This is a genomic window from Sporofaciens sp. St.21A7 (genome assembly GCF_059728535.1).
This window is the reverse complement of sequence record NZ_BAAGFN010000001.1, coordinates 633,402-691,072: the sequence shown is the minus strand read 5'-3', so window position 1 is coordinate 691,072 and position 57,671 is coordinate 633,402. Positions and strand designations below refer to the sequence as shown.

Sequence of the window (57,671 nt, the reverse complement as noted above, 5' to 3'; positions counted from 1 at the left end):
AATGCGAATATCCTTGTGTCCTACCCTCTCTTTTATCAACAGCGGTTCTATACCCTTATTGATTAAGTACGCCACATGAGAATGTCTAAGGTCATGTACCCGGATATTCTTCACTCCGGCTTTTGCTATTTGGCGTTTCATCTTATGCTGTACCGCTTCCTGCACGATTGGGAAAAGTCTTTCATCGTCCGGCATACCATAATGACCGTCAACAAAGTCTTTAATCTCCTTTTTCAAAAACTCCGGGATTTCAACGGTTCTTACCGACTGCTTTGTTTTCGGTTCTGTAATAACGTCCTGCCTACCAGTGCGATAATAATTTTTGGTAATGCTGATTTGGTTATTTTCAATACTTATATCGCCTTTTGTCAAAGCTAATAATTCGCCAATCCTACAGCCCGTCCAAAAGAGGATTTCAAAGATTAAATAGTATCGTGTTCCCGGCTCTATCGTCTGAATAAATCTCTGATATTCCTCTGTTGTCCAAAAGTCCAAACTTCTTGAATCGGAATTTCCCATGCGCTTCACTTTCTTACATGGATTTGTGTGCAAATCATAAATGCGTGACGCATGAGTAAATATACAAGTCAACTGATTTTGTATCATTCTCAAATAGCTTTCCGAAAATCCCTTTGTCTGCATTTCGTTCTGCCACTGTATAATTTGTGAAGCGGTAATCTCACTTAACATCTGTTCGCCAAAGTACGGAATAATGTGTTGCTCCATCATATACCGTTTATTCTTCATGGTGCGGTCTTTTAATTCATTCTGCTTATCCTCAAAATAGACCTCCACAAATTCACTTAACTTCATATCCATGCTTCGGCTACTGCTCAATTTCTTTTGCCGCTCATACTCTAACGCTTCTCTTTTTGTTTCAAATCCCCTCTTTCTTCGCTTTTTCTTCTCTCCCTTTGCCGTTGTTTCAAACCATTGCGCCGACCACTTTTTCGTGTCTTTCTCCTTATAAGCTATACTGTCACGCTCCTCTCTTTAGCTTATTGATAACTCATAACCGTACATTTTCTTTGCCCAAAACGCCCTCGGAATACGTCCTGCCATTGTAATATACCCCTGTCCTGCAAGTTCCCTGTTCAGTTCTTTTACAATCTTGTAGGCATGAGATTTTGAACAATTTAACTCTTTGGCTATATCTTCCGCACTCAACATATAACGGTAGTTTGCCACACGTTTGTCCTCCTTTCCCCTTTTAGAAATTCATTACACTATTTGTATTTCGTTGTTGTACGAATTTCGTATATTTATATTAACACCTTATCCGAACAATGTCAACACTTCGTAAAAATATTTTTACGAACTTCGTACTTACATTTTTTCTATTTTTCTCTTTTATGTTTTTCGTATATGTGGTATGATAATAAATAAGATTTATGCTTTTCGTAATTATTCAACATATGAAAATAGGAGGTCACTATGGGTGATGGAAAGAAGCTGAAAGAAATACTTGATAGTAAGAATACAAATGTCCGTCAGATTGCAAAGGCTACGGGAATTAGTGCTACAACACTATATTCTATTATCCAAAAGGATTCCAATATCCGATTTGACTTTGCTTTACGGTTGGCAAATGAATTAGAAATTGATGTGAATGAGATATGCGCCGCCAGTCCGTTCTCCGGCACTATTACTGAAGAAGAAATATATCCCACGCTCCCCGATGGACTGAATGGGGCTCTTGACAGAAACCGGGTAAAGGTATATTTAAAAAATTCACTATATCCGCTTATGTATCTGTTTGGAAAAAATAGTATGCCCGATGTGGATAACCTGTTGACTTCATTTTATCAGCTAGACGATGAAGCAAGAAAGGAAGTAGTGGAAACGATACAGTTCAAATTACAGTATCACAAAGATAAAGAACGAGCAGAACAGGTAAAGCAGATTAAAGGGTGGTAAAAAAAGGCTCCAGTGAACACTTATTTTCACTGGAGTTGTTTAAATGTATTATATTTTTTCCTACGGTCCTCTAATGATATCTCTATCAATAGAGATATCATACATAATTTTTTACTACTACCGCTAACTTTGCCAATGTCTTAGCTTGACTTTTTGATAATTGAATTTCCGTTTCTGATTTTTGAAGCAACGCATGATACTCATTTTCCCCATCTATGGGATCCGGTATAATACAAACTTTAACCAAATCACACTGTGAATCAGTTAATTGAATAACTGCTTTCAACTCCTCTCCACGCTCTCTCATCTCTTCATCAGATAACCCGTTTGTATACAAAGAATGCAGACGTTCTTCATCAGATATTATATCATTAATATTTCTGCCAGCATCTCTATCAACTGATACTCCTTTACTATCTTTAAATAGAGCTGATGATGGTCTACCATCTTTCATAAAAATCGGCTTACTTTTTACTCTGCGGAAAATTGCTGTCCAATCTCTTTCAACCATAAAAATCTACCACCATTTGTTTCATTTTATCAGTTGCCGAAATACCTTGTAAATTAAATTCTTCCTCTCCATCAGACAGAGTATCTAAGAAAACTTCAATCCTATCTTCATAAATTTCAAATTCCAAATAGTCTCCATTGTCCTTTTCATATTCAAACTGGATTGAGCCACAAGCAGTAGGACAAACAAATGGCTCAGCAGCCAACTGCATAACAATCTCTCTACACTTTTCAATCAATTTTGTAGAAAAGGAATTTGCACCATTACCATTCCAATTATCCTTCAATTTTTCAATTTCACACAGCGCTGCACTAGCCTCTACATAGTTTTTTTCTAATGAATTAATTCTAGTATATGCCATCGAATATATCTTTTCTAATTCCTCATATTTTTTACTATTATATCCAATAGCACCATTCTTCATTCCTGATGTTAGCTCAAATGCATTTTCTAGTCTTTCAAAAAGACCATTCATTGCATATGTAACAATACTCTTTACCTTATATGCATCTATCTCCCATACATATGGCTGACTCAACACTGCATTATTTGATTTATAATACATTCAGCATCTTTCCCTTCAACTTTTCAGCACATTTATTCATTGCATCTTTAGCCAATACACCTTGCTCACTTAATTTACAATCAGGTAAACTATTTATATCAAATATTATCTTATTCTCATTCTTTAATTCATTAATAATGATATACGTCCACACATTATATGAATCAATATTCTCCAACCATGATATATTAGCTTCACTAGAACCATTAAATTTCTCTATATTGACGAACTCATTCAATATATTGTGCAAATTATCAATGGACATTAATTCTGAAACCAATCCAACCCTATCAATAATAACCTCACATCCATCGAATGCCTTAGTAATTTTATCATTAAACTCATGCAATAATTGTTCCCAATTATATTTTGAAGGAATATTAAAAGAAAAATCTAATCTTAATTTATTAAACGTCAATGATGTATTAATATCATTCCAAACGCAACGAGGAACATCTGCAGGTGCATCGTCAGGAATAGGTATCGATTGCGGTTCTGTTTTAAAAACATCTTTCAGCTGATTATACAAGCTACTAATAAGTCCAAATGCTCTAATTTCACTTTTTTCCTTAAAAAAATAAGCCATCTGAACCTTGTAAATATTTACATTTGGGCTTTTCATTTTCTATTCCTTCCTTCTATGATTTAGTATATAAATTATATCAAATTTTTGGATTTCTTCAATACTTTTTTCTAAGTTTACAAATTTTTAAATTTTCTTGGCACCGTTTTGGCACCATTTTACACATTTTCACTGTTGCAAAGTTTCAAAAAGGGCCTCCCGATTTCTCGGAAAGCCCTATAAAATCTAGCTTTTTACTGATTACTCAACAATCGTAGCAACACGACCAGAACCAACAGTCCTACCACCCTCACGGATAGCGAACCTAAGTCCCTGCTCCATAGCAACCGGGTGAATCAACTCGATAGACATCTCTACGTTATCGCCAGGCATACACATCTCTACGCCCTCCGGCAGATTGCAGACACCTGTAACGTCTGTTGTTCTGAAATAGAACTGTGGTCTGTAGTTGTTGAAGAATGGTGTATGACGTCCACCTTCATCCTTCGTCAATACGTAAACCTGAGCCGTAAACTTCTTGTGGCAAGTTACAGAACCCGGTTTAACAAGAACCTGTCCTCTTTCAATCTCTGTTCTCTGAACACCACGCAGAAGAGCGCCGATGTTATCACCAGCCTGAGCCTCGTCAAGCAGCTTACGGAACATCTCAACACCTGTAACAACCGTCTTTCTTGTCTCCTCATGGATACCAACGATCTCTACTTCGTCAGAAACATGAAGCACACCACGCTCTACTCTACCAGTAGCAACTGTTCCACGTCCTGTAATAGAGAATACGTCCTCTACAGGCATCAGGAACGGCTGATCTGTTGCACGCTGCGGATCTGGAATGTAGCTGTCAACTGCTGCCATCAGCTCCATAACCTTATCTCCCCACTCGCCTGACGGATCCTCAAGAGCCTTCAGAGCAGAACCCTGGATAATCGGTGTGTCATCTCCCGGGAACTCATACTCGTCTAACAGCTCGCGGATTTCCATCTCAACCAGCTCAAGAAGCTCCTCATCGTCAACCATGTCACACTTGTTCATGAATACAACGATATAAGGAACACCTACCTGACGAGAAAGCAGGATGTGCTCTCTTGTCTGAGCCATAACACCGTCAGTAGCAGCGACTACAAGGATAGCGCCGTCCATCTGAGCCGCACCAGTAATCATGTTCTTAACATAGTCAGCATGTCCTGGGCAGTCTACGTGAGCATAGTGACGCTTCTCTGTCTCATACTCAACGTGTGCTGTAGAAATTGTGATACCACGCTCTCTCTCTTCTGGAGCCTTGTCGATGTTCTCGAAATCTACTGCCGCATTACCTGCAACTCTCTCTGCAAGAGTCTTGGTGATAGCTGCTGTCAGAGTGGTCTTGCCGTGGTCAACGTGACCGATTGTACCAATATTACAATGTGGTTTTGTTCTTTCAAATTTAGCCTTTGCCATTTTGAATAATCCTCCTTAAAATACAGTGCGTTTAAAAATATTTACGTTTACTCAGCTAACATTGATTATATTTCAAATCATGCAGTTTTTCAAGCCTTTTTACTATTTAATTAATCATTTTTGTTCGATAATACCTTTTCCTGTACAGATTTCGGTACCTGCTCGTATTTTTCAAAGAACATGGAGTAATTTCCACGTCCCTGAGTACGTGAACGAAGGTCTGTAGAGTATCCGAACATCTCAGACAACGGAACATATCCGCGGACAATCTTACCGCCGCCAAGGTCATCCATGCCTTCGATTCTTCCACGGCGAGAGTTAATGTCGCCGATAACGTCTCCCATATACTCTTCCGGCATCGTTACTTCCACCTTCATGATAGGCTCACATAATACCGGAGCAGCCTTCTTCATAGCGTCCTTAAACGCCAGGGAACCGGCGATATGGAATGCCATTTCACTTGAATCGACTTCATGGTAAGAACCGTCATATACATTCGCCTTAACGCCCACAACCGGGAATCCTCCAAGGATACCGGACTGCATCGCTTCCTCAATACCTTCCCCAATCTTAGGAATGTATTCCTTAGGAATCGCACCGCCGACTACCGTAGACTCAAACTTGAAGGTCTCCTCACCGTTGATATCCATTGGCTCGAATTTAACCTTACAATGTCCATACTGTCCGCGTCCGCCGGACTGCTTCGCATACTTGCTGTCTACGTCTACCGCCTTAGTAAATGCTTCCTTGTAAGCAACCTGAGGTGCGCCTACGTTCGCCTCTACCTTGAACTCACGGAGAAGTCTGTCAACAATAATCTCCAGATGAAGCTCGCCCATTCCGGCAATAATCGTCTGGCCTGTATCCGGGTCAGTATGAGCACGGAATGTCGGGTCTTCCTCTGCAAGTTTGGCAAGAGACTCGCCAAGTTTGCCCTGAGAAGCCTTGGTCTTAGGCTCGATTGCAAGCTCGATAACCGGCTCCGGGAATTCCATGGACTCTAAGATTACCGGATGCTGCTCGTCACAGATGGTATCACCCGTCGTCGTAAACTTGAATCCAATCGCTGCCGCGATGTCACCGGAATAAACCTTGCTCAGTTCCTCTCTCTTGTTGGCATGCATCTGAAGGATACGTCCAACACGCTCTTTCTTGCCCTTTGTTGCGTTCAGTACGTAAGAACCGGAGTTCATCGTACCAGAATATACTCTGAAATATGCCAGCTTCCCTACAAACGGGTCTGTCATAATCTTAAATGCAAGCGCTGAAAACGGCTCTTCATCCGAAGAATGTCTCACCGTATCATTTCCGTCTCCATCAACGCCCTGAATCGGCGGGATGTCAAGCGGAGAAGGCATGAACTCAACGACCGCGTCAAGAAGTTTCTGAACTCCTTTATTTCTGTAAGCCGTTCCGCAACATACCGGAACTGCCGTACATTCGCAGGTTGCTTTTCTTAAAACTGCCTTTAATTCACTGACAGACGGCTCTTCCCCTTCCAGGTAAGCCATCATCAAATCATCATCTAACTCACAGATCTTCTCTACCAGTTCTGAACGGTAAAGTTCTGCGTCATCTGCCATATCCTCCGGAATATCAACAATTGAGATATCATCTCCCTTATCATCATTATAGATGTAAGCCTTCATCTCAAAGAGATCGATGATTCCCTTGAATTCATCTTCTTTTCCGATTGGAAGCTGGATGCAGATAGCATTCTTTCCTAATCTGGTCTTGATCTGCTCTACTGCACCATAGAAATTGGCTCCCAAGATATCCATCTTGTTAATAAATGCCATTCTCGGTACATTGTATGTGTCAGCCTGACGCCATACGTTCTCTGACTGCGGTTCAACTCCGCCCTTAGCACAAAATACACCTACTGCGCCATCGAGTACACGGAGTGAACGCTCTACTTCTACTGTAAAGTCAACGTGTCCCGGGGTATCAATAATATTGATACGGTGCTCTAATTCACCCTCTTTTGGCTTGCAGTTTTCCTGCAGCGTCCAGTGACATGTTGTAGCAGCGGAAGTAATCGTGATACCCCTCTCCTGTTCCTGGGCCATCCAGTCCATGGTAGCAGTACCTTCATGAGTATCACCAATCTTGTGATTAACACCGGTATAATACAAAATACGCTCTGTTGTTGTTGTCTTTCCAGCATCAATATGCGCCATAATACCGATATTTCTAGTTCTCTCTAACGGGTATTCTCTTCCTGCCATTGCTGCCTCCTAGAATCTGTAGTGTGCAAATGCCTTATTTGCCTCAGCCATCTTGTGCATGTCTTCTTTCTTCTTCACAGATGCGCCTGTGTTGTTGGATGCATCAAGAATCTCATTTGCCAATCTTTCCTCCATCGTCTTCTCGCCTCTCTTGCGTGAATACAATGTCAGCCAGCGAAGCGCCAAAGCCTGTCTTCTGTCGGCTCTTACTTCGATTGGCACCTGGTAGGTTGCCCCTCCGATACGTCTTGCCTTAACCTCGAGTACAGGCATGATGTTGCTCATTGCCTCTTCAAATACTTCGATTGCCGGCTTATCGGATTTTGCGGCAACTCTGTCAAAAGCTCCGTATACAATCTTCTGTGCTACACCCTTCTTGCCGTCTAACATGATGTTGTTAATCAGCTTTGTAACCACTTTATTGTTGTACAACGGATCTGCTAATACATCTCTCTTCTGGGTATGTCCTTTACGTGGCACGGTCCTTCCCTCCTTAAACATAATTGTGCAATTAAAAAATGCACTGATTAATTCATCGGTACTCACATGTGTCTTTCTAATGATACTGTGTAGTGCAATCTATATCCTTGCAACTTACTTAATCATAGTTCTGTTTGTGACTACTTGAAAATTCTTACTTTTTAGCGTCTTTTGGTCTCTTGGCGCCGTATTTAGAACGTGCCTGCCTTCTCTTAGCGACACCTGCCGTATCAAGCGTTCCTCTAACGATATGATATCTTGTACCTGGAAGGTCTTTTACCCTTCCACCACGAATCAGGACAACACTATGCTCCTGAAGGTTGTGGCCTTCTCCTGGGATATAGCTTGTCACCTCAATACCGTTAGACAGACGTACTCTGGCAATCTTACGAAGCGCTGAGTTAGGCTTCTTAGGTGTAGCAGTCTTAACTGCGGTACAAACACCTCTCTTCTGAGGAGCGGATGCATCCGTACTTCTCTTCCTTAAAGAGTTATACCCTTTCTGAAGCGCTGGAGCTGTAGACTTCTTTACAGACGTCTCACGGCCTTTCTTTACTAACTGGTTAAATGTTGGCATTCTCTTTCACCTCCTACGATTATAATAAGTTGCATTCTGTTGCCAATCTGCAGGCTGTCTATTGCCTGCCCCGTGTTCCGGGAATCCCCGATACACGCTAGATTAGTTTATTACGAATAACCACCCTTGTCAAGGGGTTTTCCGTATTTTTACAACTAATTATTATCTTAATACATCACCCCCAGCGTCATCTCGCTCATCCATTTTCGTTTCTGCTCCATGGAAGAATGAACATAACGATTCAATGTGATATTTACATTCGCATGCCCCAGAATCTCACTTAGAGTTTTGACATCAAATCCCCTCTCTATGCACCTTGTTGCAAATGTATGGCGTAATGCATGAAAATTTACAATATCCATATTACACTCCATTAAATATCTCTTAAAAACATTTTCATACGTTCTCGGCTCAATAAATTTTTTCGATGTACCTGTCAGTACAAACACATCATCATCCGAAGTCTTCAGACGTTCCAGACGCTCCATCATAAATTGCGGCATTGGGATATCCCTCACAGAACAAGCGCTCTTAGGCGAAGTGATGATGACCCTCGTTTTCCGGTTCTCCCTCCCCTTCCAATCTACCTCGGCATTAAAATTCTGGATTCTCTGCATCGTAGATCTCACTTGGAGGATTCCTTCCTTATATAAAATCTGCCCTTTCCGCAACGCGCAGATCTCCCCTAACCGAAGCCCCATGCACAGGCTCAGCAGGATTCCGGTTTTCCTCAGATTATAGACGTCCCTCATAAGGAAACGCTCCAGACGCAACTGGGTATGTTTGTCCAAAACCTGGATCTCGCTGTCATTCCCCCTGACCCGAATTAGTTCAAAACGGCATGGAATGTTAACATCACATAGAGCCGCATAACGGCAGATATCTTTTAATACAATCAGAAGATCCTTCACCGTTTTCTCAGCCAGGCCTTTGCCTTGTTTATTGCCTGCATTCAGCCTGCTCTGTACAAACTGCTCGATAGTGTCTGTCGTCAGGCGATCCGCCTCAATATCACCAAGTAATGGTAAGATGTGATTAGACGTCAGGTTCACATATTTTACATAAGTAGACTCCTTTACACGCATCTTTGAATTCTCCAGCCACTGTGGTACGATTGTCTCCAATTTCTGATTTTTTGTCATTTGTAATCATTCCTCTCTTTTTTTTAAATGATTATATAAGAAGAAAAAGAACGTGGCATTATGACACATTCAAATAAGACAAATAACAAGGCTGGACAAATGCTGCCCAGCCCTTTAAACTCTATATTAAAATAAATCAAGAAGACAAATCATGCCTAACAGACTCTAGCAGATACTGGTAATTGTCCCCATATTTTTCACGTATCATCGAAATCAATTCCGCCGTCTTGCTCTCATTTCCAAGAGTAAACCAACAAAAAAGCAGTGTAATCGCTTTCCTTCTATCCGCCAGATAATTCGCATCATCGGTGATCATCCGTACCACACTCAAAAATATAGCCTCCGCAGTATAGATGTTCTTCATTAAAAACTTGCCGTATACCTGGTTAAATAAATATCCTGGAACATTCTTCAGGTTATCACGCCCCATCTTATCCAAAATTATTTTTACATTGCCCTGACGCCCCGGTTCGCTGTATAAAGCAGGATTTTGCAGTAAGAGATCCGCCATAATATCTAAAGCCGGAAGAAATAACTCCCTCTCCGAAGACAGCGCAAATTCATGAATTGCGTCTGGGAAGTCATTCAGGGAATAATACGCCAATCCGCGTATATAAAAAAACTTAGGCGATTTTTTTCTGAACGTATAGGAGCGGGAAAGAATTTCCAAAGCTTCCCTGGCGTCTCCACGCAGTCTTGCCGCCTCCGCTTCATAGAGATCCCTGTCTTCATTTCTGGCATATTCCATATATTCTCCCATACTCAGATAGTTTTTTGTTATCAGCCCCATGGCATAACTTGCATTCATAAGAGTTCCCGCGCCTGGATTTGCCCAACCCATATTAATTTCAGAATAAGTTTTATAGAGGTTATCTAAAAAAGTCCGATACCGTATCTTATTCTTATGTTCCGGAATCTGAAACTTGCGACAGCATTCCTGCAGCGCCTCCTGCAATTCTCTATATGATGTAAATCTATCCTTAGGGTCTGATTCCATACACCGCAAAACCAACTCTCGTACCCTGGTTTCCAGAGCATTCCCGCTTGCGTTTCCCTCCTCTTGCTTTAACAGACAAAAGGCAATCATGCCAAGCGTATAAATATCGCTGCGCTCATCCAATTCTTCCCCTTTTTTCTGTTCTGGGGAAGCCCATGCAGCCGTGTAACTGTGGGTAGAAAAATCCATTAGTTTGTATGTACGGTCTTCTGAAACTAAAATATTTTCAGGTTTCAAATCTCCGAGAACAAACCTTTTTTCCACTTTGGAAAGTTGTTTGCAGCAGTGTTCAAGTCCCTTACAGACTTGTAACATAAAATCCACGATTTCTTCTGTTTGAAAGGAATAAGAATTCATCCAGCCATCAAAAGAATTCCCATAATGTGGATCTCCCTTCACCCACTCGCTGATAATATAAGGATAGCCCTGGATATTCTCCACAAGCATGAGGCTTGTTACATTGGGATGATAATCTATATGCATCCGTTCCTGTACTTCTTCCATAAAAAACTCAAACTTTCGGCGGCTGCCTCTGCCATCGCTGATCAGCGTTTTCATCGCAACATCATCCCTTAAAAATCTGTCATAGCACCGATAGACATCCCCCATATTCCCATGCATACGCTCCTTTACCTCATACCGTTCCAGGATTACATCTCCAACCAAAAAAGTATGCGCCGGCTTATACGATGGCGGCAGCACAAACGGAAATCTCTGTTTTTCTTCATTGGATTCACATTCTCTGATGCTTATCGCAGACATATCCGGCAAATAAACCGAGAAACTCTCTTCACTCTTTTCACTTTCCATAACGATTCTCTCCCTTAACTTACAATAAAGGCATTTGCACAAAATTCACTTCTGTGCCGTCATATAAAATTCTTTGCTTTATCATTTCAAATGTTTCCACTCCCAATTTTAGCTGTAATTGTTTCACCGTATTACTTCTGCCAGATGATAAAACTGCGTATGATAAAAGATTTTCTGTTATATACGGATATTTTTTGCGCTGCATCAGGGATTTTGCAAGCTCCAGCCCAAGCAGCGCATTCCATTCAATTCCCCAGTTAAAATGCATGCCGCAGGCTTTCTGTTCTGCATTTACTTTTTTATAGTAACTGCATAGATAATCGCCCAATGCCAAACTGCCGCTTTTCACTCTATACTGATCGAAACTCCTTTTCATGATGCTTCCTGGATATTGAAGCAAAAGAAGTAAGATTTGGGGCGTATGAATCTGGACGTCTTCTCTTTCATAGTTCTGAACCCCTTCTTGGAAATGCTTCCAAAGTCTTGGTTCAAACCCTTTGAATTCATGATTCCAACCACTGCTTCCGCCAATCTGCAATACTCCCTGAGTTCCAAAATGAGGGTTGACTGCCCAATTTCCGCGCCATTCATGGGCAGTTACCTTAATGTCTCCGCCCGCTATTTCTCCTGTGGTAAATGCGGCGTCTACATCCTTAGAACTTCTGCAAATACAGCCGCTTGTTATTTGATAAAGACCTTCTCCCTGGCAGTCTTCATACAATTCATGGGCATCCCCGCACAGATAGAGTTTCACATTTTTCTCTTTGAAAATCGTTTTCAAGCTTCTTCGCTCTTCCGGCGCCAGCAGTTCCAATCCATGATGTCCCAAAGCGATGACTGGCTTCCCATTTGCCGATTCTAAATAGGATACATGCCCGGTTCCGACCAAAAGGCTTCCTCGTTCCTCATCCTCATTTGACAGTAACGCGGTATTCAGCATATAGATACAAAACTCTCCGCAGTCTTTGTAAATGTGTGGATTATGTTTTTGAAGAGAATGCTCTATGTAATCTACGACATATACTTTCTGATATAAGCCGTTATAGTAAGAAAATCCTTGCAGCAAAGCTGCTAATTCCTCTTGTTCAAACACCCCTGCCATAGGATTGTAATTTTGTCGAATTCCATCTGTTAAGTATTTTCTTACATTACTTCTGGCAATGTCATGGTTTCCAGGCGCCATGCAGACTTGTTCTGAAATATCACTGAGCTTAACCGCATTCGCAATACGCCGAATCCAGTCCCATGCTTGCTCCGGCGTATTTGGCTGCCCGCAATAGCGGTAGTCGCCGGTCAGGAAAAGCCAATCTACCGGGCCCACCTCTTCCGCCAAATAAGTTAAGAGCTGTTCCCTGAGCCGTTGGGTATCCGCCCCAGGAATCAACTCAGAACCCATATGAATATCTGATAAATGGAGCCACTTCATTACTTTTTCTCCTCTTTGATTTCTTCTGCTTGCATATCGCACCAATGGGTATGTACTTCTGTCATATACTGCTCCAGTAACATGATATACCGCGAATGAGCGTTTTCATCATCAAACGGTTCTACTTTAGCACAATATAGGGAGTATTGTCTCTTGATATTCTCCGCAGCCGTCCGATAGCTCGTCCACTTATCGCGGGCGTTGAAAAGCGCAAGCGAGGACGCCGATAAAGAGGTACATGCAGAGAGTATAATCCCTATGTCTGAATCCTTTTTCCACGCCATGATAGCAGTACTCAGAAGAGGCAATAATAGGTTTACCATAGATAGGAGGTAAAATATACGTTTGTAGAAAATGGCTTTGCGTATGTACCATTCCAGACAATTCATAGTTCGGTGATAGCATATTTGTTCTGGTGTTCCTCCATATTCAATTAGGCTAGAAAAATCTTCAAATTCATAGCAGGGAATGTGTATTCTAAATAAGCGCCGCATATCGTTACCTTCCTTTTATCTTTTGCTGGATATAAAAAAATGGTAAGCAAATAAAGAGGAATTTCTTCCCCTTATCTCCTTACCATTGAAAAACTATGAATAGTTTACCACAAAATTCGATGGATTACGATATTTTTTATAATAATTTTGTATTTTCCTACCTACGCACCTATATATGCAGAATATAATCTTTCAGACTCGTTCGACTAACTAGCATACATATTCTCCACCTGATCTAACCATCTGACGTTAAATCCGATTGTCATCTACAAAATATAAAAATAATAAAAAGGGATTTTAGCATAGAAATACCATCTAATTTTCTTAGTATTAATCTGGTACGAACATTAGCAATGATTTGATAATAAGAAAATCCTGATAAAAAGATATATATTCTGAATAATACGTTTTCTTACAAATGTAACAACAAATTTATTTCACCGGTTTGAGACAATTCGTCCCAAACCGAACAAATCTCATAATACCATCAGTAAAATATTGTTTTCCGGCGCTTCATTATTTCCTTAATTTTACTGTCATCCCCCCAGACTGCCTTACTATCATATGACCTATCTGGGAACTTGCCATAATCTAATTTTATCTTATAATCATTTTCCTTAATAAATCTTTCAACCCTGTCAGCAAGTTTTTCCGGTCTACCATGACATAGATTAATCACACCATTAATTTCCTTTTGCTCAACAGTCGCGGCTACTTGCTTACAGAACTCATCGTAATCAATAAAATCCCATTGATTAATTCCCATCGTAAAAGGAAACAATTCATCTCCTCTTTTCTCAGCCGCAGTGATCTTACTAAATATTGAACTTCCTGTCTCAGAATTTCCTACAATATAGTATCCCCTCAACCATTGAAAAACTGCACCAGAATCTCTGCATAAAAGTTTCACTATATTCCTTAATGCATCTTTGCTTATCCCATAAAGACTTTCAGGATTGGTAGGAGTCTCCTCCTTGATACTTCCTTCAAAAAAACCAACCTCATGCATTGTCCCCATTACTGCAATATGTTTACAGCCTCCCTCGAGCATTTTATTAATAAAACTATAATGTTTTGGCAAATCATAAATATGTGAAGGTTCCTTATGCACAAATCCATTTTTCCAAGCCATATGCAGTAAAACATCTGGCTGTTCAAAATAATCAAACGGATTTTCTATGTTAAAAATATCGCACTTTTTTACATTAACTCTCACATCATCGATATTTATCTTAGAATGACAAGCAGCAATCACCTCAACACCATCATCGCATAACTGTCTACTAACACCTGTACCCAGATATCCATTTCCTCCTGTAACTAATATTTTCATCCTGAATTTCCCTCCACCTGTCAAATAAGCTATTTGTTTAGATTAAATCCCATGTGAGTATTGTATCTTCTTTTAAATCTCTATTTACCTTTCTGCCTACAACAACCTCCATAAATTCAGGAGAGATTCCTGTCCCCGGTCTTTTAGGCATTAAATCTTCCTTTTTTATGACTTCTCCCGCCTTCAAATCTCTAGCAAGCACAAGAGAACGCCTTGCCTCCCGCCTTGGTAATTTCTCACATTCCAGAACTGTTTTTTCCGGTGTCCCAAGAACCTTGTCAATCCATCTAAAATTGGCAATAGCTCTCTTAAAATCTCCTGGGCTTCCAGCATGATAATGATCATTTCCTGAAAGTGTTTTATCTAATGTAAAATGCTTTTCAATCACTTCCGCACCAAGCAAATAAGCGGCTGCTAATGTCATCATTGTATCATCTGGTGCTACATGGTCACTAAACCCAACCCTGATATCTGGGAAATCTCTTTTTAATGTAGTGATAACACGTAGATTTGCATTTTGAGGCTCAGTTGGGTACGAAAGGACACAGTGAAGCAGGACAATATCTGCACACCCTTCTTCTTTAAGCGCCCTAACTGCTACATCAACTTCTGATAAATATGCCGCCCCTACAGACATACAGACTGGTTTCCCCTTTTTTCCAATGTGCCGGATAAATGGGATATTCGTAAGATCTGATGATGATATTTTATAAAAATCAACCATATTTTCTAAATAATCTGCAGACGCATAGTCAAACGGCGTTGATGTGAAGTTCATTCCTTTTGAATGGGTATAATCACTTAACTCTTGATACTCCGTTTCACCAAACCTGTCATGTTTTAGAAAAAGTTCATACTGCGTTTTAGTCGGTTCTTTCGTTGTATCCCAGTAGGCCGGGGAATTCTTAGAAACAATCGTACCAGCCTTGTATGACTGAAACTTTGCACAATCTATCCCCACTTCAGCCGCTTTATCTATATAAATCTTCGCAGCCTCAAGCGGAGAAATTTCCATTACTCTAGCGGTATCATAAAAATTAACACCCATCTCTGCTATCACATACGGTTTATTCATGTTCGTTTCTCCTTAAAATATATTTGTATAATATCTTGCTCTTCTATAAACTATTTATAAGGCTCATAACCCTCCGACGACCGCCGCGTAAATCATGGGAAATAAGCTTATTTTGAAACTTCTGCCTGCTCCCCTTCGACATTGATAAATACATTTTTAAATTACTTTCAATAATCTCATCAGCCGGATTCAATCCAATATATGTAAATCCGTTTTCGTTACAGACAAATCCGTGTTTCTCTTCTCTCCTATTCTGAGCCATTGAAATTGATGGTATCCCCAGCATTGCAAGTTCATATCCGGTACGTCCCCTGGACGTAATTCCTAAATCACAACTACTCATCAACTCCGGCATATTAAAAACATCATAAAGCACTTCTATATTTTCATATCTGTTATATTCCATCAATACATCAATGTTTTCTTTTGCACGTCCTAGAACAACTATAAAATGATACCTTTTATACTCATCCTTCGTAACCATTTTCAATAGACGTTCTGAATAATTTTGCGGATCTGCCCCTCCAAATGAAATAAAGATCCTTTCAACATTATCTTTAATGTTAACAGGCTTATAAAACATAAATGTTTTGCCGGAGATATAATATTTCTCACCAGAATGTACTTGCGGATACTCATCCTCATAAAATAACGCATTAAAGACCAGGTCAGCCTTGATGGCGCCTTCGCCGTCATCCTCAAAATTGATTATTTTTGCATTAGGCAGCACGCTTCTCAAACCAATCATATAATCAATCGAAGTTGTAAGTATATCATTAATAAAAATCGTATATTTATTCTCTTTACAACGTTCAAAAAGCTCTGCAATACCGTCAACAGCAATAATCCTATGGGTTGTCTGACCAAATACTTTTGATTCAGTCTGATTAGAATCATAGTAAATATCCGGTTTAACATAAAATTCGTCTGCAATTTCTAATGCCCTATATATATGTCCAATTCCACGTTTATTGTTTCCATTAACATATATAGCCACTTTCTGTCTGTCTAAAGCCGCGGCAACACTTCGCAAGTCCTCAAAATTATCTACATCATATGATTCCTCTTCCAAAACCTCATAAACATCTACTTTTTCGCCAATCCTTGTTTTCGTGGTCACTACAGACGCCCTGGATATTACAAAAGCACCCGTCTCCAAATAACATGGCGGAAGATATTGTCTATTTAATCTTTCTGTATAATTAGGCGTCTTCTTACCATCTTTAATCCCCCAGGAAAGATGCGGCGAATTAATTGCAGAAATCACTGTATCCAAGTCATTGTCAATTGTGTATTTAATTGCCGCATCCAACGTTTCAGTATGTAGTGTAGGTGAAGTTGGCTGCATAGTAACAATAAAATCCCAGCTTTCCCCTTCCGGAATGGCATCGGCAATAACAGCATCCAAAGTAATTTCATCTCCACAAAGAACCGCATCTCTACACTTATACTTTGCCCCCATCTGCTCCGCAATAATACGAACTTCTTCTGAATCTGTAGATACTATTACATCTGTGATCATTTTAGAATGAAGTGCATTATGAATTGTATAATAAATAAGCGGACGACCGCCTATAATCCGTATGTTTTTATTTGGAATTCCCTTTGACCCGGCCCTTGCCGGAATAACAGCCAGAATTTTCATATTTGATAATATCCTCCTGTTCTTTTTCATAACTATATTTCATTCTCTATCTTCCTTCATCTTATAAAGAATGTCAGAGAGCAATGTTGAAGAAACCCCTTGTGTATGAGGCAAGAACACAATATCAACACCTACTTCGCTAAATTCCTTAATAAATTTGTTATACATGCTGCTCCCTTTCCAGTCAGAACCATGAAACATAACGTCAAAATGTAGATTTTTCCACGCTTCTAGTTTATCCATTGTGAACTGTGGTACTACTTTATCCACATACTTAATAGCTTCAACAATCACACATCGTTCCTCATACGGTATAATAGGAATTTTCCCCTTATAGTCCAGCACTAACTCATCTGTACTTACACCAACAATTAAATATTCACATTGTTCTTTAGCATTCTTCAATATGTTAAGATGTCCTATATGAAACATATCATAGACGCCCGTTGTATATCCTATTTTGTATTTTTTCATCATGCTCCTCCATTATGCCTGTATAGCATAATTTTCAAAATACGTCTCATTTTAAATCTTTTTCAGAAATGAAATCAGAAACACATCCCGAGACACCCTGTTTTTCATATTCTCTGTATTCTTCAAGGTTGTTAATAACAGCATTAAAGACTGTAATACCATTTTCCGTTAATACTGATATATCATCTCCGGCATCTAAATATGCTGCCTTTATCATTACAACCGGAATTCGGTTTTTAAGACAAAATTCTGCTAATTCATAATAATTATGCGGTTCATTTTCATATTGCCTGATTGCCCAGTTTTTAAATTTAAACACTGCTTTTATCTCTCTATATTGCTCATAACTATAAAACGATACTATGATTCTATCTAAAATATCTACACAATTCATTTGCCATGCGGCATTTACCAAAAACTCAAAAGTATCGGCTTCACCATCTTTAAAATCACAAGCAACATAACAATCATCATATTTATTCATAAATGTAATCATGTCATAACACGACATCGGAGTGTACAAGGAATGGATAGGAGTGTTCATAAATTCTTCATAGTCAGGTATTCTATCTTCCGAAATGTTATCCTGTCCCAAATCATCGGACCATTCATGTCTTAACACCAGTATATGATCCCCGGTAAACGCCAAATCTGCATCAAATATTCTATTTCCTTTCAGATAGGATTTCTCCCATGCTTCAGCAGAATTAGTATTACATTTTCCACCAATCTCCCCTCCCCCATGTGAAATAATATGATATTTCTTGTACCATTCCCCACTATCTGAAATAATTGGGGAATAGGTAGACAAATCAATATTAGCTTTGTCATTTCTATATATGAATTGATTTCTTTCAATAAAATAACTTTCTGCTCTATAAAAGACTTTACATCCAACGACACATACCACTAACATGCATAAAAAAAAACAAACTCTTTTTACATTACTCCTCAAAATATCTGTCCACTCCCTTTTGATTTTCTATATATATTCACGATAGGATTTATCTGTATCGAAAAACATCCCTCCATGAGTAGTTGGTATCTTAGCAGGCTCCATATAATTACCATATCTTCTGGTTAGAAACTCATCATATCCAACAGGAGCAGGTACTTTAATAAATTCAAATGGGAGCCATACAGTTTTATCATATAAATGTCTATTTCGTATCCGTTTTTCTGTTTCAAAAACAAATCCAAGCGGCGCTACATTTTCACACTCGTTTACAGAATATCTTTTTATAATATTCTCCCATTCCCTATAGAAATCTATATGTTTTTTTCCTACCACTTTATAAAAAGTTCTAAGAAGTCTCGCTTTTGTCCCTAATGATATTTGTCCTTGACGCATAATTCTTTCTTTTTTTTGCACAGATAATGCTTCTTTTTTTTGTTTTTCAACCATACTACAATCGCCATGTACACCATCTAATATAAAAATATCCAAAAATATTCCCTGATTAAATGTATACATTCCCTTTTCATTATCTACAATAGCTGTAGTTAAACTATTTCTCATCTGGGCATGACCTCGCCAATACCCTTTCTCAGTATATGGTGTTTGAAAAAAGTACGGCTCCTTAAATTCATACTGTGCTACAGTAAGTAATTTTTCATATTCATCTCGAAACATGACTAAGTCAATATCATCATCCCAAGGTATAAATCCCTGCTCTCTCACAGCCCCAAGCAACGACCCTGCATCAATATAATATTTAATTCCAGCTTTCTCACAGACACGGTTAAATTCCATCAAAAGATCTATTTCTACAGCCCATACCTCCTTCATTTTATTTGTCACTGTATATCCACATCGAACTTCTTCATCCAGAAATCCCTTTGGTAAAGCAATTTTTAAATCAATCATTTTATTTTCCTCATTAAATTTTGAATCAATCTATTAATTAATCCGATGAACCATTCGTCCCTTAATATAATTAATCCAATAGCATATATTGCTATCCCACTGCATACTTGATATCCCAACCGTGATATTATACTTAAATTTATATCATTTATTACAAGCAAATTTACTAACATTAAGGTTCCTGATAATAACTTTTTCCAACCAATTTTTAATATCAGTTTTACCGTCATAAATCCATTACAACATTTTAGGTATAAAATCGCAATTACACTTTCCGCAATTACAGATGCAAATGCCGCTCCTGCCGAAAGAAAACGAGGAATTAATAACAAATTAAAGAATAAGTTTATAACCGAACCTACTATTAAATACTTTGTGCTTTCTCCCCGTCTTCCACTTGGAGTATAGTACTGCACTCCTAAACAATTACTAACACCGATAACAACTACTATAGGACTTAAAATATAAAGCAGCTGAATAACTCCTTCATATCCATTCCCGAAAAAGAACGGCACAAAATTCTTTGCTACTCCAATTAGGCCGAACATACAACCGATTCCCATAAAAAATATGTAGTTCATCGAAAATCTAATTTTCTGGTGTATCTCATCAAACCTGTTTTCTGCAAACAAATAAGAAATTCTTACTCCTACTACTGAATTAATCGATGTAAACACCAAACTTTTTGCAACAATAATTATCTTTTCAGCCTGCTGATAATAACCGATCTCCACATTATTTCTTGTCATCCATCCCAGAAGTGTTTTATCGAGGATTGTATATACTGACGTAGCAACTGTTGGTATAAAATAAATCAATGTTTCTTTAAAATGGGGAAGTATATGTATTTCACTAACTGGAATTTTTACTACAAAACGTCTTAAATATGGCCAGACAGACAAAGCAGATGCTAATGTAGATACAGAATTAATTGCAATATATAGAAGCAAGTCATCACTAGAGTGTATAAATAGAAATAAACAGCCAATTCCTATCAACTTAAATATAATATTTCTGACTACTATCAGTTTAAATTGCTCCAACCCAGTAAAAAACCATGAAATATCCAGAGCAGTGGAAAGCAGACATAATGTCAGCACCATATAGTATATTCCATATTCTTTACTACATAAAGCTAATACAATCCACACTGCTATACATATAGCGAATGTGACTAATGTCATTATTTCTATTTCCCAGAATGTTCTACTTCGCTTCTTTACATCATTTCTACATCTTGATATTTCTCTAGACCCATAGGATAATGTACCTAATGCGACAAACATCGTAAAATATGTATTTATGGAGCTTGTATAGCTTTGAATTCCAATTGCTTTCGCTCCCAATACACGAGATAGATACGGCGCAGTAATTAATGGCGTTATCACAGATATAATTTGATATATAGTACTATAAGCAAAATTCTTTTTAATACTGACTTTTTCCATAAAAAACTCATCCATAACACATAAACTTATTCCAGTCCTTTTAAAACATCAGAATACTTACCTATCATTGCAGATAATTGGAATTCTTCTAAAAATTTGCTTCTTGCTTTTATTCCTAACTCTACTAAATCATATTCATTATTTATTAATCTCATATACAACTCAAATATCGACTCAGTTGTTGCTTCTATAAAATCGCCACACCCATGAACCATATTCGGAATTTCTCCTACATGTGATGCAAAAATTGGAAGTCCTGCTCGCATCGCCTCTATAATAGCTATTGGAACAGTATCTGCTCTGCTCGGTAGCATAAATACATCCATTTTCGGAAGATATCTTTCTATTTCGAGAACTGGTCCATATATTCTTACATCATCACTTAACGTAATTCGCTCTCTTAATTTTTTGAGCTTTTCAAGACCTTCACCGCCTCCAAAGATATGTAATACAATTTTTTCTCTTTGTTTTTTTGGCAAGTTAGATAATGCCTTCAATGCCAAATCCTGTCCCTTTCGATACTGAATTGATGCAACAATAGCAATATGAATTTTTTTGTCTTCTTCCGAATATTTATGAGTATCCTTATACCAAATTTCCTCTATACCGTTAATAATGCATGGGCAATCTAAACCATACTCTTTTTTCATATATTTTTTTGATGATTTACAAATTGTCACAACTTCATCAACGTAATTAAATAATTTTTTAAATTCTCTTCTTAATTCTGTCTCGACTTTTGTTTCTTTTATGCTCGGTCTTCCTAACAGCACATGCTCTAAAGGATCCTTATCTGCATGGCTTATAAAAATAGATTTTATACGTTCATTTGTATTTCTAAAAAAATGAATCGCAGTATATGGATCTTGAAAAATTATTATATCTGGTTTCGTCTCTATTGTCTTAAAATATTTATAAACCTTATCATTGGCAGATATTTCTTTATTGATAATACATTTTTGCACTAAAAGCATCCTATATATGGGCAGTTGCTTTAATGTCTCTATTACTCTTCGTTTTCCCTGATATTTATGTGTACACAAATGAATTCCAAGTGTCGAGTGTTTATACTTTGCACATTCTATAATCCCATCCTGTGAAATAACGTATCTTAAACAGAAACCATTATCTTCAAAATATTTACGCCCTATAATTAATTTCTCCGTCACTTTATTTGCACCATGTAATTGATGCATATCCCTCGTTATAATATCTACCGTCTTCATTGCATTCTACCTTATTTAACATTTAGATTTATACCAAGTCTTCCTCTCATGCCGTCACAGAAGCCTTTAAATAAAAGTGGAAGACACGATTTTGCCTTAGGATTACATCTTATTGCTCCATATAATTGAAAGATAAACTCCTTTATTGCTGCTAAGTTCCCGCTGTCACGTTTAATTCTAAAAACGTAGTTTCTTACAAGATAATACCCTTTCCATGGTGAATACGTTCCAATATAGACAGTTCTGCCACGCCATCTCAATGGAACTAATTCTGCAGAAGGATGATAATACATACTATTTACCACAGTCGCTATAAACGCATCTGCTTTCTTTGCCCTACTTTGATAATCAACCTCATCACCTCTAATAAAAAAATCTTTATTAGGGAATCCGATTTCTTCTACCAGCTCTTTTGAAACAAGTGTTCCGTTGAATGGATTAATTAAATCCTTTATCAAATTATTTACTGATTTTAAATATACCTCCTCAGACAACCTCATTGTACCCAAGCCAAAGGATAGATTTTTTGCATTATCATCACATACAACTAATGAATTTAGCATCATTTTTTTATGATTTTTATATATCTCTTTAGCGGTATTATATAGATTCAAAAAAGTTTCGTTTTCTAAAGGTCTGCCATCATCATCCATCATACATATAAAATCGTATCCATCTTCATAAGCAAATCTTAGACCTGTATAAAATCCACCTGCTCCGCCAATATTTTTATCTAACAATATATACTTAATAAATTCGTTTTTTAAAATATTTTGTTCAACTAGAAATTCATATGTTCCATCACTGCTACAATTATCAATAATATAATATTTGTCAAATTTCTTCTTTTGTAATAATATACTGTTGATATTATTTATTAGTTCTTCTTTCCTGTTATATGTAACAACAATACCGGCATATTTCATTTAACTTTCTCCTTTCTCAACAACTGTCGGCTTTAAATATAATTTAACAAGAATCCATCCATAAACAAGATATCGGATCATTAATCCAGGATTAAAAAAATAATCGGCAAAGACGTCTCCTGTTGCCGAATAAAAGTAACAATATATCATTGAAATTGCAAAAAATAAATATATATAAAAGGAACGTTTTCCATAACTTTTGGTTGCAAAATTAGAAATAATTTTTGTTGCTATAAAAGCAGCAAAAAATCTTAACATCATACAGCCAATAATCCCAAAGTCCATAATTGGATTAGCTAATGATGTATATAAGTTTGCATGATAATTATTTTTGCTAAAGACAACCATTCTCCCCCATGTACGAACAACATCATGTTCTATCCCCAAAAGACTATATATTTTTTGTAATGTATAAAATCCAAAGTAGGGCGTTCCATCCCAGTTTTTTTGTAATAAATCCTCCAAACCATAAATTGATGAACATGTATACATTTGTAGATAATTAATTACCGGTATAGATTTTGCTTCGTTTCTTATACGTCCATAAATCATAAAAACTACGACAAATATGGTAACTCCTATTATGAGTTTTGGTGAAATACGCAATTTCCTTAAACGCTCTTTTTTCAAAAGTATCCAAAAATAACTTATTATGATTGCAACAACAAAAATAATAAATCCAGTCCTGCTAGTACTAACAAATCTAATAAATAGGTCTGGAATCAAAGGCAAGAGTAAATAAAATCGCTTATCCTTATAACTAATCCAATTAAATAGAAAAACAAAAATCATAATATAAGCTGTAATCTCACACATGTACACCAGTTGGTTAAACACAGTGTTACTAAGTACTACTGATCTATTTGAATCGACAAACGCCCTTCTGGCATATGTCATCATATTCATAATTCCTGAAAATCCGCCTCCAGAATATGAAGATGCAATTGAAACTAAATTTCTATATCTGTCCATTGCTACTATCATAAATATAATTGTAATAACTATAACTTTACCTTTTGAAATATATATTATGCCTTCACATTCCGAAATAATATTTAATTTCTCAGATTCTATATCACTAAAGTCCTTTTTAACTGTAATTTTATTTCCCATATATTCGCCTATAGCTGTAACACTCAAAAACAGCACTATGGCAAAAAATGTGAAGGGAGAAATATCTGACTTCATTGAAAACAGAGTAACTAAATATATGAAAGAAAATGCCATAAACATTCCCGATGCCCAAAATGTCGGTGATAACAATCTTAGTTTTGAATTTTGATATGCAATATAAGTATAAAATGCAGATACTAAAAACAAGCAAGATATCATTTATTTATTCTCCAATTTCTGTTTAAATGATGCTATCTATAAATTTTCTATAATTTTCTTTCCAGCACTCAGCCCATAACATTTCATTCTCGAAATATTTACAATTATATGGATTATTTATTTTTTTTACTAAATCTTCTCCTGTATTGAATGTCTCAAATGGATGTTCTGGTAAATAAGTATGCGTATATTTCGTATTGCTTACTATAATCCTATTCACTATTCCGATTGCTTCAAATAGGACAGTGGACACTTCTCCAATTATAATTGAGGTATTGGCTAAAGTTGTATATATATCTATGTTTTTATCTAATTCAATAGAATAGCCGCCTTCATTTATTATTTTTATAGCTTTTATCATTTCCCCCGGATGTGGTCTAAATTTTGTATGATAATCTTTTATATTTTTCCGTAAAAATGCAGCCAATGAAATATAATCCCTTGTATTTTCACCAACTCCAATAATTAAAATATTTCTATTCTTCTTTGACACTTGACTTATTTTTTTAATACAATACTCGTGATAAGGATTTCCAATAGATACTTTTTTTATGGGACAATTCATTTGGCTGTTCCACCACTCACCATATGTTAATATAAAGTCTGGAATCCCTGCTTTTACTTGTGCCTTATTGACTAACACATCAGCATAATTATACATAATATTATTTTTTGTAATATATCCATGTTGCAGTTCAACGCTAATTATACCTCTTCTCCTAAGCATACGATTTGTAAAATAGTAATGTGGAAAACCCGATCCTACTGCAATAACAACTTTTGTATCTTTTGTTAGCTTCTTATTCAACCATATAGATTGATATCTCATTGAAACAATTAATTTTGATATATAGATTGCAATATACTCAAATTCTTTATTTTGTATTCTAATATCAAATAGCAATTTTACTCTTTTGCAAAAGAGCATTAGCATTTCACAAACTTTTACATAATCCTTTTTGTAATAAAATCTACTCCTAATTTCACCTTCCACTCTCCCAATCGCATCAAAATAAACATCAGCATTTACCCTAGGAAACGGCCACTCCCAATCCAATGGAGCTTGTTCAATTACTAAAGATTGTTCCGGATATTCCTCATAGAAATGATCTACATATCTATTATAGTACTTATTGTTTATAAGAGTCTTTCTATTTGTTGCTAATAAAAAAATAGATTTAGCATTAAACATTTCCTTATGAGAAAAATTATATTTAGCAGTCTTAAAAATATAATTTATCATTTTTGTGTTTACTCTTCTCATTCTTTCAGGAGATTCATAGTCCAGCAATTTCCCACCAATAATATCATGTAATAAATACCATCTACTAATCATCCAAATAGGGACTCCATCATATGTCTTGTAATCTAATAAATGAGTATCATTTTCTACTTCAAATATGGCTGATGCCAAATTCTTCTCTTCCATACCATTTTTCTTTCTACAAACGAATCCATTTTTTTTCATCAAAATCGTATCTTTTTACTAATCTATTATTTCCTACAACAATATAACTAGCCGGGATTTTAGAATTAATAACAGAGTTCGCACCTACAACAGCCCCATCACCAATATTGCTTCCTGCTAAAATAACAGCGTTTTGTCCTATCCACACATTATTTCCTATTACTACGTTGTTGTATTCTAAGTTTCTTTCATTTGGAGCTTCATTTGGGCTGCTTTGAATAACCCCTTTATAACTTCCATGATTCGTGTCACTGATAAATACATTAGATGCGATTAAAACATCGTTTCCAATTTTTACACTTTGTAAAGCTACAATATGTGTATTATCTCCAAATTGACAATTATCTCCTATAAACAAAGTTCTTTTTGTCCCTTCTAAATCAAACCTACAACCATATCCCACCGTCAACCCTTTTGCCCCTTCAATTGATTTGATACCACGCATATAGATGGGACGTCGTAATAAACGGCACTGTGGAAGTGTCAATTTTGTTAAAACCAACGAATAAACATTTTTTATAATTTCACAAAATGAATATTGTTTTAACATTCCCCAACCCCCAATACATCCAAACACCATCTACCAAGGGAATAGTACTCGTATTTATCTTTCTCCAATTCCTTATACACCGCCTTAAAAAAATTAAAATCTAGTACCGGATGAGTTCTGTCAATAATCATAATATTATTTTGATTATATAAATCATATTCCGTCACATCCTTATTTGTAGTAATTAGTTTCTTCTTCATCCCTATCATTTCTAACGTTCTCATCGTAAGTCCACTTTGTGCGGGATGCTGAATATCTACTACGACTTTAGATTTGTTTATAATGTCAACTATATCCTTTGATAATACTTTCTCAAATTTAAAATCTTGGATTGATGTATGCCTAAATTCACTTTTTATGATTCTATAGAAGTAGTAAATAAATCTACTTTGTAAATATGGATAAAAATATACTTTTAATGAATTGTATTCTGCCTGCTTGATAATTTTCTTTAATATCTTATATCTATCTGAATGTATGGTTCCAACAAAAGAAATATCATATTCAAAATTAACGATATTATTATCTTTTTTTCTATATTCATCACAAAAAAATAATGGCCTTAATATAAGGCCATGTTTCTTTGCATCTTTTCGGTCAAAAGTAGTTATAAGGTCAAAATATTTAAACTTTTTGCTTATACCCTTCAAATTTTCCACAGAGTCCCACATATGAAGGCAGAATTTTGCTTGCCTCATCTTTTTTCTATACATACTCAGTATATCCTCTGTCGGCATTTCACAATCTATAAATAATACATAATCATATACATTATCTACGACCTCTGATAAAATATTAAAATAGTACTTTTCAGTTCTTTTTTTAAAAAACTGAGAAGATATTTTTAATAACGCCCTATCCCGCGTTGATTTTATAGACATTTCATTATATAAATCAACTTTTGCACCAAGTTCTTCCATTTTTCCTTTAATTTTATTTTCATAATTAAAAAAATATTGACAGAATAACAATATCTTTTTATTTTCAAGCATACGATATTTCATATATTAGCACACCTCTGATATTTTTCCGATAATTACAATTATTTTATTACTGCAGCCGTGGTCTTTATCATTATCAAAATATCTCCTAAAAAGCTAAACCTACGAATACTTTCGAGATTATATTTCATTTTTTCTGGAAGTATATCTTCCATATAAACTTCATCTATATTATCCGCTTTATTTAATAATACCGCTTCATTTTTATACTTTATACTTGCTTCACTCGTAATTCCTGCTGGAAGCAAAAGTGTTGCTATCATTTCATTCGTGTATTGACTTACATATTTTACTGCTTCAGGACGTGTACCTACAAAACTCATATTTCCTAAAAGCACATCAAAAATCTGAGGAAATTCATCTATCCTAAAGCGTCTTAACTTAGCTCCTACCTGAGTTATTCGACTATCTTCTACCATTGTAACCGTAGGACCAATTTTTTCGGCATTACTTACCATGGTCCTAAATTTGTGAATTTTAAACTTCTTACCGTATGCTGTAACCCTTTCTTGTCTGTAGAACACCGGCCCTTTAGAATCTTTTTTTATCATTATTGCTACTATTAACATTGGAATGGCCAGTACAATAATCAACATTAATGCTACGACAACATCAAAAACTCTTTTTATATAAAGGCTGAGTTTTCTCTTTTTCAAAATTTCATAATAGACTCTTACCTCGTCACATTTCATGAATTCAGGCAAATTATTCCAGTCTTTAAAAATCATTTCACTTCACCATATTCTTAGGTTTATTTGTTTAAGAAATATATTCTCTAACAATTTTGCTAAAGTTTTCAATTATATAGTCTATCATCTCATCTGTTAGACATGTATGTAACGGAAGCGTAATTTCATTAGCAAATTTTTCATATGCATTTGGATAATCTTCGATGTTAAATCCCATATTCTTATACGCTGTCATCATTGGAAGCGGCTTATAATGAACGTTACACGCAATATCCGCTTTAGCCATCTTGACAATAATATCATTTCTCTGCTCCAAGTTAATTCCTGGCACTCTTGTTATATATAGATGTCCGGAACTTTGCCATTCATCTGTAAAATGCGAAAGCGTTTCCACACCTAACGGTCTAAAAGCAGCATCGTATTTCTCTATAATGTTCTTTCTTCTCCTCAGAATTTGAGGATATCTTTTTAGCTGTGCCAAACCAATTCCTGCCATAATATCAGTCATATTGCACTTATACCATGGACCTACAATATCATACTCCCATGCTCCTGGTTTCGTCTTGGATAAAGCATCTTTAGATTGACCGTGCAGTGAATAAAGCTGCACCTGGTGGTAAATCTCTTCATCGTCAATCCCCGGAATTGTTTTCCATGTAAGGGCTCCGCCTTCTGCGGTTGTTAGGTTTTTCACGGCATGGAAACTAAAACTAGAAAAATCCGCTATAGAGCCAGCCATTTTTCCATGCCAAGATGCGCCAAATGAATGGGCGCTATCTGCGCATACAACAATTCTGCCCAATTTTTTTTGTATCCTATTAGCCGGTCTGAAAAGGTATTTTTTCCTCTCTATAATCTCAAATATCCGCTCATAATCACAAGGCACACCACCCAAATCAACGGGAATAACCACTTTTGTATTCTCATTAATCAATGTTTCAAATGCTTTATAATCCATTTGAAAATTTTCTTTTTGTATATCCACAAAAACAAGTTTTGCTCCAACATGGCAAACTACTGAGGAACTGGCAGTATACGTATATGCTGGCACCAAGACTTCGTCGCCCGGGCCTATTCCCATAATCCTAAGTGCCATCTCTCCACAGGCTGTCTGCGAATTAAGGCATACTACCTTATTTACCCCTATATACTCTGCAACTTTTTTTTCAAACTCTTTTGTTTTAGGGCCGGTAGTAATCCATCCTGACTTAATGGCATTCAATGCACCCTCCACTTCTAGTTCTGTCATATCTGGAGGTGAAAATGATATTTTCATTTATTTACCCTTTCTTAATGTCCTATAGTTTTTTGCTTCTTATCTTATTTTCATTCTCAAACTTTCGCCACAATCTCCACCCCCACCTGCACCATTTGTACTCTCCCAAACATAGGAACTTCCAACCAAGCCTTCCTCTTATGCCTGTCAATCTTCCTAATCATCCCTTCCATACCTACCAACGGTCCCGAAGTAATCCTCACACAAGACTGCTCAATCACGCCTTCCGACATTTCTACAACTTGCTTTTCTCCACCAATCCCCTGCATAAATGCAATCTCTTCTTCCCTGAGCGGAACAATTTCCCGTCCGGTTCCAATCAGCTTCGTAAGCCCAACAACTCCATGAAGTTGATCATATAGCCTTTCCAGTTTTTCCGAAACCATAAAAACGTACCCAGGAAACAGGACTTTTTCCAAAGTAGTCCATCTTCCACGGATACGTTTCGATTCTTCATAATAAGGGATAAAGCAACGCTCCAGCGCTTCTCCGGACATGTGTTTCTCACACTGTATCCGAATGCTCTCTTCTGTACCTGTGCGCACCTGCACAACATACCACATGGCAATTCTCCTATTCTATTATCGACGACGCCCAATGGCATTGCCGTTATCCCTTGCCTTATTTACATACAATTAGATATGACTAGATTTCGATTCAATCTAACCATATCTAATCATACCTAAATTCTAATTTTAATTTTCTATTACCTAATTATTCTTTGAAATCTGCCATATGAAGCTGCATATTCGCACATTCTCATTTTCAGGCAAAATAAAAACTGCCCCTCAAAGACATCTTCTTGCTTCTACTCCTAAAAAAGGGTATGCTTCGCCATTCTGTCTTTCTTGGGCAGATTTTAACTTCAATCATAACATCCCAACTTTCCAAACGCGGCAAGGCGACGATTTGAAACTTTAAGATTTTGTATATTAGATAATAACTTACTTTTTAAAATGATAAGTGGGCACAATCTCCGCCACAATCTCTTTAATTCTGGCTGAATCCTGTCTGCTAACCTTATCAAGCAGCTTTAACTTTTCTTCAAACCACTCGTCATCCATCTCTATAGGATGCCCGATATGAATCATCTCATTCGCCGTATCCTGAAGCCCTTCTTCATCCATAAGCAACTCCTCATACAGCTTTTCGCCGGGTCTTAAACCGGTATATACAATCGGTATATCGATATCAGGCTCATACCCCGACAACCGTATCAGGTTTCTCGCCATGTCGTCGATTCTGACCGGATCTCCCATATCCAGCACGAAGATTTCTCCGCCTTCTGCATAGTAGGATGCCTGAAGCACTAAGGCTACCGCTTCCGGAATTGTCATAAAGTACCGAATAATATCTTTATCTGTGACAGTCACAGGACCGCCTTCTGCAATCTGTTTCTTGAAAAGCGGTATAACGCTTCCATTACTCCCTAACACATTGCCAAATCGCACTGCTACGAAATCCGTATCCGTCTTACGGTTCATCATCTGCACAACCATCTCACACAGACGCTTGGATGCTCCCATAATATTCGTAGGATTCACAGCCTTATCCGTAGAAATCAGGACAAACTTCTTCACTCCTGTTTTTGCAGCCGCCATTGCGGTCTTATACGTACCTAATACATTGTTCTTGATCGCCTCATTCGGACTGTCTTCCATCAATGGAACATGCTTATGCGCCGCCGCATGATATACAATATCTGGCTTATAGGTATGCATGACTTGATTGATACGGTTACTGTTACGTACCGACCCAATCAGTACCTCCAAATCAAGCTGAGGATACGTCCTCCTTAACTCTTGCTGGATCTCATATGCATTATTCTCATAAATATCAAATATAATCAACTGCTTCGGCTTAGCCTTGGCAATCTGTCTGCACAGTTCGCTTCCAATAGAGCCTCCTCCTCCGGTGACAAGAACTTTCCGTCCCCGGATTGCCCGGAATATCTCGTCATTATTTACTCTGACTTGGGCTCTTCCCAACAGGTCCGCAATATCTACATCCCTGAGCTTGCTGACGCTGACTTCACCGTTCACAAGCTGATAGACTCCTGGAACCGTCTGAAGTCTGCATTTTGTCTCTTTACATATATTCAAAATCTCTTTCTGGTTCTTTCCGGTTGTCGCCGGAATCGCATAAATAATATGATTAATCTTATATCTGTCAACCATAGTCAAAATATCATCGCGGTTCCCAACGATCGGTATTCCTTCTAAGACTCTTCCTATTTTATTTGGATTATCGTCAATCACACAACATACTTTCGTGTGTAATCTTCTGCTGTTAACCAATTCTCTGATCAAAGTCTGTCCTGCAGCGCCGCCGCCTATCACCATAATACGGTTCTGCTCTTCTTCTTCCGTACCTTCCCGGTTTCCAAAATATGTCTGAAACATCCGGTAGGAAAAACGCAGAGCGGTTGTCATGCAAAAGCTGATAATGAAGCCCATGAAATAGTATGCTTTCGGCATTCTGAGCTGCATAAACATAATGCCAAGACCGTATACCGGTAATAGCACGATGTAAGCGGCAATACTCATCTGTAGTTCCGAAATGCTCGCCAGCCTCCAAATGCTGTGATAAAGCCGGAACGCATAAAATACTACAATTGTCGATGCAATCCAGAATGGCATGGACCACAGGTATCCGCTCCGGTATGCCTCCGGAATAGATGAAAAAGAAAAGTCGAACCTAAGGATCAGCGCCGCGCCATAGGATATCACAACAAAAAGCGCATCCAGAAATGCCACCAGAATCGCCTGATGAACCCAGGGCACTCCTCTACCTTCCCATATCTTATTCATATCTGCTTCTCAACCTGTTACCAATCATCTTATTATTTCTTACAACAAAGATTACGACACCGACCAGGATTACGATACCTGCAGCAATAATAGCCCTCTGCGGATCAATTACATTCATCATCCTTCGTTCTCCCCCTCTACTTTTTTCATCCTTCTTGAAATATCTGAAACAACCGCTTCATCCGGCCACATTACATATAATAACTGTGAGCCTGATGAAAAACATGCCTGCTTGTCTCCACTTCCTGTTGCTGCCGTGGTCTCAATCTCCCATGCGGCACGTTCTGAGAGCTGCATATTAATAAACTTAGCCATCTCATCCCGTGTCATATTCGTCTCCACACAATCGGCAACATTATTCAATATATCATTTGCCTGGAAAAGAATATCCGGAAACATAATCCTCTCTAAAATTGCCTTTAGTATCGCTTCCTGATTCTTTCCACGCTGATTATCACCATCCTGAAAGCTATGGCGTTCTCTTGCAAATACAAGCGCCTGCTCACCGTTCAGATGATTCATCCCCTTTTCAAAGCTGTAACCGCCTGCTTCAAATGCATACTCAGATTCCACGTTCACTCCTCCAAGCGCATCCACAATCATTATCAGTGAAGTGAAGTTCACTCTTGCAAAATATGATATGTCGATGTCATAGATATTCTCCAGAGTCGCCATAGATCTGTCCACACCGTAAATTCCGGCATGAGTCAATTTATCCCTCGCCTCTCCGGATATTCCCGGGATCTGTACATAATAATCTCTCGGCGTTGTTGTCAGAAGAATCTTCTTTGTACTTGGATTCACCGTCATAATAATATTGACATCGCTCCGGCTGTTCTTTGTAATGGAACCAGCCACATCAATTCCACTGATATATATGTTAAACGATTTCTCGATATCTGTCTCTTCTATCTCAATGTCTGTCTCAATTCCATATTGATACAGAACCCTCACCTGATCCGAGTATCCTTCCACAGCCTCCTCGATTACACTTCCATAAGCTTCATTATAGATCGCTGCCTCTATTCGGCCTGCAAGGAGCGCTTCTGCCTCGTCTATAATGGTTTCCGTTTCTATCAGCTTAATCTCTCTGCCGACTTTAGCTTCAATATCTTCCACCATCAATGTATTGTTATCTTGATCCAGTGTTGTCTGGTATCCAAAACGATAGTTTTTTGCATCCTCTAGTTTCTCTGCCGGATCGTCATTCTTGACTACAACAACCATATTGTCAGTCTTATACGTCGCCCCTCCGACGTCTCTAAGTACCGCGTCCGCCTTTGCCAGATAGATAATCCCTATTCCAAAAATCAAATTCACAAATACACTGAGAATAACACCCGCGATATTGCCTTTCCTGCCTGCAAACTGATATCCAAACGCCTCTCCAAGCAATATAAAGAGTACTCCAAGCAACGCAAGCAGTACAATCACAGTCAATAACAAGAACTCTCCTGGTATCATGCCGCTCTTCCACAGAATCGCGGCAAATCCTACCGATATGATCAACTGCAGCAATAAAATCATCTTACCGATTATACTGTTTCTCTTCCTCCTGGTGAGGTAATACCCCATATATGTCCCCTCTATCTGACCGATATGCTATCTGTTTACGGCCTCCGATTCTGTCATAAATAACTATGACAAACAATCGCTTATTCTACTCAACTGTCAACGTAAATATATGCGGTTCGGATGCATTTCCGTCACTGTCAGTAACATAATAACGGATCTCGTAGCTTCCTTCAGTTTTAGTATTATATATTCCATCCGCATGTATATTCTGATATAATGTATTAATATCATCTTTATCGTCTACAGCCCCCTGCACAACACTCAACGGGTCAAAATCATCCCCAACCTTGATTGTCATCTGATTTGTTGTGAGAGCCATAACCGGTTTGGGACCATCTGGTTCCAATGGCGTTGGCGGAACATCACCGTTCTCACCTTCTACTCCAACTACTCCTGATGTCTCTTCCGCTTCTGGATCTTCCTGCGTCGCACTTCTGTATGTCACTCTTCTTCTTGCGGTTCCAATATTCTTATGTTCATCCATAACTCCATAATATACGATGGCCGAGTCATCGCCCGTAAGTACAATCTTACTTACAAATACCTTTCCCGTAAGATCTCCATCCACTTTATCCATCGCAGACACGCCTTCCATCAGAGCCTCATAACCATCGCCCTCTGTATAGGTAATGTCTCTTTCTTCAATCTTAATCTCCGGTGGCTTATTGTCCTGCCGCAGATATATAAATGCTGCTATCACTGTCAGAACCGCACATGCCGCGGCCATTATAAGCGCTAATCCCCGATGCTTCATCCCTCAAACCCTCTATTCATCATCTTTCTTGTAATATTCTCCGTAATATGCACCGTAGTACTTACCGTAATATTTGCCGTAATACTTATTCTGCTTCATATTCACCTTGTTAAGCACCACACCCAGAATCGGGCAGCCAGATTTCTCTAACTGGTCCTTTACGCCTCTTGCAAACTTATAACTAATCGTGTTTGCTGCAATTACCAGTATTGATGCATCGCAGAACTTAGCAATAATCGCACTGTCAATAACGCTTCCTACCGGCGGGGCGTCAATAATCACATAATCATACGCCTTCTTCGCGCCTTCAATAAACGCCTCAAACCGACGGTTGCCCAACAACTCTGCCGGATTCGGCGGTACAACTCCCGCGAGCACACAGAACAGGCCGTTCGCCTGTGTCTTAGCAATCACATCCTTCGCATCAGCCTGCCCGGACAGGAAATGGCTAAGCCCCTTAAGCTGCCCCTTAATCTGATGACGTCCCACCAACACAGACTTTCTCAAGTCCGCATCCACAAAAAGTACATTCTTATCCCCCTCCGCAAGCGACATTGCAAGAGACAGCGACACCGTACTCTTTCCTTCGTTCGGCGTACAGGAAGAAAAAACGATTACCTTCTTATCCGCACCGGAAAATTCTACATTCGTTCGGAGAGTCTTATATGCTTCATTACTTCGATAGTCTTTTTCAATATTTTTTAATATTACTTCCTGCATTTCATTCTCTCCTCTTTATTTCTTCATATTCCGCAACAGCTTCTTGGCGGTCTTGCCTCGTACCTTCTTAGACTTTTTCGCTTTTTCTGCCCCTTCCTGCATCGGAATAGACGTAAGTACATTCAATCCTAAATATTGTTCTACATCATCCGGAGTCTTAACAGTATCATCCAAGACAAATATCAATACAATAATACCAATTGAAATGATTAATCCCAGGATACCCCCGATGAGTACATTCTTCATTACACTTGGCGAAGACGGAGCCGTAGCCAGATTCCCTTCCTGTACGGTATTAACAGCTTCCGCATCCATAATCTCCGTAATCTGAACTCCCACCGCATCCCTGACTGCATCGGCAATCTCCTTCGCAACTCTTGGATCCTCATTCTTTACGCTGATGTTCAGAACACGGGTGTCCGTCTCCGTCTCAACGCTGATCATCTCCGCCAGCCGTTCTACTTCTATGTCAAGGTTCAGTACTGAGATTACCTGTTCCAACACAGGACGGCTCTTAATCAGCACCATATAGTCCTTGGTAAGCTGTGTGCCCGTCTGCAAATCTGTGTAGGTAACACTGGAGTTGTTATCTTGCTTCGTCAATACATACATCTGTGTCGTCGATGTGTAGAGCGGCGTAATAAAAAGTTTCGTCCCTACAAACGCCAGCAACGCCATCAAAATTCCCGACAGTAATATGATATGCACCTCAGACCACAACACCATTAACAACTCGGTCAAATCTATTGTAATCTCGTCATTATCAAATTCCGGATTCGTCATCTTATCGTAACTCATTCTTCTGTAACTTCTTCAGCATCGTCTTTGCATTGCTAAAGAATATCCTCCTCATATATTCTTCACCGTATTTCTTTTTCACATAACCTGCCGCTTTCTTCATCCGGGGAGCGCGGCGCCTGCTGCTATGCGCATCGGTTCCAACACAAAAAAGCAATTCTGAATCCATCAGATATTTCACAAACTTCTTGACTTCCCTTCCGTTTTCACCGATAATGCTGTCTGCATTCACCTGCAGACGAATCCCCATCTCACATAACTGTTCTGCCAGTTCAGGTTCTTTTACAATACAGTTGTATCTCTCTACATGGGCAAGTATCACTTCATAGCCGCTTAGCTGTAACTGTTGAAGACTCTGCCGTATATATGCATAAGTATCGGAAGGTGAAAATTCCACAAGCACATAGTCTCTGCCGTTCATAGTCAAAATCTGCTTGTCCTGCAGTTTATCCACTACGTCCTGACCGAAAAAGATCTCCGTCCCCAGATAAATGCGAAAATGCTCGTCAATCTCATGAGCCGCATCTCTCAACAGCTTTGCCTGTCTTCGTAACACCTTTGGATTCTCTTTGCCACGCCTTGGGTGATGATGCGGAGTAGCAATAATACAGCGTATCCCTTCCTCATATGCGATTCTTAACATTTGTTTCGTCTCGTCGATATCTTTCGCGCCGTCGTCCACTCCCGGCAATATATGACAATGCATGTCAATATAGCCTTCCATATCTTCACACCTTTCTTGTTCACATGGCCTGTATTTAATAATACCCTCTCCATGTGGTTTTGTCAACCGCTTTGCGCCAATGCAACTGCCTTGAGCCTTGCCATTTTTTTGTTTTTAATTCACTAATTTCCAATCTGCTGCATTAACCCAGCATACATCCCTCCCCGTAAGATCTATCACTATGGAGCTATAAAAATCTTCGTAACTTCCATCTATCCGTACCCAAAGGGCATCCCGTAATTCATGCCCCTGCGGGGCGGGCGGACTTCGTCCATTAAGGTATAATTTCCGGCAAGCTACCAATTACTTCTTAATTATATGCTATATAGCATACAAAACCCAATCCGTCTCCCGCACTCTTTATACTTGTTGCTCCCTATAGGCCAAGTATGTCAGCGATCGCACCCATCTCTTCCAGTGCAACATCAATCAAGTCATCCAGGCTTAATCCGGTAAACTCTATAGACTCCATGTAATCCCGGTTAGCCCCTGCCGCAAAACGCAGTTCATTGAACCGCTTCATAACTGACTTATGCTTTACGCTTGCAATCTTCTTATCAGGGTAGATCTGTGCAACGGCTTTCACAAATCCACTCATCGGATCTGCCGCAAGGATCGCATACTGTAAGGTTGTCTTTGCTTTCACACCGCTCTTAGGATTGTGTGCACAGATTGCGTCAAACAATACCTTGTCTTCAATTCCTTCCTTTTTAAGTATCTCCACAGATGTAGGACCATGTACTCCCATATCATGCTGCCAGTCACATTGTTCTTCATCCAGATCATGAAGCAAACCGACGATTCCCCAATATTCAACGTCCTCCGGTGCAAGGCGTTTTGCTAGCCCTTTCATAATCGCCTCCACAGCATAAGAATGTGTAATATAGTTCTCTCCCTTCATGTATCTCATCAAGATATCATGTGCCTGCTCCCTGTTCATTGCAGCTCCTCCTTTATCTGATTCATCTTTCATCTGTATGTATACATTATTTATTAGTCTTTCGTTCAAAATTATAATCTCTTTATCACCAAAGGTCAACCCATAAAAACCGTGTTTATGATATCTTTATGATATCCTTATCGTCTTCTTAACTTATGCTGCCTTTCTACCATATAATCGTCCTAACATCTGTGCTTCTCTAACATCAATTTTCCGAAAAATGGAAGAATAGTCTATCTCATTCACTTTCTCCATCGCAACTCCCACCTTATGCAGTATCAACACAAGATATCCGGTCATAATATCATCAATACGCCCACTCTCCGCAATCGCGCAGAGTTCCTCATTCGACTTCTCATACATATTCACCATTAACCCTACGTATTCATTCTCCGTCTTCCCACGATTCATTCTATCACTCCTATTCTAAATTCTCCTTCTGCCACTCCTCCTGCCATAGAGCTGCGGCAAATAACGGCTGCCATAAAGCTACAACCATATAATTACAACCATAGAGCTACGGCAATATCGTCAGCAATATAGTTACAACAATATAGTTACAACAATATAATTACAGCAATATGGACTTCTATGCCATGATAGCAGGACGATACCTAACTAATAAATTACATCTGAAAATTTTGTCCGAACCGAACAGATTACCCTTGAAATTCATAGACAGCCCTAAAGAACCCTTGCTTTGTTCCCGAAACGGCTAAATCTCTAAAAATTATAATGACTGGTAAAACACTCTTCACCCAACTGATTTCCTCACATCCCTATTTTATCAGATATTTCCCACAAAATGCAAGCCTTTGATGCAAAAAAACGCCATAATCCATCGACATGATTCGACATACCTATACCTCAATGGACGAAGTCCACCCGCCCCGTAGGGGCATGTATTACGGGATGCCCTTTGGGTATACCTTACTGGACGAAGTCCACCCGCCCCGTAGGGGCATGCATTACGGGATGCCCCTTGGGGGACCTGCGACCCATGCACCGCCTCAGCAGCATATTTCATCTGTACGGGTCTGCGCATAAAACAGGCAGGATAATCAATTCCTATCCTGCCTGCATCTTTATCCTATATCGAGAATTACTGCGCTTAAAACCTCTTTACTCCTCTGGTACTACGATCAGATCCTTCGTATAATGGTTCAATACCTCGCATCCATCCTCCGTGATAATCACGAGATCTTCGATACGCACGCCGATTCCTTCCTCTGCCAGATAGATTCCCGGCTCTACGGAAAAGCACTGTCCTACCTGGATAATATCTTCATTGACTGAAGATACATCGCCGAACTCATGATCCTCCAGACCGATAGAATGTCCGGTCCTGTGTGTGAAATACTGTCCATATCCCTTCTCTTCGATATAATTCCTTGCCGCAAGGTCAACATCACACATCCGGTTGCCTGGCTTAGCAGCCTCAATTCCACGCCTGTTCGCCTCTACGACAATGTCATAGATCTCTCTCGCCCGGTCAGACACTTCCCCGATAAATACGGTTCTTGTCATATCGGAAGCATAATTATCCTTGAACGCACCGATATCAAGAATCACACAATCGCCGCGCTTTCCCTTGGAGTCGTCCGTTACATGATGCGGGTCTGCCGCTCCCTTCGCATACGCCGTGATTGGGTCGAAAGATACATCCTCACACCCAAGCTCTTTGTAAATCTCGCGAATCTTAGCATTCAGTTCCTTCTCCGTCAACCCCTTAGATACCCACGGAATCAGCTTCTCCATAGCGATATCGTTAAGTCTTGAAGACTCGCGCATCAACTCCTTCTCCTTTTCATCCTTCACCATACGGATATAGTCGATAATCGGAGAGCCGTTCACGAACTTGCTTCCCCCGCCTAATTCCTGAAGACGCAGAAGGAATCTTGCCGGCCAAGTCTTGTCGATTCCCATCACCTTGTCCTTCTCCACAAATCTGCTCAAAATCTCCACACCGTCTTCGATATCATCATACCATACCAACTCTACTCCCAAATCCTTCTCCTGCGGGAACAATTTGTTGATTACCAGCTTATGATTACCGCCGACATTCAGATATAACGCCAGAAGCCTCTCGCCTGGTGCAATCCATTTGCCCGTAAGATAGAAAATCGCTACCGGATCCGATATAATCATCTGCGGGATTTCATGCTCTTCCATTGATTTTAATACTCTTGCCACTTTGTTCTGATCCATTGTCTTCCCCAACCTTTCGTTGATATATTTTTATTTATATAACAGGCTTTTGCAGCTCCTAATTATATACAAAGAAACTGTCCGGATTTGCAGCCTGCAGCTGTCAATCCTGACAGTTTCATTATAGTATTTCCTCTATGAAAAGTCAATTCATTCGCGTCTGTCCATGCCCGGATTTTTACCCGGACATGTCCCGCTGCAGCCGCTGCAGCCACATCCGCAGCCACCCCCTGCTTTCTTCCTTTTCCAGATGTTTCTCACAGCCAATGCTGCAATTCCTAAGACTACCGCTCCCACTGCAGCCGTTGATATCATGCTGCTTGCCGCTAGCGCCATATGCATCCCTTCTTTCCTCGATTAATCCCTCAATAACCACTTACTTCCATCCATCAGGTATGCTTACTTTTTCATTTCCTTCCTTATTATAATACACTATACCATCCGTCCGGACAGGAATATCCCTCCTGTCCTTGCAAACACCAGAAATTGATTATGCTTTCGCACCTCTGGCAGCCACGCTTGAAAGATCCACACTAAGCGTCGTTGTTTCCCTGTGCGGCCGAAACAGCAGATACAGGAATCCTGCCAACACCAGTACTGCCGCGGCCGTACCGACTCCAAAACCACCGCCTGCTAAAAGTGTCCCAAACTGATAGATGCACAGAGACACCCCGTAGGCAAATGCACACTGATAACCGATTGCAAACCAAGTCCATTTCGCATTATTCATCTCCCGCTTAATCGCCCCGATTGCCGCAAAGCAAGGCGCGCACAGAAGGTTGAACACAAGGAAGGAATATGCCGCGATTCCGGTCATGCTCGATGCAAGCGTTCCCCAAATCTCACTTCCGTCTTCCGCAACTTCAGCAAAGCCAAAAAGAATCCCGAAAGTCCCGACCACATTTTCCTTGGCCACCAGTCCCGTGACGGCCGCAACCGCAGCCTGCCAGTCGCCCCATCCAAGAGGAATAAAGATCCACGCGAACATCCTGCCAATCCCTGCAAGAAACCCGTCGCTCAAATCTTCTGTCATGCCGAACTTACCGTCTACGATACCGAAGCTGGATGTGAACCAGATAAAAATGGTTGACAGAAGAATCACCGTGCCAGCCTTTTTAATAAAGGACCAGCCCCGCTCCCACATGCTCCTAAGCACATTCCCCACAGTCGGCATATGGTACGCCGGAAGTTCCATGACAAACGGCGCCGGATCTCCTGCAAACATCTTCGTCTTTTTTAATATAATACCGGAACAGATAATCGCTGCGATTCCAACAAAATAAGCGCTGGGAGCCACCCAGGAAGCCCCGTCAAACAGCGCGCCTGCAATCAAAGCGATAATCGGTAATTTAGCCCCACACGGGATAAATGTCGTCGTTATGATCGTCATCTTCCGGTCACGGTCATTTTCAATCGTCCGGGACGCCATGATTCCCGGGACGCCGCACCCTGTACCAATCAGCATAGGGATAAATGATTTGCCGGACAGCCCGAATTTACGGAAAATCCGATCCATGATAAACGCAATCCTCGCCATATATCCGCACGCTTCCAAAAACGCAAGGAAAATGAACAATACCAACATCTGCGGCACGAACCCCAGCACCGCCCCCACGCCGGCTACGATACCGTCAAGAATCAGGCCGCTCAGCCAGTCTGCACAGTTGATACTTACAAGGAAATTCTCAATCGCCGGCGGAATAATCTCCCCGAACAGTACATCATTCGTCCAGTCAGTCGCAATAGTTCCTACCGTCGTGACTGAAACATAGTAGACGATCCACATTACAGCCGCAAAGATGGGCAGGGCAAGCCATCGATTTGTAACGATTCTATCAATTTTATCCGAAATTGTCAACTTCCCTTTCTCTGCCTTTTTCAGGCATTTCTCCGTCACAGACCCTATATATTGGTAGCGCTCATTTGTGATGATGCTTTCCGCATCGTCATCCAGTTCCTCCTCTGCCCGGGCAATAATTTCCGATACGTCAGGCGCTTTGGGTATCTGCTCCTTGATCTTTTCATCCCTTTCAAATAATTTTACCGCATAGAACCTCTCCTGCCCTGTTGGCACATCTGTCAGCATCGACTCGATTTCCTTGAGGTACTTTTCTACCTCCGGGGCAAATTCATGAACTACGGAAGGCTCCTTCCGCTCCTGTGCAGCCTTCACAGCCTTCTGTGCAGCCTCCTTAATTCCCTCTCCCTTCAATGCGGAAATGGCTACAAGTTCACAGCCTAGTTTCTCTGCCAACTGCCGTAAGTCGATCTGGTCGCCCGATTTTTCCACCACGTCCATCATGTTGACCGCCATAACCATCGGAATCCCAAGCTCCATCAACTGCGTACTCAGATAAAGATTTCGTTCCAGATTCGTTCCGTCCACGATATTCAGGATTGCATCCGGCCGCTCTGTGATCAGATAGTTCCTGGCGACCACTTCCTCCAATGTATAAGGCGATAAAGAATAGATGCCCGGAAGATCCATGATCGTAACATCTTTATTGTCCTTTAACTTTCCTTCTTTCTTCTCAACCGTTACACCCGGCCAATTCCCTACGAACTGGTTCGAGCCTGTGAGCGCATTAAATAATGTGGTCTTTCCGCTGTTCGGATTTCCTGCAAGTGCGATTTTCACTCTCATTTTCCTGCCTCCTAGTTGTTATTTCCTACTGTTTCTCCTTACTCTTGCATGCTATATTTTCTCCAATTACTCTTTATGATTGCACTTCTATCATCTGTGCGTCCGCCTTCCTAAGCGAAAGCTCGTACCCTCTGACCGTCACCTCAACCGGGTCGCCAAGGGGCGCAACTTTCCTGACATAGACTGGAGTACCTTTTGTTATGCCCATGTCCATAATTCTCCGCTTCGTCGCTCCCTCTCCGTGCAACTTTTTGACCACAACATTCTGGCCACACTTTACATCCCTTAATGTAAACATCCTTATACACCTTCCTTCACAATTTGACGCTGCCCTTCTTTGACACTAGGGCAATTCATACTATAATCTTATTCGCGATTCCCTTGCTTACCGCAACCCGAGAATCTTTCACCTGGACAATCACATTCCCACTGTTGCTTGATACGATCTTCACTTTCTCTCCCACGGTAAAACCCAGATTCTCAAGAAACCGTTTCGCCTCGTCCCTTCCGCCAATCCGTTTAATCGCAGCGCCTTCTCCAGAACTCAACATCGTCAGCGGCATAACATATCCCTCCTTCACAGGTACACGACCATTTCCTTATGTATCAATCCCATATCTTCTAATAGCTGCACCATCCGATAGACAGTTGCCATGCCTACCTTCTGGTCTTTTTCCCTTGCGGCAAAATAAATCTCCTTACAGGAAGAGTACTCATTTTCCAGAATTATCTGAATCAGCAGTCTCCTTTGCGGTGTGATCCTATATCCATTTTCCTTCAACTGCCGGATTACGGCTGCAGCTTTCTCTTCCTTGCTCATATTTTACCTCGTTATTAATGATACTGATTATCATTTACAATGGTATTGTATTCCAAATGATATTGATTGTCAATAACATTATTGATATTTTTTTCTCAATAAGGGGTGGGAGTATTTTCTTGAAAAAGTGTGAAATGTAATAGAGAGTTGCCTATGGCAACTCTCCTTCCATTTTACTTTGTATATAATCTATATCTGGAAAAACAAAATGAATCCCTCTTCTATGCATAGCTAACACTTCCCGTAGTTTAACAGTCAGTTCCCTATTTAGCTTACTATGTATAATAATTGGCTTATTTTCAATCGTATGTATATGGTCAAAATACTTCTTTATAATCGGAAATGCATTTTGAATTAAAAAGGCATTGTCCTTTCCCGCAAATTTTCCTATGACGATTGTATTACATTTTCCATATTTTTTTATTTTCTTATCCATAATAATTTTATATTTTTCCACTTGCGAACTAATTGGAATCATCCAATACAATTCTTCATTTTTGTTATCTTGAATCGCCAAAAAATGCGGTCGGTAATTGCCGTTTTCTTTATTTCCCATCAAATATTTGTCCTGCACAAAATCAAAGAATTCATCCTTGATATGATAAGAATACCCCGGTTTTATTTCCATTATTTCTCCTAAAAAATCCCCATCAAAAATGACGGGGACTTATAAACAAACTATACTACTTATATCCCACCTGTATAGCAAGTGGCAAACATTTACATACCGAATCATTTTTACCCCACATCATCGGCAAGTGGCATAACTACCTGCTATGTTTCTTGTACCCCGTCGCATAGCCAACGGCAAACATTTACCTTTATTCATACCTTAATGGACGAAGTCCACCCGCCCCGCAAGGGGCATGCATTACGGTGTGCCCTTGGGTATACCTTAATGGACGAAGTCCACCCGCCCCGCAAGGGGCATGCATTACGGTGTGCCCTTGGGTATACCTTAATGGACGAAGTCCACCCGCCCCATAAGGGCATGAATTACGGGACGCTCTCTAGATATAGTATAGCATAATTGCAAGAAATTACAATAACTTTTTATACTTTTGTTCGTTTGAAAACCTCTTAAGTTACATTTCACACCCACGCCATCTGTATAATAAAAAAGGTTGCTGCTTTGGCGTTAAGCTTTAGCAACAACCTTTTCCTGTTTTATTTTGGGCGGGCGTTTCCGTTCATATATTTCTGATATCTTCTGATATACATCTACATTTTGTGAGCGTAACAAATAGACTATGCTTAAGCCATTACAAATATCGTTTAAACTTTCTTGGCTCCGCAGAGTAATTGCCTGCTTCTGTTTTCGTTTATAGACTCTTGCCAATCTTTCACATAGGGAATTATTGGCTGGAACCCGTTTGTCATGCAGGAACAATAATTCGCTTTCTTTATATTCCCTTAACCGGAGAAATAGATTATACCCTTCCCTATAATACTCCGTCGGCGGCTCATCCTGATATTCTTTCTCCGCCTTGTTCAGGATTTCGTCATACCTTTTCTCGAATCCCTCAACAATTATCGGATCAAGTTCTTTCTCCCCCAACCCATTTCGGTAATGCAGCATCTCCTGGAACAATCCGTGCATCTCCTTGTTCCATTCCAGCTGCGGCTCATTCTGCTCGCTGCCGATCAGATAGCGGCAGTCATGCTGGGTACACTCCTGATGTTTTGTTCCATAATGGTAAAATGTCTTGTCATGGTCATGCAAGACAATCCCAACATAATTCTCCAGCGGCGTTCCTTCTATTCCTTTATGCCCTTTTTTCTCCCTGCCTATATAAAGTGCCACATCTGCAATCGGGGATGCAAGTATAAGGACCTGCGCACTGTGCCCATTTACAGATGCGTTTGTAAAATCTGCATTCATGACCGGAGACTGCATTAGTTTCTTTATAATCTCTTTTTTCTCTTCCGCTGTTTTCGCTGAAAATTCCCTGGTAAGACCATTGATCATGCCGTCGGACAGTTCGATCTCGCCTTTTGTCAATTCTGAGATTAGCTTTCTTATTTTTCCATGGGATACGTTGCATTCATTGCTCAGGAGAAAGGCAAGTGCCTTCACCGTCCCGTCATAGTTCACTTCATTGATATATCCTTCTGGAAATGGAGCATGTACACGGGCTCCGGTTCTTTTGTCACGGTATTCCTTTGTCGTATATTCCATGACCGCTACAGACATCTGGATGACCACTTTCTGTTTCCGAATGATTTTTCCCGTCTCATAATAATTCTCTTTATCCAGGTATTTTGCAGGTGCAGGGATTTCATGTGTCTCTGTTACGGCATGGAGCTTCCTGCGGTGTCCGGCATGGCCTGGCTGTCCGCCCGGTTTCCGGTCAGTTTTTACCCGGCTGTTCGGGATTTTTTTCCTGCCGGGTTTCTGCTGGGAAGAGGGGATGGATGAATTCTCAAAATCCATATTGACCTGCGCAGTCAGTTTTTGGTTCAGGCCTTTTTCTTCCTCCAGTTCAGCCCCTACCCTGTAGAATTCCTGTCTTATATCACGGCATTTATCTAATGCTTCATCTCTCTGGCGAACAACTTCCAGATTCTCTTTTTTGAGCTTTGCAATGAGACGGTCTTTCCTGTCAAGTTCTTTTTGGCATTCGTGGTAAAGATCATCATTTGCTTCCATCCATTGATTACGGACAGACCGGATCTCCTTACGTGCCTGTGCTAATTCTTGTTTTAATTCCCGGATATTTTTTTCAAGTTTCCGAATAATACTCTTATATTCTTCTTCTAATTTTTGGTATCTCTCGCCGGATTTAAATTCGGCGATCTGCTGTGCCAGTGATTTCACTTTGTACTGTAATGCACTTGTATATTCAAATGGATTCATCTGTAATCTCCTTTGATGAATTAGGGCGGGAATCTAATACCTGTGCCATCGTTCTGCTTAATTCTATTGTCTCTTCCAGTTGTAATGTCAGCATGGAAATATATTCTTCTTTCTGTTCAAGAAGCTCTTCCGAAGTCCGAATACATTTTTCCTGGATTCGGATTACATTTTCTGCTTCTTTAAGAGCATTCTCCAATTTAGAAATCTGTAATTCATATTTTTTTATAAGTGATGTTTCTTTACTCATTGCTGCCTCCGCACTTGTAATAAAAAAAGTATAGCAGAAACCTGGAAAAAAAGCGAATGAATGAAATCTGGCATTCGTCATTTTGCCAGGGATAAATTGTTGATTTTTCAAGACAAATGGATATTAAACCACGCAGAAAGAGATGTGAGAAGGGGGGTTTAAGACGAAAAACAGAAAAGAGGAAATGTTATCCACAAGAAATATCTGAGGACAAAATGTTAATAACATTTTGTCCTCAAATGTATCATTTACTGTGGATAAAATTTTTTTTAATTTCAGCACATTTACCAACACTTTCTAAAAAGCCTATTACTGGCGTGGGTGTGAAAAGTAACCCTCTTAAATGATACGGAGCAGCAATCCCCAACAGACCACTGCTCCCACAATCTCATCACATTATTCTTCTACCAACTCCACAAACTCCTCTTCTTCCGATTCATAGTCTGCGTCGTCTTCCGAATCCAGCTCATCAGCTTCATCCAAGTCATCATACCCCAGTCCGGACAAATCCTCAAGCTCTTCTACATCCATCTCTTCGCTTTCCGCAAAATCATCCTGCAGCCCGGCTTCTTCATCCAGATCCACTTCATCCTCAAGCTCCTTGTCGCTGTCCAGCCGAATATCACGGTATTTCCGCATACCCGTACCAGCCGGGATATGCTTACCGATAATGACATTCTCTTTCAGGCCTATCAACGGATCTACCTTGCCCTTGATTGCCGCCTCGGTCAGAACCTTTGTCGTCTCCTGGAAGGACGCCGCCGACAGGAAGGAATTGGTTGCCAGGGATGCCTTGGTAATACCAAGCATAATCTGCTCGCCCAGAGCCGGCACAAGGTCTTCCCTCTCTAACGCCGCATTCACATCCTCGAATTCCAGCCTGTCTACGTTCGTACCCGGCAGGAACTCGCTGTCCCCAGCCTCTTCCACACGAACCTTTTTAAGCATCTGACGAACGATTACCTCAATATGCTTGTCATTGATTTCAACACCCTGCAGCCGGTATACACGCTGCACTTCCTGAATCATATAATCCTGCACAGCCCGCAGGCCCTTAATCTTCAAGATATCATGAGGGTTCACGCTGCCTTCTGTCAGCTCATCTCCCGCCTCTAACACCGCGCCGTCCTGAACCTTGATTCTGGAACCATACGGAATCAGATAAGCCTTCGTCTCGCCCGTCTCATTATTGGTAACGATAATCTCCCGTTTCTTCTTCGTATCGTGGATATTCGCCGTTCCGGCAAATTCTGTAATAATCGCAAGACCTTTCGGCTTTCTCGCCTCGAAAAGCTCCTCGACACGAGGAAGACCCTGTGTGATATCGTCGCCGGCAACACCGCCCGTATGGAATGTACGCATGGTAAGCTGCGTACCAGGCTCACCGATAGACTGCGCCGCAATAATACCGACAGCTTCACCTACCTGTACTGGCTCACCGGTCGCCATATTGGCGCCGTAACACTTCGCACAGACACCGTTATGAGACTTACAGGTAAGGATCGTCCGGATCTTCACCTGAGTCAGTGTATTCCCGTTCTCATCCACACCCTTCTTCATAATCAGTTCCGCACGCTTTGGCGTTACCATATGATTCGCTTTCACAAGGATATTGCCATCCTTGTCAACAATATTTTCACACAGATAGCGTCCCGTAATACGCTCCTGTAAACTCTCAATCTCCTCATTTCCGTCCATGAATGCCTTGACATACATGCCCGGAAGCTCGGCTCCCTTCTCCACGCAATCCACCTCATGGATAATCAATTCCTGAGATACGTCAACCAAACGTCTGGTCAAGTATCCGGAATCGGCAGTACGAAGAGCAGTATCAGACAATCCTTTACGCGCTCCGTGGGCAGACATGAAATATTCCAGTACGTCCAGCCCCTCACGGAAATTAGACTTGATAGGCAGCTCGATGGTACGTCCCGTCGTATCCGCCATCAACCCACGCATACCCGCAAGCTGTTTGATCTGCTTATCCGAACCACGGGCTCCGGAATCCGCCATCATGAAAATGTTATTATATTTGTCCAAGCCGGAAAGCAGCGCTTCCGTCAGTGCGTCGTCCGTCGCCTTCCAAGTCTCCACAACTTCCTTGTAACGCTCTTCCTCGGTAATCAGGCCGCGCTTAAAGTTCTTGGTAATCTTATCCACCGTATCCTGAGCCTGCTGAATCATCTCCGGCTTCTGAGGCGGCACGGTCATATCGGAAATCGATACGGTCATGGCTGCCCTCGTAGAATATTTATATCCAATAGACTTAACTGCGTCCAATACCTCCGCCGTAGCCGTAGAGCCATGGGTGTTGATGACCTTCTCAAGAATCTGCTTTAACTGCTTCTTCCCGACGTGGAAATCCACCTCCAGCAAAAGTGCGTTCTCTTGTGCCTCACGGTCAACAAATCCAAGATCCTGCGGAATAATCTCATTAAACAGGAAACGTCCAAGGGTAGACTCAATATTGCCGCTCTTCACAGTCCCGTCAGGCATCGTCTTCTTCGTGCGCACCTTAATGCGGGAATGGAGCGTAATTGCATCATTCTCATAAGCAAGAATCGCCTCATTGACATTCTTGAAGAACTTGCCCTCTCCCTTCGCCCCCGGTCTTTCCTGGGTCAGGTAATAGATACCAAGTACCATATCCTGAGACGGAACCGCAACCGGTCCGCCGTCAGACGGTTTCAGCAGGTTGTTAGGTGACAGCAGCAGGAAACGGCACTCCGCCTGCGCCTCCACGGACAGCGGCAGATGCACCGCCATCTGGTCGCCGTCAAAGTCGGCGTTATAAGCCGTACATACCAATGGATGCAGCTTAATCGCCTTACCTTCTACCAGAATCGGCTCGAACGCCTGGATACCAAGCCTGTGAAGCGTAGGGGCGCGGTTCAGCATGACAGGATGCTCCTTGATTACATCCTCGAGTACGTCCCATACCTCCGGCTGCACCCGCTCTACCATCTTCTTTGCATTCTTAATATTATGGGCAGTCCCGTTCTGCACCAGCTCTTTCATAACGAAAGGCTTAAACAGCTCGATCGCCATCTCTTTCGGAAGACCGCACTGATAAATCTTTAACTCAGGTCCTACCACGATAACGGAACGTCCAGAGTAATCCACACGCTTGCCAAGCAAGTTCTGGCGGAAACGCCCGGACTTACCCTTCAGCATATCGGACAAGGACTTTAAAGCCCTGTTGCCTGGTCCTGTTACCGGACGGCCGCGGCGCCCGTTGTCAATCAGCGCATCCACAGCCTCCTGTAACATTCTCTTCTCATTCCTAACGATAATGTCCGGCGCGCCCAGCTCCAGCAGACGCTTCAGACGGTTATTACGGTTGATAATCCGGCGGTACAAATCGTTCAAGTCCGACGTAGCAAAACGTCCGCCGTCCAACTGTACCATCGGACGCAAATCCGGCGGGATGACCGGGATTGCCGTCATAATCATCCACTCCGGTTTATTTCCGGATTCACGGAAAGCCTCAACAACCTCCAAACGCTTCACGATTCTTGCCCGCTTCTGCCCGGTCGCTCCTTTCAAGCCTTCCTGTAATTCCTCATAGTCTTTATCCAAGTCGATAGACTGCAAAAGTTCCTGAATAGACTCCGCTCCCATCCCCACACGGAAAGCGGACCCCCACTTCTCTCTTGCCTCCTGATACTCCTGCTCCGAAAGCACCTGCTTGTACTGCAGGTCACTGTCCCCTCTGTCCAGCACGATATAGGATGCAAAATAAAGCACCTTCTCAAGCGTCCTTGGCGACAGGTCAAGAATCAGTCCCATACGGCTAGGGATTCCTTTGAAATACCAGATATGAGACACAGGAGCCGCCAGGGCAATATGCCCCATACGCTCACGGCGTACGCTGGACTTTGTAACCTCAACACCGCATCGATCACAGACAACGCCCTTGTAACGAATCTTCTTGTACTTACCGCAGTGGCACTCCCAGTCCTTGCTGGGTCCAAAGATTCTCTCACAGAATAATCCGTCCTTCTCCGGCTTCAGCGTACGGTAATTGATTGTCTCCGGCTTCGTCACTTCTCCCCTGGACCATTCCAGAATCTTCTCCGGCGACGCCAGACCAATCTTGATAGCGTCAAAAGTCATTGGCTGATACGCTTGTTCCTTATTGTTTTCCGGCATACTGGCACCCCTTCCTATTCATCATCCGACAAGTCATAAAAATCATCATCGGGTTCATATTCCATATCATCAAAGTCTTCCTCTTCAGGTTCCTCTTCAATATCAATAAGTTCCTCCCCCTGGAATTCTTGTTCGGTATATCCATGCTCCCCAAGGTCGTCATCCTGATGATATTTCCTGTCTCCTTCAATCAGTGAGCGGAAATCTGTCTCTCCCATATCAGCAGTCTCGATAATCTCGACTTCCGTATTGTCATCACGCAGCACACGCACATCCAGTCCCAGAGACTGCAGCTCCTTGAGCAATACCTTGAAGGACTCCGGGATACCCGGTTCCGGAATATTCTCGCCCTTAATGATCGCTTCATATGTCTTCACACGTCCGACCACATCGTCAGACTTCACGGTCAAGATCTCCTGCAGCGTATAGGACGCGCCGTATGCCTCCAGCGCCCATACCTCCATCTCTCCGAATCGCTGTCCGCCGAACTGTGCTTTACCGCCCAACGGCTGCTGCGTAACCAGTGAGTAAGGACCGGTAGAACGGGCATGGATCTTATCGTCTACCAGATGATGCAGTTTCAGATAATGCATATGCCCAATCGTAACCGGGCTGTCGAAATACTCTCCCGTTCGTCCGTCGCGCAGACGCACCTTTCCGTCTCTGGAAATGGGAACCCCCTTCCACAACTCCCTGTGGTCTCTATTCTCAGACAGGTATTCCATAACCTCCGGAAGCAATTCTTCCTTATGCTTCGCTTCAAACTCTTCCCAGCTCAGATTCACATAGTCATTTGCCAGGTCAAGGGTATCCATAATATCATTCTCATTCGCACCGTCGAATACCGGCGTCGCAATGTTGAATCCCAATGCCTTAGATGCAAGGGACAGATGGATCTCCAATACCTGCCCGATATTCATACGGGAAGGCACACCCAGCGGGTTCAGTACGATATCCAAAGGACGCCCGTTCGGCAGGAACGGCATATCCTCCACAGGCAGCACACGGGAAACAACACCCTTGTTTCCGTGACGTCCTGCCATCTTATCCCCTACAGAAATCTTCCTCTTCTGTGCAATATAAATGCGGACAGCCTGGTTCACACCCGGAGACAGCTCATCGCCGTTGTCCCGGGTAAATACCTTCGCATCCACGACGATACCATACTCACCATGGGGTACTTTCAGAGAAGTATCCCTTACCTCCCGGGCTTTCTCTCCGAAAATCGCCCGAAGCAGACGCTCTTCCGCCGTAAGCTCCGTCTCTCCCTTAGGCGTCACCTTGCCCACAAGAATATCTCCTGCGCGCACCTCCGCACCAATCCGGATGATTCCTCTCTCATCCAGATTCTTCAGGGCGTCGTCTCCCACACCCGGGATATCCCGCGTGACCTCTTCCGGTCCAAGCTTGGTATCACGGGCTTCCGCCTCATACTCTTCGATATGGACAGATGTATATACATCCTCCTGCACCAGACGCTCGCTCAGCAGCACGGCATCCTCGTAATTGTAGCCTTCCCACGTCATGAACCCAATCAGCGGGTTCTTGCCAAGGGCCATCTCGCCGTTAGACGTAGACGGTCCATCTGCAATCACGTCGCCTGCCTCCACCTTGTCTCCTTTGAACACAATCGGCCTCTGGTTATAGCAGTTGCTCTGGTTACTTCTCAAAAACTTTGTAAGCTTATATCTTTTCAGATTGCCGTCCGTCTGACGGATGGTAATCTCCGTAGAGGTAGAACGCTCTACCACGCCGCCTTTTTCCGCGATCACACAGACGCCGGAATCCACCGCCGACTTCTCCTCCATACCGGTTCCGACTACAGGAGCCTCTGTCATCAGAAGCGGCACTGCCTGACGCTGCATGTTGGAACCCATCAGCGCACGGTTCGCATCGTCGTTCTCTAGGAAAGGAATCAACGCCGTTGCCACAGAGAACACCATCTTAGGGGAAACGTCCATGTAATCAAACATACGTCTCTCATACTCCTGCGTCTCTTCCCGGTAACGTCCGGATACATTCTTACGGATAAAATGTCCTTCCGCATCCAGCGCCTCATTTGCCTGCGCTACATGATAATTGTCCTCTTCGTCCGCGGTCATGTAGACGACGTCCTCCGTGACCACCGGGTTCGCCGGGTCGCTGTGATCGATCCTGCGGTACGGAGCCTCGATGAACCCATACTGATTAATCCTTGCGTAGGTCGCAAGGGAGTTAATCAATCCAATGTTCGGACCTTCAGGCGTCTCAATCGGACACATCCTTCCATAGTGTGAATAATGGACGTCCCGGACCTCGAAACCTGCACGGTCACGGGACAGACCTCCTGGTCCAAGTGCGGACAGACGCCGCTTATGGGTCAGCTCACCCAGCGGGTTGTTCTGATCCATGAACTGTGACAACTGTGAAGAACCGAAGAACTCCTTCACCGCCGCTGTCACAGGCTTAATATTAATCAACGACTGGGGAGAAATTCCTTCCAAATCCTGGGTGGTCATTCTCTCCCGCACGACTCTCTCAAGTCTGGACAGACCGATTCGGTACTGGTTCTGCAAAAGCTCCCCTACAGAACGGATACGCCGGTTGCCCAAGTGGTCGATATCGTCGTCATTTCCCAATCCATACTCCAAATGGATGTTATAATTAATGGACGCAATAATGTCTTCTTTCGTAATATGCTTAGGAATCAGGTCGTGGATATCCCTGCGGATAGCATCCTTCAATTCATCGACGTCGCCGCCTGTCTCCTCAAGGATTCCCTCAAGGACAGGATAATACACCTGTTCCGTAACCCCTACTTCCTTAGGGTCAATCTCCACGACAGCGTCAAGATCCACCATCATGTTAGAGAGCACTTTAATACTTCGCTCCTCCTCCGGCCGCTCAATCCAAACAAAAGGAACCGCCGAATTCTGAATCCGATCTGCCATCTCCCGAGTCACCTTCGCTCCTGCCTCGGCAATGACCTCCCCCGTAATCGGGCTTGCCACATCCTGCGCAAGCACCTGCCCGGTGATACGGTTCTTGAGGGAAAGCTTCTTATTGAACTTATACCTTCCCACCTTCGCCAAGTCATAGCGTCTCGGATCAAAGAACATACTGGTAATCAGACTCTCTGCGCTGTCCACCGCCAACGGCTCACCCGGACGGATCTTCTTATACAGTTCCAGAAGACCTTCCTGGTAATTCGTCGCGGCGTCCTTCTCGAAACTTGCCATAATCTTAGGTTCTTCACCGAACAGCTCGGTAATCTCCGGATTAGTCCCGATTCCCAGCGCGCGGACTAACACGGTAATCGGCACCTTTCTCGTTCTATCTACACGTACATAAAAAACGTCATTGGAATCCGTCTCATACTCCAGCCATGCGCCCCTGTTCGGGATGACGGTGGAGGAATACAGCTTCTTGCCTAATTTGTCATGTGCGATTGCATAATAGATACCTGGCGAACGCACCAACTGGCTTACGATAACACGTTCTGCCCCGTTAATCACAAACGTACCTGTACTTGTCATCAACGGCAAGTCGCCCATGAATATCTCATGCTCGTTGATCTCATCTGTCTCTTTGTTATGAAGTCTCACCCGTACTTTAAGCGGCGCCGCGTAAGTGGCATCACGTTCTTTACACTCTTCAATCGTGTATTTCACGTCTTTCTCGCACAAAGTAAAGTCAACAAATTCCAGGCTCAGATGACCGCTGTAGTCGGTAATCGGGGAAATGTCATCAAATACTTCGTTCAGTCCTTCATCCAGAAACCACTGGTAAGAATCCTTCTGGACTTCGATCAAATTCGGCATCTGAAGAACTTCTTTTTGTCTGGAATAACTCATGCGTGAACTTTTTCCGCTTTTAATGGGACGAATTCTGTTTTTCTCCATATTGACGTTTCACTCTCCTCACAATTTTTTGGAAAACAATATTGTAAAACCATTGGAAACAGCGCATTCCCCACTGTCCCCACGCGATATTATGGCAGAACTTTCCACAATAGTGCATTTTTTACTATACCACACACTTACAAGGCTTGTCAATGAAATTTTGGCAATTTTTCACGATTTTTTTGAAGATTTTCCTAGAATTTTCTCGAATTACGTATGTATCCCCCATAAATCATTTTATCAGAATTGAATGACATTTGCGCAAAAAGGCTGCCCTTTCCAGGACAGCCCTCTCTAAAATTACTTCGCTTTTGCAGTTCCTTATTTCAGGTTTACTTCTGCACCCTCAGCCTCAAGTTTAGCCTTAATCTCCTCAGCCTCTGCCTTAGAAACAGCTTCCTTCACTACCTTCGGAGCTTCATCAACTACTGCCTTAGCCTCTTTCAGACCAAGACCTGTAATCTCACGCACAACCTTGATAACCTTAACCTTGGAAGCGCCTGCAGATACTAACTCTACGTCGAACTCATCCTTCTCTTCTTCTGCCGGGCCTTCTGCTGCCGCTGCAACTACGACGCCTGCTGCTGCAGATACACCAAATTCTTCTTCACATGCTTTTACTAAATCATTCAACTCTAATACTGATAATTCTTTGATTGCATCAATAAATTCAGCTGTTGTCAACTTTGCCATTCTATTTTCCTCCATTTATTCATATTATTTTTGTATCTTCCTGATACATAAAGTTCCTTTGAACAAGCTCATGCAGATTACTCTGCCGGAGCTTCTGCCGCTTCCTCTGCCGGAGCATCGGATGAAGCCGGTGTGCAGTTCGCCGCCCCTCCCTGCTCTGCGATCTGATTGAGAACGCGGGCAAGGTTGGTGATTGGCGACTGCAAGCTTCCAAGCAGCTTGGACAGCAATTCCTCCCTTGAAGGAATCTTAGCCAGCTCATTCAGTGCGGCGCTGTCATATACCGTACCTTCAACCACACCTGCTTTCAGCTCAAGAGCCTTCGCATCCTTCGCAAACTTGCAGAGAATCCTTGCCGGAGCAGTTGCATCATCCTTAGAAACCGCAATCGCGCTCGGCCCTTCCAGATGCTCGTCCAATGCCGCAAGGTCGGTTCCTTCAAAAGCTCTCTTCATCATTGTGTTCTTGCAAACCTTGTAGATGATTCCCGCTTCCCTTAACTGCTTACGCAGTTCCGTATCCTGTGCGACAGTAAGACCACGGTAGTCAACCAGAACGACGCTCGCCGCATCCTTGACATCATCCGCAATAGCCTGTACGATTGGTTGTTTTAATTCAACTTTTGCCACGAATGGTACACCTCCTTATAAATTCTGTTCGACTGCATAATCGGAAAAGTGCCGTATACAAAAAACCCCTGTATCAAAGACACAGAGGTATTGTTAATTCATAGTCAACGAATCAAACTTTCCTCGGCAGGCGTTGGTTTGCTTACGCTCATACAATCGAGCACCTGCTGTCTTCGGCAGCCTTTTGTTACTATAGCATTCAGGGAAGTTCCTGTCAACCGTTTTTTCTATTTTTATAAAACTTTATCAAACTTTTACTTGTTTCCCTGGCCAGCCTGCAGTTCCTCCACATACTGCTCCGGAACCATAATTTCCAACTGCTTATTCAGGTTGTCAATCACCACTTCGTCATGCTCCCCGCCGAACTCCCCGTCCAGCGTCCACGGAATCTCTTCCAATGACTCGAAGGTAATATGCCCCGTCTTGAACGTATACATATGCTTCGTGTCCACCTGTTCAATCAGGAGCGACGCAATAATCTCCTGCAAGGCAATCGGATTCGACGGTTTCTTAATCAGCGTGACCTCAAACAACCCGTCGTCGAACACCACCTGCTTTCCAATCATATTGCGGAAACCTCCGACCGAGCGGGAATTTGTTACCATCCCGAAGATAAATTCATCCTCAATCACTTCTCCGTCATGCTCCACCTTAATTCGGTAAGAAGGCACATTGAACAACCGTTTCGTCCCCTCCAGCACGTACGCCAGATGTCCCAGGATATTCTTTACCTCCTGCTTCGTCTCATAGGAAACGTCTGTGAAAATGCCGAATGCCGCAACATACACAAAAATATCCTCATTAAAACGTCCCACGTCACAGGGAAACAGCACACCGTTCACCGCATTGTCTGCCGCCTTCAAAAGCCCTTTAGGAATATGCAGACTGTTGGCAAAATCATTGGTAGTCCCAGTAGGAATATACCCAACCGGCGTCCTCACATTTCTGTGCATCATCCCGGTCACAATCTCATCAATCGTACCGTCTCCGCCGCTGCATACCACCAGATCATATTGGCCGGCATCGTACTGCTGCACTTTCTTATACGCATCCCGATACGCCTGGGTTGGATATACGCCCACTTCATATCCCGCCTTCACAAAAATATCAATAATATCCGAAAGCTGCGGCTTCAAAAGCCCCTTTCCTGCCCGCGGATTATAGATAAACAACAACCGTTTCATAGCACATGCATCTCCTTCCAAAATGCTAAAGAACTGCCGCCAATATCCGCAGCAGTTCTCCGACCAAACCTACTATGTATACCCAAAGGGTACCCCGCAATGTATACTTATTCGGATTCCTCTCATCACATACCCGTCCAGCAAACAGGTTCTCCGATTCCATACAACTAGTTACTTGCGACAAGGAACCCTTCAATCCCTGCCACTGCCTCATGCTCATCCTGTCCTTCAGCCACTACCGTAATACATTCACCTTTCTGTAACTTTAGACTCATCATCCCCATGATACTCTTCGCATTGATCTTCTTGTTATCAATCTCAATGAACACCTGGCTCGCATACTGGCTTGCCTCCTGTACCAGGTGTGCAATCGGACGGTCTTCCATATCCATATTGTTTTGAATCGTAACAGGTCTCTTAGTCATAAAAAAATGCTCCTCCTTGCTAATCCCTTAACTTTACCGCTATTTCACTTAATTTCCTCAGTCTGTGGTTGACTCCCGACTTCCCAACCGGGTCTTTCAGAAGCCCTCCCAACTCCTTCAAAGTTGCGTCCGGGTT

General features: G+C 41.3%; 55 protein-coding genes and 1 other annotated feature (2 of these 56 cut by a window edge). Of the genes, 1 reads left to right on the top strand and 54 read right to left on the bottom strand.

The genetic code is table 11. The features are described 5' to 3' along the window. Together AC6I3O_RS03270 and AC6I3O_RS03265 are read right to left on the bottom strand one after the other, a co-directional pair. Positions 1-975, bottom strand: the 5' portion of a protein-coding gene (locus AC6I3O_RS03270; protein WP_497853413.1) for a tyrosine-type recombinase/integrase. Its footprint begins 102 nt before the window's first position; only the first 975 of its 1,077 coding nucleotides appear in the window; the start codon lies at positions 973-975; its stop codon lies beyond the left edge, outside the window. Positions 976-993: 18 nt separating this feature from the next. After that, entirely contained in the window at positions 994-1,188 is a 195-nt protein-coding gene (locus tag AC6I3O_RS03265; RefSeq protein WP_497849698.1) for a DNA-binding protein, read from the bottom strand. A gap of 246 nt (positions 1,189-1,434) precedes the next feature. Between AC6I3O_RS03265 and AC6I3O_RS03260 the strand changes: the two genes are divergently transcribed. Further along, a complete protein-coding gene (locus tag AC6I3O_RS03260) occupies positions 1,435-1,917 on the top strand; it encodes a helix-turn-helix domain-containing protein (RefSeq protein ID WP_497849697.1) in 483 nt (160 codons plus the stop codon). A 97-nt stretch (positions 1,918-2,014) separates the two neighbouring features. Here AC6I3O_RS03260 and AC6I3O_RS03255 read toward each other — a convergent pair whose 3' ends face one another. The 52 genes from AC6I3O_RS03255 to whiA form a co-directional block, all read right to left on the bottom strand. Then, the gene (locus AC6I3O_RS03255; RefSeq protein WP_304957000.1) at positions 2,015-2,428 is read right to left on the bottom strand and encodes a hypothetical protein; all 414 of its coding nucleotides are present in this window, start codon (positions 2,426-2,428) and stop codon (positions 2,015-2,017) included. Continuing rightward, a complete protein-coding gene (locus AC6I3O_RS03250; protein ID WP_497849696.1) occupies positions 2,421-2,993 on the bottom strand; it encodes a hypothetical protein in 573 nt (190 codons plus the stop codon). The genes AC6I3O_RS03255 and AC6I3O_RS03250 overlap by 8 nt, the downstream gene beginning before the upstream one ends. After that, positions 2,983-3,615, bottom strand: coding sequence for a hypothetical protein (locus AC6I3O_RS03245; RefSeq protein WP_304957002.1), 633 nt, complete (start codon positions 3,613-3,615; stop codon positions 2,983-2,985). The genes AC6I3O_RS03250 and AC6I3O_RS03245 overlap by 11 nt, the downstream gene beginning before the upstream one ends. Before the next feature lie 201 nt (positions 3,616-3,816). Then, a complete protein-coding gene (gene tuf, locus AC6I3O_RS03240; RefSeq protein WP_497849695.1) occupies positions 3,817-5,010 on the bottom strand; it encodes an elongation factor Tu in 1,194 nt (397 codons plus the stop codon). Positions 5,011-5,120: 110 nt separating this feature from the next. Beyond that, positions 5,121-7,238 (bottom strand): elongation factor G, encoded by a 2,118-nt coding sequence (gene fusA, locus AC6I3O_RS03235; RefSeq protein WP_497849694.1) that lies wholly within the window; start codon positions 7,236-7,238, stop codon positions 5,121-5,123. Between the two features lie 9 nt (positions 7,239-7,247). After that, entirely contained in the window at positions 7,248-7,718 is a 471-nt protein-coding gene (gene rpsG, locus AC6I3O_RS03230; protein WP_207105499.1) for a 30S ribosomal protein S7, read from the bottom strand. Between the two features lie 154 nt (positions 7,719-7,872). Then, on the bottom strand, positions 7,873-8,295 hold the full coding sequence (rpsL, locus tag AC6I3O_RS03225) for a 30S ribosomal protein S12 (RefSeq protein ID WP_497849693.1): 423 nt from the start codon (positions 8,293-8,295) through the stop codon (positions 7,873-7,875). A 167-nt stretch (positions 8,296-8,462) separates the two neighbouring features. Further along, a complete protein-coding gene (locus AC6I3O_RS03220) occupies positions 8,463-9,437 on the bottom strand; it encodes a tyrosine-type recombinase/integrase (protein WP_497849692.1) in 975 nt (324 codons plus the stop codon). Positions 9,438-9,573: 136 nt separating this feature from the next. Beyond that, a complete protein-coding gene (locus AC6I3O_RS03215) occupies positions 9,574-11,244 on the bottom strand; it encodes a serine/threonine protein kinase (protein WP_497849691.1) in 1,671 nt (556 codons plus the stop codon). Between the two features lie 19 nt (positions 11,245-11,263). Continuing rightward, a complete protein-coding gene (locus AC6I3O_RS03210) occupies positions 11,264-12,670 on the bottom strand; it encodes a metallophosphoesterase family protein (RefSeq protein WP_497849690.1) in 1,407 nt (468 codons plus the stop codon). Further along, positions 12,670-13,059 carry a DUF4231 domain-containing protein gene (locus tag AC6I3O_RS03205; protein WP_497853412.1) on the bottom strand — a complete coding sequence of 130 codons (390 nt, stop codon included), beginning with the start codon at positions 13,057-13,059 and terminating at the stop codon, positions 12,670-12,672. Before AC6I3O_RS03205 ends, AC6I3O_RS03210 begins: the two co-directional genes overlap by 1 nt. Before the next feature lie 592 nt (positions 13,060-13,651). Further along, positions 13,652-14,497 carry an NAD-dependent epimerase/dehydratase family protein gene (locus AC6I3O_RS03200; RefSeq protein ID WP_497849689.1) on the bottom strand — a complete coding sequence of 282 codons (846 nt, stop codon included), beginning with the start codon at positions 14,495-14,497 and terminating at the stop codon, positions 13,652-13,654. A gap of 37 nt (positions 14,498-14,534) precedes the next feature. Beyond that, positions 14,535-15,572, bottom strand: a complete 1,038-nt coding sequence (locus AC6I3O_RS03195) for an N-acetylneuraminate synthase family protein (protein WP_497849688.1) — start codon at positions 15,570-15,572, stop codon at positions 14,535-14,537. 43 nt (positions 15,573-15,615) lie between these two features. Then, positions 15,616-17,247, bottom strand: a complete 1,632-nt coding sequence (locus AC6I3O_RS03190) for a cytidylyltransferase domain-containing protein (RefSeq protein ID WP_497849687.1) — start codon at positions 17,245-17,247, stop codon at positions 15,616-15,618. 9 nt (positions 17,248-17,256) lie between these two features. Then, complete coding sequence (locus AC6I3O_RS03185; RefSeq protein WP_497849686.1) at positions 17,257-17,691, bottom strand: FAD synthase family protein; 435 nt, start codon at positions 17,689-17,691, stop codon at positions 17,257-17,259. A 46-nt stretch (positions 17,692-17,737) separates the two neighbouring features. Next, positions 17,738-18,646 carry a PI-PLC domain-containing protein gene (locus AC6I3O_RS03180; RefSeq protein ID WP_497849685.1) on the bottom strand — a complete coding sequence of 303 codons (909 nt, stop codon included), beginning with the start codon at positions 18,644-18,646 and terminating at the stop codon, positions 17,738-17,740. Between the two features lie 27 nt (positions 18,647-18,673). After that, on the bottom strand, positions 18,674-19,558 hold the full coding sequence (locus AC6I3O_RS03175; protein ID WP_497849684.1) for a LicD family protein: 885 nt from the start codon (positions 19,556-19,558) through the stop codon (positions 18,674-18,676). Beyond that, positions 19,555-21,006 (bottom strand): oligosaccharide flippase family protein, encoded by a 1,452-nt coding sequence (locus AC6I3O_RS03170; protein ID WP_497849683.1) that lies wholly within the window; start codon positions 21,004-21,006, stop codon positions 19,555-19,557. Before AC6I3O_RS03170 ends, AC6I3O_RS03175 begins: the two co-directional genes overlap by 4 nt. A 26-nt stretch (positions 21,007-21,032) precedes the next feature. Beyond that, entirely contained in the window at positions 21,033-22,232 is a 1,200-nt protein-coding gene (locus AC6I3O_RS03165; protein WP_497849682.1) for a glycosyltransferase family 4 protein, read from the bottom strand. Between the two features lie 11 nt (positions 22,233-22,243). Beyond that, positions 22,244-23,158 carry a glycosyltransferase gene (locus tag AC6I3O_RS03160; protein WP_497849681.1) on the bottom strand — a complete coding sequence of 305 codons (915 nt, stop codon included), beginning with the start codon at positions 23,156-23,158 and terminating at the stop codon, positions 22,244-22,246. Beyond that, on the bottom strand, positions 23,159-24,490 hold the full coding sequence (locus AC6I3O_RS03155; RefSeq protein ID WP_497849680.1) for an O-antigen polymerase: 1,332 nt from the start codon (positions 24,488-24,490) through the stop codon (positions 23,159-23,161). Positions 24,491-24,512: 22 nt separating this feature from the next. Further along, on the bottom strand, positions 24,513-25,919 hold the full coding sequence (locus AC6I3O_RS03150; protein ID WP_497849679.1) for a hypothetical protein: 1,407 nt from the start codon (positions 25,917-25,919) through the stop codon (positions 24,513-24,515). Between the two features lie 13 nt (positions 25,920-25,932). Then, positions 25,933-26,508, bottom strand: a complete 576-nt coding sequence (locus AC6I3O_RS03145) for a DapH/DapD/GlmU-related protein (protein WP_497849678.1) — start codon at positions 26,506-26,508, stop codon at positions 25,933-25,935. After that, a complete protein-coding gene (locus AC6I3O_RS03140; protein ID WP_497849677.1) occupies positions 26,502-27,512 on the bottom strand; it encodes a WaaS/CpsH family glycosyltransferase in 1,011 nt (336 codons plus the stop codon). The genes AC6I3O_RS03145 and AC6I3O_RS03140 overlap by 7 nt, the downstream gene beginning before the upstream one ends. A gap of 38 nt (positions 27,513-27,550) precedes the next feature. Then, positions 27,551-28,237 (bottom strand): sugar transferase, encoded by a 687-nt coding sequence (locus AC6I3O_RS03135; protein ID WP_497849676.1) that lies wholly within the window; start codon positions 28,235-28,237, stop codon positions 27,551-27,553. Between the two features lie 31 nt (positions 28,238-28,268). After that, positions 28,269-29,474, bottom strand: a complete 1,206-nt coding sequence (locus AC6I3O_RS03130; RefSeq protein ID WP_497849675.1) for a DegT/DnrJ/EryC1/StrS family aminotransferase — start codon at positions 29,472-29,474, stop codon at positions 28,269-28,271. A 56-nt stretch (positions 29,475-29,530) separates the two neighbouring features. Continuing rightward, positions 29,531-30,037 carry an antiterminator LoaP gene (gene loaP / locus AC6I3O_RS03125; RefSeq protein WP_497849674.1) on the bottom strand — a complete coding sequence of 169 codons (507 nt, stop codon included), beginning with the start codon at positions 30,035-30,037 and terminating at the stop codon, positions 29,531-29,533. Positions 30,038-30,418: 381 nt separating this feature from the next. Continuing rightward, a complete protein-coding gene (locus AC6I3O_RS03120; RefSeq protein ID WP_497849673.1) occupies positions 30,419-32,284 on the bottom strand; it encodes a polysaccharide biosynthesis protein in 1,866 nt (621 codons plus the stop codon). Beyond that, positions 32,277-32,405 carry a hypothetical protein gene (locus AC6I3O_RS03115; RefSeq protein ID WP_491870028.1) on the bottom strand — a complete coding sequence of 43 codons (129 nt, stop codon included), beginning with the start codon at positions 32,403-32,405 and terminating at the stop codon, positions 32,277-32,279. Before AC6I3O_RS03115 ends, AC6I3O_RS03120 begins: the two co-directional genes overlap by 8 nt. Continuing rightward, positions 32,402-33,859, bottom strand: coding sequence for an LCP family protein (locus AC6I3O_RS03110; protein WP_497849672.1), 1,458 nt, complete (start codon positions 33,857-33,859; stop codon positions 32,402-32,404). The genes AC6I3O_RS03115 and AC6I3O_RS03110 overlap by 4 nt, the downstream gene beginning before the upstream one ends. A gap of 85 nt (positions 33,860-33,944) precedes the next feature. After that, entirely contained in the window at positions 33,945-34,613 is a 669-nt protein-coding gene (locus AC6I3O_RS03105; protein ID WP_497849671.1) for an immunoglobulin-like domain-containing protein, read from the bottom strand. A 12-nt stretch (positions 34,614-34,625) separates the two neighbouring features. Continuing rightward, the gene (locus tag AC6I3O_RS03100; RefSeq protein WP_497849670.1) at positions 34,626-35,333 is read right to left on the bottom strand and encodes a CpsD/CapB family tyrosine-protein kinase; all 708 of its coding nucleotides are present in this window, start codon (positions 35,331-35,333) and stop codon (positions 34,626-34,628) included. Between the two features lie 15 nt (positions 35,334-35,348). Beyond that, positions 35,349-36,131, bottom strand: a complete 783-nt coding sequence (locus AC6I3O_RS03095; RefSeq protein ID WP_497849669.1) for a YveK family protein — start codon at positions 36,129-36,131, stop codon at positions 35,349-35,351. Further along, entirely contained in the window at positions 36,118-36,855 is a 738-nt protein-coding gene (locus AC6I3O_RS03090) for a CpsB/CapC family capsule biosynthesis tyrosine phosphatase (RefSeq protein WP_497849668.1), read from the bottom strand. The genes AC6I3O_RS03095 and AC6I3O_RS03090 overlap by 14 nt, the downstream gene beginning before the upstream one ends. A gap of 376 nt (positions 36,856-37,231) precedes the next feature. Then, complete coding sequence (locus tag AC6I3O_RS03085; RefSeq protein WP_497849667.1) at positions 37,232-37,795, bottom strand: HD domain-containing protein; 564 nt, start codon at positions 37,793-37,795, stop codon at positions 37,232-37,234. 153 nt (positions 37,796-37,948) lie between these two features. Beyond that, positions 37,949-38,206: a hypothetical protein gene (locus AC6I3O_RS03080; RefSeq protein ID WP_497849666.1), complete on the bottom strand. Its 258-nt coding sequence runs from the start codon at positions 38,204-38,206 to the stop codon at positions 37,949-37,951. 711 nt (positions 38,207-38,917) lie between these two features. After that, positions 38,918-40,003 (bottom strand): M24 family metallopeptidase, encoded by a 1,086-nt coding sequence (locus AC6I3O_RS03075; protein ID WP_497849665.1) that lies wholly within the window; start codon positions 40,001-40,003, stop codon positions 38,918-38,920. A 150-nt stretch (positions 40,004-40,153) separates the two neighbouring features. Continuing rightward, positions 40,154-40,318, bottom strand: coding sequence for a FeoB-associated Cys-rich membrane protein (locus AC6I3O_RS03070; RefSeq protein ID WP_497853411.1), 165 nt, complete (start codon positions 40,316-40,318; stop codon positions 40,154-40,156). A 175-nt stretch (positions 40,319-40,493) separates the two neighbouring features. Continuing rightward, positions 40,494-42,647: a ferrous iron transport protein B gene (gene feoB, locus AC6I3O_RS03065; RefSeq protein ID WP_497849664.1), complete on the bottom strand. Its 2,154-nt coding sequence runs from the start codon at positions 42,645-42,647 to the stop codon at positions 40,494-40,496. Positions 42,648-42,720: 73 nt separating this feature from the next. Then, a complete protein-coding gene (locus AC6I3O_RS03060; RefSeq protein WP_497849663.1) occupies positions 42,721-42,945 on the bottom strand; it encodes a FeoA family protein in 225 nt (74 codons plus the stop codon). A gap of 55 nt (positions 42,946-43,000) precedes the next feature. Further along, the gene (locus AC6I3O_RS03055) at positions 43,001-43,210 is read right to left on the bottom strand and encodes a FeoA family protein (RefSeq protein ID WP_497849662.1); all 210 of its coding nucleotides are present in this window, start codon (positions 43,208-43,210) and stop codon (positions 43,001-43,003) included. Positions 43,211-43,224: 14 nt separating this feature from the next. Continuing rightward, positions 43,225-43,467: a Fur family transcriptional regulator gene (locus AC6I3O_RS03050; RefSeq protein ID WP_497849661.1), complete on the bottom strand. Its 243-nt coding sequence runs from the start codon at positions 43,465-43,467 to the stop codon at positions 43,225-43,227. 151 nt (positions 43,468-43,618) lie between these two features. After that, a complete protein-coding gene (cptIN, locus tag AC6I3O_RS03045) occupies positions 43,619-44,095 on the bottom strand; it encodes a type III toxin-antitoxin system CptIN family toxin (protein ID WP_497849660.1) in 477 nt (158 codons plus the stop codon). A 510-nt stretch (positions 44,096-44,605) separates the two neighbouring features. Beyond that, complete coding sequence (locus AC6I3O_RS03040) at positions 44,606-46,324, bottom strand: IS66 family transposase (RefSeq protein WP_304523303.1); 1,719 nt, start codon at positions 46,322-46,324, stop codon at positions 44,606-44,608. Further along, entirely contained in the window at positions 46,311-46,571 is a 261-nt protein-coding gene (locus tag AC6I3O_RS03035) for a hypothetical protein (RefSeq protein WP_305085201.1), read from the bottom strand. Before AC6I3O_RS03035 ends, AC6I3O_RS03040 begins: the two co-directional genes overlap by 14 nt. Before the next feature lie 396 nt (positions 46,572-46,967). Continuing rightward, a complete protein-coding gene (rpoC, locus tag AC6I3O_RS03030; protein ID WP_497849659.1) occupies positions 46,968-50,723 on the bottom strand; it encodes a DNA-directed RNA polymerase subunit beta' in 3,756 nt (1,251 codons plus the stop codon). Between the two features lie 14 nt (positions 50,724-50,737). Further along, positions 50,738-54,604, bottom strand: coding sequence for a DNA-directed RNA polymerase subunit beta (gene rpoB, locus AC6I3O_RS03025; RefSeq protein ID WP_497849658.1), 3,867 nt, complete (start codon positions 54,602-54,604; stop codon positions 50,738-50,740). Between the two features lie 321 nt (positions 54,605-54,925). Continuing rightward, positions 54,926-55,297, bottom strand: a complete 372-nt coding sequence (gene rplL / locus AC6I3O_RS03020; RefSeq protein WP_497849657.1) for a 50S ribosomal protein L7/L12 — start codon at positions 55,295-55,297, stop codon at positions 54,926-54,928. A 77-nt stretch (positions 55,298-55,374) separates the two neighbouring features. Beyond that, entirely contained in the window at positions 55,375-55,926 is a 552-nt protein-coding gene (rplJ, locus tag AC6I3O_RS03015; RefSeq protein ID WP_497849656.1) for a 50S ribosomal protein L10, read from the bottom strand. A 49-nt stretch (positions 55,927-55,975) separates the two neighbouring features. Next, positions 55,976-56,121: a sequence feature (ribosomal protein L10 leader region), on the bottom strand. A gap of 59 nt (positions 56,122-56,180) precedes the next feature. After that, the gene (locus tag AC6I3O_RS03010) at positions 56,181-57,110 is read right to left on the bottom strand and encodes a diacylglycerol/lipid kinase family protein (protein WP_497849655.1); all 930 of its coding nucleotides are present in this window, start codon (positions 57,108-57,110) and stop codon (positions 56,181-56,183) included. 167 nt (positions 57,111-57,277) lie between these two features. Then, positions 57,278-57,535, bottom strand: coding sequence for an HPr family phosphocarrier protein (locus AC6I3O_RS03005; RefSeq protein WP_159750090.1), 258 nt, complete (start codon positions 57,533-57,535; stop codon positions 57,278-57,280). A 19-nt stretch (positions 57,536-57,554) separates the two neighbouring features. Then, positions 57,555-57,671, bottom strand: partial view of a DNA-binding protein WhiA gene (gene whiA, locus AC6I3O_RS03000; protein WP_497853410.1) — the 3' end only. Its footprint extends 762 nt past the window's final position; only the last 117 of its 879 coding nucleotides appear in the window; its start codon lies off the right edge, out of view; its stop codon occupies positions 57,555-57,557.

What these genes read in the sequence shown, in the direction of transcription:
- AC6I3O_RS03260 (WP_497849697.1), top strand. Translation starts at nt 1,435, where the DNA reads ATGGGTGATGGAAAGAAGCTGAAAGAAATACTTGATAGTAAGAATACA.
- AC6I3O_RS03255 (WP_304957000.1), bottom strand. Translation starts at nt 2,428, where the DNA reads ATGGTTGAAAGAGATTGGACAGCAATTTTCCGCAGAGTAAAAAGTAAG.
- AC6I3O_RS03250 (WP_497849696.1), bottom strand. Translation starts at nt 2,993, where the DNA reads ATGTATTATAAATCAAATAATGCAGTGTTGAGTCAGCCATATGTATGG.
- AC6I3O_RS03245 (WP_304957002.1), bottom strand. Translation starts at nt 3,615, where the DNA reads ATGAAAAGCCCAAATGTAAATATTTACAAGGTTCAGATGGCTTATTTT.
- tuf (WP_497849695.1), bottom strand. Translation starts at nt 5,010, where the DNA reads ATGGCAAAGGCTAAATTTGAAAGAACAAAACCACATTGTAATATTGGT.
- fusA (WP_497849694.1), bottom strand. Translation starts at nt 7,238, where the DNA reads ATGGCAGGAAGAGAATACCCGTTAGAGAGAACTAGAAATATCGGTATT.
- rpsL (WP_497849693.1), bottom strand. Translation starts at nt 8,295, where the DNA reads ATGCCAACATTTAACCAGTTAGTAAAGAAAGGCCGTGAGACGTCTGTA.
- AC6I3O_RS03220 (WP_497849692.1), bottom strand. Translation starts at nt 9,437, where the DNA reads ATGACAAAAAATCAGAAATTGGAGACAATCGTACCACAGTGGCTGGAG.
- AC6I3O_RS03215 (WP_497849691.1), bottom strand. Translation starts at nt 11,244, where the DNA reads ATGGAAAGTGAAAAGAGTGAAGAGAGTTTCTCGGTTTATTTGCCGGAT.
- AC6I3O_RS03210 (WP_497849690.1), bottom strand. Translation starts at nt 12,670, where the DNA reads ATGAAGTGGCTCCATTTATCAGATATTCATATGGGTTCTGAGTTGATT.
- AC6I3O_RS03205 (WP_497853412.1), bottom strand. Translation starts at nt 13,059, where the DNA reads ATGAATTGTCTGGAATGGTACATACGCAAAGCCATTTTCTACAAACGT.
- AC6I3O_RS03200 (WP_497849689.1), bottom strand. Translation starts at nt 14,497, where the DNA reads ATGAAAATATTAGTTACAGGAGGAAATGGATATCTGGGTACAGGTGTT.
- AC6I3O_RS03195 (WP_497849688.1), bottom strand. Translation starts at nt 15,572, where the DNA reads ATGAATAAACCGTATGTGATAGCAGAGATGGGTGTTAATTTTTATGAT.
- AC6I3O_RS03190 (WP_497849687.1), bottom strand. Translation starts at nt 17,247, where the DNA reads ATGAAAAAGAACAGGAGGATATTATCAAATATGAAAATTCTGGCTGTT.
- AC6I3O_RS03185 (WP_497849686.1), bottom strand. Translation starts at nt 17,691, where the DNA reads ATGAAAAAATACAAAATAGGATATACAACGGGCGTCTATGATATGTTT.
- AC6I3O_RS03175 (WP_497849684.1), bottom strand. Translation starts at nt 19,558, where the DNA reads ATGATTGATTTAAAAATTGCTTTACCAAAGGGATTTCTGGATGAAGAA.
- AC6I3O_RS03170 (WP_497849683.1), bottom strand. Translation starts at nt 21,006, where the DNA reads ATGGAAAAAGTCAGTATTAAAAAGAATTTTGCTTATAGTACTATATAT.
- AC6I3O_RS03165 (WP_497849682.1), bottom strand. Translation starts at nt 22,232, where the DNA reads ATGAAGACGGTAGATATTATAACGAGGGATATGCATCAATTACATGGT.
- AC6I3O_RS03160 (WP_497849681.1), bottom strand. Translation starts at nt 23,158, where the DNA reads ATGAAATATGCCGGTATTGTTGTTACATATAACAGGAAAGAAGAACTA.
- AC6I3O_RS03155 (WP_497849680.1), bottom strand. Translation starts at nt 24,490, where the DNA reads ATGATATCTTGCTTGTTTTTAGTATCTGCATTTTATACTTATATTGCA.
- AC6I3O_RS03150 (WP_497849679.1), bottom strand. Translation starts at nt 25,919, where the DNA reads ATGGAAGAGAAGAATTTGGCATCAGCCATATTTGAAGTAGAAAATGAT.
- AC6I3O_RS03145 (WP_497849678.1), bottom strand. Translation starts at nt 26,508, where the DNA reads ATGTTAAAACAATATTCATTTTGTGAAATTATAAAAAATGTTTATTCG.
- AC6I3O_RS03140 (WP_497849677.1), bottom strand. Translation starts at nt 27,512, where the DNA reads ATGAAATATCGTATGCTTGAAAATAAAAAGATATTGTTATTCTGTCAA.
- AC6I3O_RS03135 (WP_497849676.1), bottom strand. Translation starts at nt 28,237, where the DNA reads ATGATTTTTAAAGACTGGAATAATTTGCCTGAATTCATGAAATGTGAC.
- AC6I3O_RS03130 (WP_497849675.1), bottom strand. Translation starts at nt 29,474, where the DNA reads ATGAAAATATCATTTTCACCTCCAGATATGACAGAACTAGAAGTGGAG.
- loaP (WP_497849674.1), bottom strand. Translation starts at nt 30,037, where the DNA reads ATGTGGTATGTTGTGCAGGTGCGCACAGGTACAGAAGAGAGCATTCGG.
- AC6I3O_RS03120 (WP_497849673.1), bottom strand. Translation starts at nt 32,284, where the DNA reads ATGAATAAGATATGGGAAGGTAGAGGAGTGCCCTGGGTTCATCAGGCG.
- AC6I3O_RS03115 (WP_491870028.1), bottom strand. Translation starts at nt 32,405, where the DNA reads ATGATGAATGTAATTGATCCGCAGAGGGCTATTATTGCTGCAGGTATC.
- AC6I3O_RS03110 (WP_497849672.1), bottom strand. Translation starts at nt 33,859, where the DNA reads ATGGGGTATTACCTCACCAGGAGGAAGAGAAACAGTATAATCGGTAAG.
- AC6I3O_RS03105 (WP_497849671.1), bottom strand. Translation starts at nt 34,613, where the DNA reads ATGAAGCATCGGGGATTAGCGCTTATAATGGCCGCGGCATGTGCGGTT.
- AC6I3O_RS03100 (WP_497849670.1), bottom strand. Translation starts at nt 35,333, where the DNA reads ATGCAGGAAGTAATATTAAAAAATATTGAAAAAGACTATCGAAGTAAT.
- AC6I3O_RS03095 (WP_497849669.1), bottom strand. Translation starts at nt 36,131, where the DNA reads ATGAGTTACGATAAGATGACGAATCCGGAATTTGATAATGACGAGATT.
- AC6I3O_RS03090 (WP_497849668.1), bottom strand. Translation starts at nt 36,855, where the DNA reads ATGGAAGGCTATATTGACATGCATTGTCATATATTGCCGGGAGTGGAC.
- AC6I3O_RS03085 (WP_497849667.1), bottom strand. Translation starts at nt 37,795, where the DNA reads ATGAACAGGGAGCAGGCACATGATATCTTGATGAGATACATGAAGGGA.
- AC6I3O_RS03080 (WP_497849666.1), bottom strand. Translation starts at nt 38,206, where the DNA reads ATGAATCGTGGGAAGACGGAGAATGAATACGTAGGGTTAATGGTGAAT.
- AC6I3O_RS03075 (WP_497849665.1), bottom strand. Translation starts at nt 40,003, where the DNA reads ATGGATCAGAACAAAGTGGCAAGAGTATTAAAATCAATGGAAGAGCAT.
- AC6I3O_RS03070 (WP_497853411.1), bottom strand. Translation starts at nt 40,318, where the DNA reads ATGATATCAACGGCTGCAGTGGGAGCGGTAGTCTTAGGAATTGCAGCA.
- feoB (WP_497849664.1), bottom strand. Translation starts at nt 42,647, where the DNA reads ATGAGAGTGAAAATCGCACTTGCAGGAAATCCGAACAGCGGAAAGACC.
- AC6I3O_RS03060 (WP_497849663.1), bottom strand. Translation starts at nt 42,945, where the DNA reads ATGTTTACATTAAGGGATGTAAAGTGTGGCCAGAATGTTGTGGTCAAA.
- AC6I3O_RS03055 (WP_497849662.1), bottom strand. Translation starts at nt 43,210, where the DNA reads ATGCCGCTGACGATGTTGAGTTCTGGAGAAGGCGCTGCGATTAAACGG.
- AC6I3O_RS03050 (WP_497849661.1), bottom strand. Translation starts at nt 43,467, where the DNA reads ATGAGCAAGGAAGAGAAAGCTGCAGCCGTAATCCGGCAGTTGAAGGAA.
- cptIN (WP_497849660.1), bottom strand. Translation starts at nt 44,095, where the DNA reads ATGGAAATAAAACCGGGGTATTCTTATCATATCAAGGATGAATTCTTT.
- AC6I3O_RS03040 (WP_304523303.1), bottom strand. Translation starts at nt 46,324, where the DNA reads ATGAATCCATTTGAATATACAAGTGCATTACAGTACAAAGTGAAATCA.
- AC6I3O_RS03035 (WP_305085201.1), bottom strand. Translation starts at nt 46,571, where the DNA reads ATGAGTAAAGAAACATCACTTATAAAAAAATATGAATTACAGATTTCT.
- rpoC (WP_497849659.1), bottom strand. Translation starts at nt 50,723, where the DNA reads ATGCCGGAAAACAATAAGGAACAAGCGTATCAGCCAATGACTTTTGAC.
- rpoB (WP_497849658.1), bottom strand. Translation starts at nt 54,604, where the DNA reads ATGGAGAAAAACAGAATTCGTCCCATTAAAAGCGGAAAAAGTTCACGC.
- rplL (WP_497849657.1), bottom strand. Translation starts at nt 55,297, where the DNA reads ATGGCAAAGTTGACAACAGCTGAATTTATTGATGCAATCAAAGAATTA.
- AC6I3O_RS03010 (WP_497849655.1), bottom strand. Translation starts at nt 57,110, where the DNA reads ATGAAACGGTTGTTGTTTATCTATAATCCGCGGGCAGGAAAGGGGCTT.
- AC6I3O_RS03005 (WP_159750090.1), bottom strand. Translation starts at nt 57,535, where the DNA reads ATGACTAAGAGACCTGTTACGATTCAAAACAATATGGATATGGAAGAC.